The organism is Streptomyces olivochromogenes (assembly GCF_021538895.1).
GTDB lineage: Bacteria > Actinomycetota > Actinomycetes > Streptomycetales > Streptomycetaceae > Streptomyces > Streptomyces olivochromogenes_A.
In genome coordinates this window covers 1-57,671 of the sequence record NZ_JADDRL010000054.1, presented here as the reverse complement: position 1 = coordinate 57,671, position 57,671 = coordinate 1, and the positions used below count along the sequence as shown (strand labels likewise).

Annotated in this window: 48 protein-coding genes and 4 pseudogenes (1 of these 52 running past the window's edge); 26 read left to right on the top strand and 26 right to left on the bottom strand. The window is 68.9% G+C overall.

Features of this window, described 5'->3' with window-relative positions:
* Positions 1-55 carry the final stretch of a DUF6480 family protein gene (locus IPZ69_RS25935; RefSeq protein ID WP_235456875.1) on the top strand. 173 nt of this gene lie to the left of the window's left edge, so the window shows 55 of its 228 coding nt (coding positions 174-228); the start codon falls outside the window, past its left edge; it ends in the stop codon at positions 53-55.
* 78 nt (positions 56-133) lie between these two features.
* On the opposite strand, the gene IPZ69_RS25930 is transcribed toward IPZ69_RS25935, so the two are convergent.
* Positions 134-604 (bottom strand): DoxX family protein, encoded by a 471-nt coding sequence (locus tag IPZ69_RS25930; RefSeq protein WP_235456874.1) that lies wholly within the window; start codon positions 602-604, stop codon positions 134-136.
* Positions 601-1,407: a VOC family protein gene (locus IPZ69_RS25925; protein ID WP_235456873.1), complete on the bottom strand. Its 807-nt coding sequence runs from the start codon at positions 1,405-1,407 to the stop codon at positions 601-603. Before IPZ69_RS25925 ends, IPZ69_RS25930 begins: the two co-directional genes overlap by 4 nt.
* 85 nt (positions 1,408-1,492) lie before the next feature.
* Between IPZ69_RS25925 and IPZ69_RS25920 the strand changes: the two genes are divergently transcribed.
* On the top strand, positions 1,493-2,431 hold the full coding sequence (locus tag IPZ69_RS25920) for an Lrp/AsnC family transcriptional regulator (protein ID WP_235456872.1): 939 nt from the start codon (positions 1,493-1,495) through the stop codon (positions 2,429-2,431).
* A 57-nt stretch (positions 2,432-2,488) separates the two neighbouring features.
* Here IPZ69_RS25920 and IPZ69_RS25915 read toward each other — a convergent pair whose 3' ends face one another.
* Together IPZ69_RS25915 and IPZ69_RS25910 are read right to left on the bottom strand one after the other, a co-directional pair.
* Complete coding sequence (locus IPZ69_RS25915) at positions 2,489-2,659, bottom strand: hypothetical protein (protein WP_235456871.1); 171 nt, start codon at positions 2,657-2,659, stop codon at positions 2,489-2,491.
* Between the two features lie 31 nt (positions 2,660-2,690).
* Positions 2,691-3,047, bottom strand: a complete 357-nt coding sequence (locus tag IPZ69_RS25910; protein WP_235456870.1) for a PRC-barrel domain-containing protein — start codon at positions 3,045-3,047, stop codon at positions 2,691-2,693.
* A gap of 397 nt (positions 3,048-3,444) precedes the next feature.
* Here IPZ69_RS25910 and IPZ69_RS25905 point away from each other — a divergent pair, with 397 nt between their 5' ends.
* Both IPZ69_RS25905 and IPZ69_RS25900 read left to right on the top strand, forming a co-directional pair.
* Positions 3,445-4,050: a DUF4328 domain-containing protein gene (locus IPZ69_RS25905; protein ID WP_235456869.1), complete on the top strand. Its 606-nt coding sequence runs from the start codon at positions 3,445-3,447 to the stop codon at positions 4,048-4,050.
* 87 nt (positions 4,051-4,137) lie between these two features.
* Entirely contained in the window at positions 4,138-4,482 is a 345-nt protein-coding gene (locus IPZ69_RS25900) for a DUF2750 domain-containing protein (protein WP_235456868.1), read from the top strand.
* Here the strand turns inward: IPZ69_RS25900 and IPZ69_RS25895 are convergent.
* Positions 4,479-5,093 (bottom strand): annotated as a pseudogene (locus IPZ69_RS25895) (transposase). The gene IPZ69_RS25900 and the pseudogene IPZ69_RS25895 sit on opposite strands and share 4 nt — an antisense overlap.
* Before the next feature lie 350 nt (positions 5,094-5,443).
* Here IPZ69_RS25895 and IPZ69_RS25890 point away from each other — a divergent pair.
* Positions 5,444-6,010, top strand: coding sequence for a dihydrofolate reductase family protein (locus IPZ69_RS25890; RefSeq protein WP_235456866.1), 567 nt, complete (start codon positions 5,444-5,446; stop codon positions 6,008-6,010).
* Positions 6,011-6,067: 57 nt separating this feature from the next.
* On the opposite strand, the pseudogene IPZ69_RS25885 reads toward IPZ69_RS25890, so the two are convergent.
* Both IPZ69_RS25885 and IPZ69_RS25880 read right to left on the bottom strand, forming a co-directional pair.
* A pseudogene (locus tag IPZ69_RS25885) lies at positions 6,068-6,672 on the bottom strand (transposase).
* A gap of 333 nt (positions 6,673-7,005) precedes the next feature.
* On the bottom strand, positions 7,006-7,227 hold the full coding sequence (locus IPZ69_RS25880) for a CarD family transcriptional regulator (RefSeq protein ID WP_235456865.1): 222 nt from the start codon (positions 7,225-7,227) through the stop codon (positions 7,006-7,008).
* Positions 7,228-7,438: 211 nt separating this feature from the next.
* Between IPZ69_RS25880 and IPZ69_RS25875 the strand changes: the two genes are divergently transcribed.
* Positions 7,439-8,455 (top strand): DNA-directed RNA polymerase subunit alpha, encoded by a 1,017-nt coding sequence (locus IPZ69_RS25875; RefSeq protein WP_235456864.1) that lies wholly within the window; start codon positions 7,439-7,441, stop codon positions 8,453-8,455.
* Positions 8,456-8,794: 339 nt separating this feature from the next.
* Here the strand turns inward: IPZ69_RS25875 and IPZ69_RS25870 are convergent, their stop codons facing one another.
* Positions 8,795-9,961 (bottom strand): epoxide hydrolase family protein, encoded by a 1,167-nt coding sequence (locus IPZ69_RS25870; protein WP_235456863.1) that lies wholly within the window; start codon positions 9,959-9,961, stop codon positions 8,795-8,797.
* 179 nt (positions 9,962-10,140) lie between these two features.
* Here IPZ69_RS25870 and IPZ69_RS25865 point away from each other — a divergent pair, with 179 nt between their 5' ends.
* The gene (locus tag IPZ69_RS25865; protein ID WP_235456862.1) at positions 10,141-11,217 is read left to right on the top strand and encodes a fatty acid desaturase family protein; all 1,077 of its coding nucleotides are present in this window, start codon (positions 10,141-10,143) and stop codon (positions 11,215-11,217) included.
* A gap of 197 nt (positions 11,218-11,414) precedes the next feature.
* Positions 11,415-12,701, top strand: a complete 1,287-nt coding sequence (locus tag IPZ69_RS25860) for an ATP-binding protein (RefSeq protein WP_235456861.1) — start codon at positions 11,415-11,417, stop codon at positions 12,699-12,701.
* A 79-nt stretch (positions 12,702-12,780) separates the two neighbouring features.
* Here IPZ69_RS25860 and IPZ69_RS25855 read toward each other — a convergent pair whose 3' ends face one another.
* A complete protein-coding gene (locus tag IPZ69_RS25855) occupies positions 12,781-13,533 on the bottom strand; it encodes a DUF6585 family protein (RefSeq protein ID WP_235456860.1) in 753 nt (250 codons plus the stop codon).
* Between the two features lie 206 nt (positions 13,534-13,739).
* A complete protein-coding gene (locus tag IPZ69_RS25850) occupies positions 13,740-14,744 on the bottom strand; it encodes an ArsR/SmtB family transcription factor (protein WP_235456859.1) in 1,005 nt (334 codons plus the stop codon).
* A 126-nt stretch (positions 14,745-14,870) separates the two neighbouring features.
* Between IPZ69_RS25850 and IPZ69_RS25845 the strand changes: the two genes are divergently transcribed.
* The 3 genes from IPZ69_RS25845 to IPZ69_RS25835 are packed head-to-tail and all read left to right on the top strand — an operon-like array spanning position 14,871 to position 16,767.
* The gene (locus IPZ69_RS25845; protein ID WP_235456858.1) at positions 14,871-15,347 is read left to right on the top strand and encodes a hypothetical protein; all 477 of its coding nucleotides are present in this window, start codon (positions 14,871-14,873) and stop codon (positions 15,345-15,347) included.
* A 20-nt stretch (positions 15,348-15,367) separates the two neighbouring features.
* On the top strand, positions 15,368-15,817 hold the full coding sequence (locus IPZ69_RS25840; RefSeq protein ID WP_235456857.1) for a hypothetical protein: 450 nt from the start codon (positions 15,368-15,370) through the stop codon (positions 15,815-15,817).
* Between the two features lie 38 nt (positions 15,818-15,855).
* Positions 15,856-16,767, top strand: coding sequence for a hypothetical protein (locus IPZ69_RS25835; RefSeq protein WP_235456855.1), 912 nt, complete (start codon positions 15,856-15,858; stop codon positions 16,765-16,767).
* Positions 16,768-17,504: 737 nt separating this feature from the next.
* Here IPZ69_RS25835 and IPZ69_RS25830 read toward each other — a convergent pair.
* From IPZ69_RS25830 to IPZ69_RS25815, 4 genes are all read right to left on the bottom strand, one after another.
* Positions 17,505-18,509: a tetratricopeptide repeat protein gene (locus IPZ69_RS25830; RefSeq protein WP_235456853.1), complete on the bottom strand. Its 1,005-nt coding sequence runs from the start codon at positions 18,507-18,509 to the stop codon at positions 17,505-17,507.
* 213 nt (positions 18,510-18,722) lie between these two features.
* Entirely contained in the window at positions 18,723-19,304 is a 582-nt protein-coding gene (locus tag IPZ69_RS25825) for a hypothetical protein (protein ID WP_235456851.1), read from the bottom strand.
* 447 nt (positions 19,305-19,751) lie between these two features.
* Complete coding sequence (locus tag IPZ69_RS25820; RefSeq protein WP_235456850.1) at positions 19,752-20,573, bottom strand: SCO6745 family protein; 822 nt, start codon at positions 20,571-20,573, stop codon at positions 19,752-19,754.
* 4 nt (positions 20,574-20,577) lie between these two features.
* A complete protein-coding gene (locus IPZ69_RS25815) occupies positions 20,578-21,456 on the bottom strand; it encodes an alpha/beta fold hydrolase (protein ID WP_235456848.1) in 879 nt (292 codons plus the stop codon).
* A 173-nt stretch (positions 21,457-21,629) separates the two neighbouring features.
* On the opposite strand from IPZ69_RS25815, the gene IPZ69_RS25810 reads away from it, so the two are divergent.
* A complete protein-coding gene (locus tag IPZ69_RS25810) occupies positions 21,630-22,526 on the top strand; it encodes an alpha/beta fold hydrolase (RefSeq protein WP_235456847.1) in 897 nt (298 codons plus the stop codon).
* 48 nt (positions 22,527-22,574) lie between these two features.
* Here the strand turns inward: IPZ69_RS25810 and IPZ69_RS25805 are convergent, their stop codons facing one another.
* Entirely contained in the window at positions 22,575-23,552 is a 978-nt protein-coding gene (locus tag IPZ69_RS25805; protein WP_235456845.1) for an asparaginase, read from the bottom strand.
* Positions 23,553-23,841: 289 nt separating this feature from the next.
* On the opposite strand from IPZ69_RS25805, the gene IPZ69_RS25800 reads away from it, so the two are divergent.
* Both IPZ69_RS25800 and IPZ69_RS25790 read left to right on the top strand, forming a co-directional pair.
* Positions 23,842-24,177 carry a hypothetical protein gene (locus IPZ69_RS25800; protein WP_235456887.1) on the top strand — a complete coding sequence of 112 codons (336 nt, stop codon included), beginning with the start codon at positions 23,842-23,844 and terminating at the stop codon, positions 24,175-24,177.
* Positions 24,178-24,410: 233 nt separating this feature from the next.
* A pseudogene (locus IPZ69_RS25790) lies at positions 24,411-24,587 on the top strand (zinc-binding dehydrogenase); the annotation flags it as partial.
* 238 nt (positions 24,588-24,825) lie between these two features.
* On the opposite strand, the gene IPZ69_RS25785 reads toward IPZ69_RS25790, so the two are convergent.
* The 5 genes from IPZ69_RS25785 to IPZ69_RS25765 all read right to left on the bottom strand — a co-directional run bounded on the left by IPZ69_RS25785 (position 24,826) and on the right by IPZ69_RS25765 (position 29,460).
* Positions 24,826-25,107 (bottom strand): hypothetical protein, encoded by a 282-nt coding sequence (locus tag IPZ69_RS25785; protein ID WP_235456844.1) that lies wholly within the window; start codon positions 25,105-25,107, stop codon positions 24,826-24,828.
* Positions 25,108-25,236: 129 nt separating this feature from the next.
* A complete protein-coding gene (locus tag IPZ69_RS25780; protein WP_235456843.1) occupies positions 25,237-26,808 on the bottom strand; it encodes a PP2C family protein-serine/threonine phosphatase in 1,572 nt (523 codons plus the stop codon).
* A 140-nt stretch (positions 26,809-26,948) separates the two neighbouring features.
* A complete protein-coding gene (locus IPZ69_RS25775; RefSeq protein WP_235456842.1) occupies positions 26,949-27,293 on the bottom strand; it encodes a hypothetical protein in 345 nt (114 codons plus the stop codon).
* A 252-nt stretch (positions 27,294-27,545) separates the two neighbouring features.
* A complete protein-coding gene (locus IPZ69_RS25770; RefSeq protein WP_235456841.1) occupies positions 27,546-28,091 on the bottom strand; it encodes a DUF4142 domain-containing protein in 546 nt (181 codons plus the stop codon).
* A 568-nt stretch (positions 28,092-28,659) separates the two neighbouring features.
* The gene (locus IPZ69_RS25765) at positions 28,660-29,460 is read right to left on the bottom strand and encodes a crotonase/enoyl-CoA hydratase family protein (RefSeq protein ID WP_235456840.1); all 801 of its coding nucleotides are present in this window, start codon (positions 29,458-29,460) and stop codon (positions 28,660-28,662) included.
* 54 nt (positions 29,461-29,514) lie between these two features.
* Here IPZ69_RS25765 and IPZ69_RS25760 point away from each other — a divergent pair.
* Positions 29,515-29,690, top strand: a pseudogene (locus IPZ69_RS25760) (MFS transporter); the annotation flags it as partial.
* Positions 29,691-29,807: 117 nt separating this feature from the next.
* Here the strand turns inward: IPZ69_RS25760 and IPZ69_RS25755 are convergent.
* A complete protein-coding gene (locus IPZ69_RS25755) occupies positions 29,808-31,016 on the bottom strand; it encodes a PP2C family protein-serine/threonine phosphatase (protein WP_235456839.1) in 1,209 nt (402 codons plus the stop codon).
* A gap of 501 nt (positions 31,017-31,517) precedes the next feature.
* Here IPZ69_RS25755 and tkt point away from each other — a divergent pair.
* The 5 genes from tkt to IPZ69_RS25730 all read left to right on the top strand — a co-directional run bounded on the left by tkt (position 31,518) and on the right by IPZ69_RS25730 (position 39,438).
* A complete protein-coding gene (tkt, locus tag IPZ69_RS25750; protein ID WP_235456838.1) occupies positions 31,518-33,587 on the top strand; it encodes a transketolase in 2,070 nt (689 codons plus the stop codon).
* A gap of 56 nt (positions 33,588-33,643) precedes the next feature.
* Positions 33,644-34,675 (top strand): phosphogluconate dehydrogenase (NAD(+)-dependent, decarboxylating), encoded by a 1,032-nt coding sequence (gnd, locus tag IPZ69_RS25745; RefSeq protein ID WP_374293892.1) that lies wholly within the window; start codon positions 33,644-33,646, stop codon positions 34,673-34,675.
* 87 nt (positions 34,676-34,762) lie between these two features.
* The gene (zwf, locus tag IPZ69_RS25740; protein WP_235456883.1) at positions 34,763-36,166 is read left to right on the top strand and encodes a glucose-6-phosphate dehydrogenase; all 1,404 of its coding nucleotides are present in this window, start codon (positions 34,763-34,765) and stop codon (positions 36,164-36,166) included.
* Between the two features lie 135 nt (positions 36,167-36,301).
* Positions 36,302-37,045 (top strand): HAD family hydrolase, encoded by a 744-nt coding sequence (locus IPZ69_RS25735; protein WP_235456837.1) that lies wholly within the window; start codon positions 36,302-36,304, stop codon positions 37,043-37,045.
* Positions 37,042-39,438 carry a glycoside hydrolase family 65 protein gene (locus tag IPZ69_RS25730; RefSeq protein WP_235456836.1) on the top strand — a complete coding sequence of 799 codons (2,397 nt, stop codon included), beginning with the start codon at positions 37,042-37,044 and terminating at the stop codon, positions 39,436-39,438. The genes IPZ69_RS25735 and IPZ69_RS25730 overlap by 4 nt, the downstream gene beginning before the upstream one ends.
* A gap of 652 nt (positions 39,439-40,090) precedes the next feature.
* Here the strand turns inward: IPZ69_RS25730 and IPZ69_RS25725 are convergent.
* The gene (locus tag IPZ69_RS25725; protein WP_235456835.1) at positions 40,091-41,335 is read right to left on the bottom strand and encodes an ROK family transcriptional regulator; all 1,245 of its coding nucleotides are present in this window, start codon (positions 41,333-41,335) and stop codon (positions 40,091-40,093) included.
* Positions 41,336-41,559: 224 nt separating this feature from the next.
* On the opposite strand from IPZ69_RS25725, the gene mmsA reads away from it, so the two are divergent.
* From mmsA to IPZ69_RS25705, 4 genes are all read left to right on the top strand, one after another.
* Positions 41,560-43,107: a multiple monosaccharide ABC transporter ATP-binding protein gene (gene mmsA / locus IPZ69_RS25720; protein WP_235456834.1), complete on the top strand. Its 1,548-nt coding sequence runs from the start codon at positions 41,560-41,562 to the stop codon at positions 43,105-43,107.
* A complete protein-coding gene (gene mmsB / locus IPZ69_RS25715; RefSeq protein WP_235456833.1) occupies positions 43,104-44,402 on the top strand; it encodes a multiple monosaccharide ABC transporter permease in 1,299 nt (432 codons plus the stop codon). The genes mmsA and mmsB overlap by 4 nt, the downstream gene beginning before the upstream one ends.
* A gap of 103 nt (positions 44,403-44,505) precedes the next feature.
* Positions 44,506-45,612 (top strand): substrate-binding domain-containing protein, encoded by a 1,107-nt coding sequence (locus IPZ69_RS25710; protein WP_235456832.1) that lies wholly within the window; start codon positions 44,506-44,508, stop codon positions 45,610-45,612.
* A gap of 603 nt (positions 45,613-46,215) precedes the next feature.
* Positions 46,216-49,005 carry a GH92 family glycosyl hydrolase gene (locus IPZ69_RS25705; protein WP_308407544.1) on the top strand — a complete coding sequence of 930 codons (2,790 nt, stop codon included), beginning with the start codon at positions 46,216-46,218 and terminating at the stop codon, positions 49,003-49,005.
* Between the two features lie 204 nt (positions 49,006-49,209).
* Here IPZ69_RS25705 and IPZ69_RS25700 read toward each other — a convergent pair whose 3' ends face one another.
* Positions 49,210-52,890: a S8 family serine peptidase gene (locus IPZ69_RS25700; protein ID WP_235456830.1), complete on the bottom strand. Its 3,681-nt coding sequence runs from the start codon at positions 52,888-52,890 to the stop codon at positions 49,210-49,212.
* Positions 52,891-53,137: 247 nt separating this feature from the next.
* On the opposite strand from IPZ69_RS25700, the gene IPZ69_RS25695 reads away from it, so the two are divergent.
* Positions 53,138-53,317, top strand: coding sequence for a hypothetical protein (locus IPZ69_RS25695; RefSeq protein ID WP_235456886.1), 180 nt, complete (start codon positions 53,138-53,140; stop codon positions 53,315-53,317).
* A 10-nt stretch (positions 53,318-53,327) separates the two neighbouring features.
* Here the strand turns inward: IPZ69_RS25695 and IPZ69_RS25690 are convergent, their stop codons facing one another.
* Together IPZ69_RS25690 and IPZ69_RS25685 are read right to left on the bottom strand one after the other, a co-directional pair.
* Complete coding sequence (locus tag IPZ69_RS25690; protein WP_235456829.1) at positions 53,328-53,762, bottom strand: hypothetical protein; 435 nt, start codon at positions 53,760-53,762, stop codon at positions 53,328-53,330.
* 64 nt (positions 53,763-53,826) lie between these two features.
* Positions 53,827-54,831, bottom strand: coding sequence for a helix-turn-helix domain-containing protein (locus IPZ69_RS25685; RefSeq protein WP_235456882.1), 1,005 nt, complete (start codon positions 54,829-54,831; stop codon positions 53,827-53,829).
* A 1,052-nt stretch (positions 54,832-55,883) separates the two neighbouring features.
* Here IPZ69_RS25685 and IPZ69_RS25675 point away from each other — a divergent pair.
* On the top strand, positions 55,884-57,125 hold the full coding sequence (locus IPZ69_RS25675) for a ThuA domain-containing protein (protein ID WP_235456828.1): 1,242 nt from the start codon (positions 55,884-55,886) through the stop codon (positions 57,123-57,125).
* Between the two features lie 89 nt (positions 57,126-57,214).
* On the opposite strand, the gene IPZ69_RS25670 is transcribed toward IPZ69_RS25675, so the two are convergent.
* Positions 57,215-57,671: peptidoglycan-binding domain-containing protein (locus IPZ69_RS25670; protein ID WP_235456827.1), on the bottom strand; the 457-nt coding region annotated here is incomplete at its 5' end.

The following is a 57,671-nucleotide window of genomic DNA, read 5'->3' as shown; positions in this document are numbered from 1 at the left end:
CGTTGTCGTGTTGATCGCCATTGGGTTGATCGGCATGGTCGTGGCCCTGGCGTAGCCCGAACCGGCCGTGCCCGGCACCCCGACCGTCCCGTCCGTCCCTGCCCCGTCTGGATCAGGCGCAGAGGCCACCACGTCACCGCAGGGGTGAACGGGCGTGCGAGCGGGAGGCCGCCACCGCGACAGCCATGTAGGTGAGCTGCTCCGGGATCCGGAACCACAACGGGTCGGCGACGAGCGGGACGTCGGCCCGCGCCGCGTGGACGTTGGCCGGGAGCAGGCACACGAACAACACCGCCAGGCACCACCCGGCCGCGGGCCGAGAACGGGCGAGGACCAGCCCGAGCGCGCCCAGCAGTTCCAGCACGCCCGTGCCGTGCACGACCGCCGACGGGAACGGCACGACGGGCGGGACCATGGCCACGAGGTCCGCGTGCCCGGGCATGAACCCCAGCCCGGCCGGGGCGAAGTGCGCCGACGCCGTTGCCACGAGCATGACCGCAAGCCCGTGGGCCGCGCTCACCCGCCATGTGGCGAACCGCCGGACGCCGAGCGAGCCCAAGAGCCGGAACAGGAGGCTCGCCCCGGCGAGCAACGCGAGTGTCACGACCGCTCCGTGAAGAACAGACCGTCCGCGGCGAAGCCCGCTTCGGTGGTCTCGGTCGCGATGCCGCCGTCTTCGACGGTCCGGCGGGCGTGTGCGAGGTCGGCCACCGCGACCGTCATCGCTTCGAACCGCGAAACCGCGGCGCCGCCCGCGATCTCCAGCCGGGCACCACCGACCGGCAGCACGGCGAGCGTTCCGTGCCGCTCCGGCGCCGCCTCGAGCAGTTGGGCATAGCGCTGCACGATCGCGTCGAAGTCGGCCTCTGCCGCTGCTATGCGCACCGTCGCGAGGGCGTGCGCGCCGTTCGGGTGGTCCTGCCAGCGTGGCTGGTGGATCAGGTTCCGCGTCAGGTGCTGGGCGATGCCGACGAATCCCTCCACCGTCGAGCGCGGGTCGAGGTGGACGGCGCGGGCCTTGACCGTGCGCGGCCCGTCTTCGGTCTCCACGTCCCGCGCGAGGTCGAGGACGCCGTGGGCGGGGACACCGGCCGCGGACAGCGCCGTCGCGGTGGCCTCAGCGTCGTCGGTGGCGAAGTTGACCAGCCGGAACCCGATCCCCAGTTCCTTGGCGCGCCAGGGATCCGGTGCCGTTCCGTCGACGATGCCGAGCAACTCGATGTAGGAGTCGGCGAAGACGACACACTGGTTCGCCGTGCAGCCGGGCACGGGCGCTTCGCCGGGCGCGGCGCTGAGCAGGTGGCGCGAGCGCGGGCTCACGGTGAACCCGAGCGCTGTGTACCGGCGTGCCAGTTCGTCGAGGTCGTGGGTGACGACGCCGGTGTGGTGGAAGCTGTGAACCGTCATGGCCCGAGCTTGGCCCGGCGGGCCAGGGCAAAGCCCGTGCCCGTGGACCGTACGCCGGAATCCGGCACGCCCCTATCCTTGCCCGGTGGAATCCGTCACCCTCGACGAGCTGGACCGGCTGCTGTTGCACGCTCTCCAGCTGGACGCGCGGGTGCCGTTCAGCCGGATCGCGGCGGTACTCGGCGTCTCGGACCGCACGGTCGCCCGCCGCTTCGGTCGGCTGCGCGAAGCCGGGGCCGTACGGGTCAGCGGCGTGTCCCGCAGCCGTGCGGAGTGGTTCGTCCGGTTGCGCGTGCGGCCGCACGGCGCCGCCGCACTCTCACGGGCCTTGGCCGAGCGCCTCGACACCGCGTGGGTGACGCGCTTGTCCGGGGACACCGAGCTCGCGTGCCTGATGCGCACGTCCGGGGCGCTGCCGCTGACCGAGCTGAGCCGACACCCGCACGTGACCGACATCGGCGCGCAACGGCTGCTGCGGTCCTTGATGGACGGCTGGTGGCCGGGCCGCACGTCGGCGCTGACGGCTCAGCAGATCGCCGCACTGCGGGAGCCCGCGCCCCAGCGCACCGCGGTCGAGTTGACCGACCTCGACCGGCGCCTGCTGCCGGCCCTGGCCACCGACGGGCGTGCCGCATACGCGGACCTCGCCGTGCGTATCGGCTGGTCCGAATCCGCCGTGCGCCGACGCCTCGACGAACTGCGCCGCGCGGGACACGTACGCTTCCACGTCGAGGTCGACCCGGCGCTGTACGGGTACACGGCCCAGTGCCTGCTCTGGCTCTCGGTGGCCCCGTCGCAGGTCGCGGCGGTGGCGGCGCAGCTGGCCGCGGACGCCGAGACCGCGCACGTCGCCGCGATCACCGGTCGCCACAACCTCCTCGCGGTCCTCGTCTGCCGCGACACCAACGACCTGTACGCGTACGTCACCGACCGTCTCGGCGCGCTCCAGGGAGTCGATCAGATCGAGACGGCGCCTGTGGATTCCTACACCAAACGGTTCGCACCCGCTCAGGACGACAGGTAGACCGCACCGCGGCGCCGCTGTTCGGCGAACGCGACGAGGAATGGGCGCTCGGCGGCATCACCGGACGAGGTGTCGATGGGAGCGCCGGGACCAGTGCCTACCGAACAGGACCAGGTCCGCCACGAAGAGCACGATGCCGATGATCAGGAGGTAGGTCAGCCCGTGCACCACCGCGCCGATGAGTCCCAGGACGATGGCCACGAGGATCAGGAACAGGAAAAGGGCCATGATGAGCACATCCTCCGGCCTGCGCTGCTGGTCAGCGGCGTGCGAGGCGACGCCCGTGTCCAGCGCCAGGTTCGTAGGGCCTGTCGTAGTGTTTGAAGACCTCTTCTTCCCGCTCGACCGGCAGCACGTCGTCCACGCCCATGGACGGCGCCTTCCGCACCAGCCCTCGTGAGTGCGCGACCTTCACGTACCCGGGGCCGAGGGTTGCCTCGTCGAGCGGCACGAAGACGAGTCGGTGCCGGGTCGGAAGTCCGGTGCGGACGGTGACCATGGCCGGCACGTCGGTAGTGGTGTCCACGTAGACCGCTTCCAGGGCTCCGATCTTGCGTCCCCTGGGATCGAGCACGTCCCGGTTGCGCCACTCGCGAATATCGGCTGAATGGATCATGCCTCGCTCCTCTCGGCTCGGGGCGGCCGGGGCCGGGTGGCCTTGAGAGCGCCGGGCTGGCAGGGCACACCGTGATGTCGTGGGTGCGGAGGCGGAGCGGCAGTTTGAGTGACTGCTGATCCGCCGTGAGGGGCTCCGGTGGCCGCCGTCGTCCGAAGAAGCGGTGCCGGAGTGGTGGAGACGTGGTCCGGGTTTCCGATTCCTCGGCAGGGAAACGGGGTCATACCTGCATGAGTGGTGAGTCGACGCCCACCACGGCCGGCCGTGACTTTCGTATCCCTGCGAGGTTAAGATCCCCCGCCGACCTGCGGGAACTTCCAAACAGGCGGCTTCCAGGAGGTGTGGGGTGGGCAGGGCTGCAGGGGTGCCGGGCGGGCTGACGCGATGGACGTGCGGTGTGCTCGCCGCGTACGCGATGCTGACTGTGGCGACTGGGGTGGCGGCCTGGCACAAGTACCAAGTTTTGCAGGCGCCGCCCCTGCCGGCTCAACCGGACGGCAGCGAGGTGCTGCCGCTGCTCAACGCCGACATATGGTTCGGGAATCTGAGGGGCTGGTGGAGCGGTGCCACCCTCGTGTCCGTGCTGGTCTTCAGCGTCTGGATGTCCCGCATGCGCGACCTCGCGGAGCTGGTCTGGCCCGAGGGGCAGCGTCGCAGCCGTGGCTGGTTGTTCTTCGGCTGGGTGGTCCCCATTGCCGACCTGTTCGTGCTGAAGATGTTCGTCAACGACCTGTGGGCCGCCTCCCGGCCTGCGTTGCGGCGTAAGCGCGGCCATCCCCTGCTCACCTTCTGGTGGCTCTCCGTCCTCGCCGCGGGCGTCACGGGCGCCGACGCCCTGTCCGCCCTGAAGCACGCACACACTGCCGGCCAGACCAGCCAGGCCTTGCAGCAGGTCATGGAAAGCAATCTTCTGTACGTCTGCGCTGCCGCCCTGTCCGCCGCCGTCGTCTGGCAACTCAGCGGCATGCTGAAGCAAGCCGTGCGGGTGGCCCCGGCGTCGTAGGCACCTGGGGTTCGTGAACTCATCGATCAGGAGCGGGATTTAGAACCGCCAACGAAATGAGTGACGGGGAACGCTAGGTCACGTGGCATGAGTCAGAGTGGTTCGCAAGCGGCAGCATTCTTCCGAGACGCCCGCCAGAGCGGAGTGGTCTGGCTCGTCCGGGATGACGAGGGTAGCCCGGCTCCCCTCTCCGAGGACGGCACGCGAAGTCTTCCCTACTGGTCGACCTCCGCCCGCGCCCAGAGGGCGGCGAAGATCTGGGGGCAGGGGCTACGTGTTGAGTCCATGTCCCTGGATGCCTGGCGCGATCGCGATCTGCCTGATGCCGCCCGAGAGGGCTACATGATCGGCATCAACTGGAGCGGACCGCGCCTCGTCGGCTGGAGCTTCACCCCGATGGAAGTTCTCAACCGATTGGCGGCGGGTGACTAGGCCTGTCCGGTGTTGTGATCAGTGGTTGGGTTGGAGGCTGCGGATCCAGAGGAGTGCGCGGCACGGAGTTCGAGTCCGGCCTGGTGGTTGGCGGGGTCTTTGTCGCAGGGTGGCGAGGCCCCGCCATGCTTTGATCTTGTTGATGCCGCGTTCGGCGATGTTCCGCTCGCGGTAGAGGTCGGGATCGCGGGTGACCGGTCGGCCGCCTGCCCGGCCCTTGTTCTTCCGTGACAGGAACGAATTGAGGGCTGTCGCCGGCCTGCCCGGCCGTGATCAGGATGGCCAGTGGGCGGCAGGCGGCATCGACGACGAGGTGGATCTTCGTGCTGACCAGCGACAAGTCCGTCTTGCCCTGCCTCGCGGCCTCGGCGATCACACCCTCGTCGAGGGTCGTGAACACGTGCCTTCCGCCAGTACCGGAGCCGGTCGTACACCGTCTGCCACGGCCCGAACCGGCCCGGCATCTCCCGCCACTGGGCACCCGACCGGAACTTCCACACCACACCCTCGAACTGGGCCCGAAGATTCTCCGGATACGGACCGAACTCCCCGATCGGCAGGAACGGAGCATTGAACTCCCAATCAGCATCAGTCAGTTGCGCACGCGTCACACCCACAGTTCTACCGGCCCCCAACCCGCACGGGTCCGCAACCCGACAGGTGCGGGGTCTCGCCGCTCGTGACATGTCGATCTTCCGTGACCTGGGCGTTCTTGGCTGTCTCACAGCCCTTGTCACCCATGATCAGTCTCAAATCCGTGGTATTTCTTCGCGAGGGCGAGGGCGAGGGCGAGGGCGAGGGCGAGGGCGAGGGCGAGATCAGGCGGCTTGCCCATGTCGGCCGAGTACACCACGTTGAGCCCCGAGCACGAGGACTACCGGCGAGCCCAGATCGCGCACCGATGAGTTTCCCGCACCGCGCCGGTCTATACGCCGGACACTCACGGACGGAAGGCTGGGCCATGCGGAAACTGATCTACGGCATGAACCTGACCCTGGACGGCTACATCGCCGCGGCCGGCGACGACATCGGCTGGAGCGGACCGCCGAGCGACGAGCTGTTCCAGTGGTGGCTCGACCACGAGCAGGCGAGTGGCCTGACGCTGTACGGGCGCAAGCTATGGGAGACGATGAGCTCCTACTGGCCGACCGGCGACCAGCAGCCGGGCGCCACCCCGGCGCAGATCGAGTTCGCGCGGAACTGGCGGGACACGCCGAAGGTGGTGTTCTCCTCGACGATCGACAAGGTCGACTGGAACAGCCGTCTGGTCACCGGCGACGCGATCGCCGAGATCACCCGGCTCAAGGCCGAGGACGGCGGCCCAATGAACATCGGCGGCGCAACGCTCGCCGGCGCGGCCATGCGCGCCGGGCTGATCGACGAGTACGTGATCGTCGCCCATCCGGTCCTGGTGGGCGGCGGCACGCCGTTCTTCACCGCGCTGGACAGCTGGGTGAACCTGAACCTGGTGGAGGCGCGGACGTTGCCCGGCGGCGTGGTCCTGACCAGGTACGAGACGAGGCGCTGAGCAGCAGCACCCAACACCCTTTGGTCTCACGGTGATGTCGTATACGACATCGGCACGTCACGACACGGAGCGTGGTCGCCGCCAACAGATGAGTGCGCATCCGAGAGTGAGGAACGCTTCGTGGATGTCGGCGCGTATCTCCCAGCGGATCCGCAGGCGGCAGAACCATTGCAGGTGAGCGAATGCGCGCTCCACGACCCAGCGTTGCTTTCTCAGGCCGGAGCCACGCTCGATTCCGCGGCGGGCGATCATCGGCTGCACGCCGAGGCCCCGGACAAGCCGGCGGTACTCGTCGTGGTCGTAGCCGCGGTCGCCGCGTACCACGTTCGGGTGGCGCCGGGGCCGGCCCCGCTTACCCCGCACTGGCGGCACGGCCTGGAGGAGTGGGATGAGCTGGGGGTGACGTCGTTGCGGTTGCAGCCGGTCAGGGTGGCGGCGAGCGGGATGCCCGTGGCACCGGTAGGAGCACCTCGCGCAACCGGGGCCTGCAACCAGTGCCACACGCCGGCCTCGGTCCACTCCGCCAGGCGTCGCCAGTACGTCATGCCGGAACCGAAGCCGGGCTCCAGCGGCAGGTTGGATGGCCAGCCTTTGGGTCTGGGTCGTGCACCCGGCCCGAGAAGCGGCCGCAGTCCGGACACGCCGCACCGGCCGCCGAGCAGGCCGGAGGTATCCCCGGACGTAACCCTCCCGCGGTACCGGCGACGGCCCGCGGTCAGCTGTCGAAAGCGCCGCACTCGCGGGAGCTAGGCCGCCTTGGGCCGCGCGGCACGCTTGCCCGGAGCGGGCACCTGTACGTCCTCGGGCAGGAAGGTGTCGTCTTCCCCGAAGTCCGGGGCCTGGAAGGGGTTTGTTGCCGGATGCGGTGATGCCGCAGTGGCGCGGTGGGGTTGCCCTTCCAGGGCGGAGAACAGCGGCGTCGGATCGATGGGAGGTCTCCCTTTCGTTGCAGGCCCCAGGAGGGGCCTGGCGTGCCGTGATCGGGCACAGCGGTCCTACAGCTTGGTCATCTTGGCGTATGGGCTCAAGATCCGCATTTGTGCCGAGCCGAAATCCACGAGTGCCGCGATTCCATCCTCGATGCCGATCACCCGGCCGAGTCCGTACATGTCGTGCGTAACCTGGTCACCCACGGCGAAATGCTTGGGAGCCGGGGCGACCGGGGCCCTGAAGGGGCTGGTGGGCAAATGACGCTTCGGTGCAGCGGGCTTTGTCATCGCCCCCAGTATGCGCCACGAGCCGTGCTGGTGGTCCCGGGGGCGGGAATGGTTGACCGTTGGACTTCATTTGGCACGTTCTGAGCCTGCCGATCGCTCGGCAAACGGGCGGGGTCGGGCGGTTCGGCTTCATAGAAGGTCGAACCGCCCGTACGCTTCGTGTTGTCTACGGCGTCACATAGCGGGCGCCAAACACTGGAGGCAATACCTCGTGCTGATCGCTCAGCGTCCTTCGTTGACCGAAGAGGTCGTCGATGAGTTCCGCTCCCGGTTCGTGATCGAGCCGCTGGAGCCGGGCTTCGGCTATACCCTCGGCAACTCTCTCCGTCGTACTCTCCTGTCGTCGATCCCGGGTTCCGCTGTCACCAGCATCCGCATCGACGGTGTCCTGCACGAGTTCACCACCGTGCCGGGCGTCAAGGAGGACGTCACCGACCTGATCCTCAACATCAAGCAGCTGGTCGTCTCCTCGGAGCACGACGAGCCGGTCGTGATGTATCTGCGCAAGCAGGGCCCGGGTCTGGTCACCGCCGCCGACATCGCGCCCCCGGCCGGTGTCGAGGTGCACAACCCCGATCTGGTCCTCGCCACGCTGAACGGCAAGGGCAAGCTGGAGATGGAGCTGACCGTCGAGCGCGGTCGCGGCTACGTCTCCGCCGTGCAGAACAAGCAGCTGGGCCAGGAGATCGGCCGTGTCCCGGTCGACTCGATCTACAGCCCGGTGCTCAAGGTCACGTACAAGGTCGAGGCGACCCGTGTCGAGCAGCGCACCGACTTCGACAAGCTGATCGTCGACGTCGAGACGAAGCAGGCCATGCGTCCGCGCGACGCCATGGCGTCGGCCGGCAAGACCCTGGTCGAGCTGTTCGGTCTCGCCCGCGAGCTGAACATCGACGCCGAGGGCATCGACATGGGTCCGTCCCCGACGGACGCCGCCCTGGCCGCCGACATGGCCCTGCCGATCGAGGAGCTGGAGCTCACGGTTCGGTCGTACAACTGCCTCAAGCGTGAGGGCGTCCACTCGGTGGGCGAGCTTCTGGCGCGCTCCGAGGCCGACCTCCTCGACATTCGTAACTTCGGTGCGAAGTCGATCGACGAGGTCAAGGCGAAGCTGGCCGGCATGGGCCTGGCCCTGAAGGACAGCCCGCCCGGATTCGACCCGACCGCTGCCGCCTTCGATGCGGACGACAACGGGGGCACGGGTTTCATGGAGACCGAGCAGTACTGAACACCGCACCGGGTCGCGGGGGAGCCAGGACGGCAGAGGAGTCGGCGATGAGCGCCCACTGACCGTGCATCCCGGGACACGAAACAGCCTCCTCGAAGTTCACTCCGAGGAGGCTGTTCGATGCGTGATTCCTGGCCGCACGCAGTGCCTCCGGCAGGATTCGAACCTGCGACAACCGCTTGGGAGTTCGGTCCGAGCGCGACCCGGCGGCGTCAGCGGGAGGGTTGAATCCCCTCGTGCGTGGCGGTGAAGGAGTACGGGGCGGCCGAGCGGAGCTGGAGTTGGGCCGCTTGACCGCCCCGTCGGCCTGGCGCCTCTGCAGGCGTCCGGCGTGGTCGACTACCGCAGGGTGCGGAAGCCCGTACGGATCTCGTTCACGAAGAGCTCCGGCTGCTCCCAGGCGGCGAAGTGGCCGCCCTTGGGCAGCCTGTTGTAGTGGACGAGGTTCGGGTAGGCCTGCTCGGCCCAGCTCTTCGGCGCCTGGTACAGCTCGTCGGGGAAGACGCTGACGGCGACCGGGAGCTTGACGCCCCGCACGCCGAAGAACGGCTTCGTGTTCTCCCCGTAGAGGCGGGCCGCGGAGACCGCCGTGTTGGTCAGCCAGAACAGCGTGATGTTGTCCAGGACGTCGTCCCGCGTCAGGCCCTCCTCCGCCCCGGCGAAGGCCCGGGAGATCAGTTCCAGACTGGCCTTGTCGTGGTCGAGCATGAAGGCGGCCAGACCGACCGGGGAGTCCGCGAAGGCGGTCAGCGACTGCGGACGCGAGCCCATCATGTAGGCGTAGTAGACGTGCCGGTAGACGAAGTCCAGCTGCTCGACAGCCGCCTTCTCCTCGTCGTTGGCGAGCACGACGTCGGACGGCAGCGGGTTGCCGGCGACGACGGCCTCCTCGACGGCGGGCGGAATCACCTTGGGCATGTTGGTGTGGATGCCGACCAGACCCTCGGGCTCCTGCACACCCATGACGTCGGTGACGACCGCGCCCCAGTCGCCACCCTGGGCGACGTACTTCGTGTAGCCGAGGCGCTTCATCAGCTCGCCCCAGGCGCGGGCGATCCGCTCGGGGCCCCAGCCCTTCGCGGTCGGCTTGCCGGAGAAGCCGTAGCCCGGCATCGACGGAATCACCACGTGGAAGGCGTCCGCGGCGTCGCCACCGTGGGCCGTCGGGTCCGTGAGCGGCTCGATGATCTTCAGCTGCTCGATGACGGAACCCGGCCAGCCGTGCGTGACGATCACCGGCAGGGCGTTCTCGTGCTTCGAGCGGACGTGGATGAAGTGGATGTCCAGCCCGTCGATCTCCGTGATGAACTGCGGATACGACTTGAGCTTCACCTCGACCTTGCGCCAGTCGTACTCCGACGCCCAGTACCGCGCGAGTTCCTTGATCGTCTCCAGCTGCGTGCCCTGCGACTGGTCCGCGACGGTCTCCTTCTCGGGCCACCGCGCCGCCTCGATGCGCGCCCGCCCGTGACCAACACATCGACCGTCGCTGAGCAAGGCGCCCATCCCACAAGTGCTGCGCAGCTTCAATGCGTCGAGGGCCGGGGGCGGGAGCCGCGCGCAGGAGGCCTGGGCTGCTGCCGTACCCGGGGGATAACCCCCGGTGGCCCTGGGGGAATGCCTCGCACGCAGAGGGTGGCTGGCAGGATTCTCCAGGTCACGGGGCCGACAGGAGACTTTGGGGCATGACGACCTCCCCCGATGTTTCCGTGCCGCACCAGTCTGCTCCTGCTGTCGCAAGAGGGTCCGGCGGCGACGGCGGCAGCGACTTCGCACGGCTCTCCCAACGGATAACCGCGGCCGGCCTGATGGCTCGGCGCCCCGGCTACTACGCAGCACGCATCGGCCTGGTGGTCGCACTGTACGCGGCAGGGTGGGGAGCCTTCTTCGTTCTGGGTGACACTTGGGGACAGCTGGCCGTGGCGGCCTTCTTGTCCTTCGTGTTCGGGCACATCGCCCTGCTCGCGCACGACCTGGCCCACCGGCAGGTGTTCCGGCGGCGCCGGCCCAGCGAAGTCATGGGCAGGCTGTTCGGGAATCTGGGTGTGGGCATGAGTTATGGCTGGTGGATGAACAAGCACACGCGCCACCACGCCAACCCCAATCACGAGGACCTGGATCCCGATGTCGCCCCGGACATCCTGGTGTGGTCGACCGATCAGGCGCGTGCCAGCCGAGGTGTGGCGCGTCTGATCGGTGGCCACCAGGCCCTGCTGTTCTTCCCATTGCTGACCCTCGAAGGCTTCAACCTGCACGTTTCGAGCCTGCGGGCGCTGCGTTCGCCGTACATGAAGAAGCGAACGCTGGAGGGTGCCCTGCTCCTGCTGCACATCGCGGGTCTGCTGACCGCCCTGCTCCTGGTCCTCTCGCCGGGCAAGGCGGTGGCGTTTCTGGCGCTGAACCAGAGCCTGTTCGGTGTGTATCTCGGCTGCACCTTCGCCCCGAACCACAAAGGAATGCCCACCTTCACCGGTGACGAGCGGCCCGACTTCCTACGGCGCCAGGTCCTCACCTCCCGCAACGTGCGGGGCGGCTTGCTCACCGACGTGATGCTCGGCGGCCTCAACTACCAGATCGAGCACCACCTGTTCCCGAGCATGCCCACGCCCCATCTGCGCCGCGCCCAGGTCATCGTGCGGCAGTACTGCGCCGAAATCGGGGTGCCCTACCACGAGACCGGACTGATCCGCTCCTACCGCGAGGCCCTGACCCACCTGCACCGAGTGGGAGAGCCGATCAGGCGACAGAGAAGGGCACGCTGACACGGCCGGCCGAGGGGCCAGGAACTTTACGGCCCGCGCCGCGCACCTCGGTAACTGAACGACAGGACCTGATCACCATCCGCGAGCACATGGCACCGTGCTGTGGATCGCTTGCCCCGCACCGGACCGTCACCGGTCTGCTCGGTTCGTCGCGAGCCGCTGACACCGGAGACAATGGGGGTCCCGGCGCGGGTGAGGTGGTGGCGATGCCCGTATGGCATCTGCGCGACTATCGTGATGACGATCTTGATCAGGCCATCCAGATCTGGGACCAGAGCCGAATGGACGACGAAGACCGCGTTTTCCCGGTCTCCGAGGTGATGGCGGCGGCGAAGGCAGGTCAGACAGCGGTGGTCGCCTTGGTCGGCGACGAACTGGTGGGCATGGCCGTGGCTCAGGCATGTGGCAAGCGAGGGTGGATCCTCCTCGTGGCGCTCGCGTCCCGCTGGCGGCGACAAGGAATCGGCAGCGCCCTCCTCGCCGAGGTGGAACGGCGCCTGCGTGCGCTGGGCATACGCCACATCAGTGCACTGCTTCCCGCCCACGCCGCAGGCACGAGGGCTCTGGAGAACTCCGCCTACCGGTTCCGCGACGACCTCATCTACTACGAGAAGCTGGAGCCGCCCGAGACCGCCCACGCCGGCGTCCTTGAGGCGTTGGGCGGCCGCATGCTGCCCCAGGGACTCTGGGACACCATGGCCGGCATGGAGCGTGAGAAGCAGGTGGTCGAACGGCGGGTGGTGCTACCGCTGACCGAACCGGAACTGGCAGACCACTACGGTGTCGTCCCGCCCAAGGCGATCATCCTGTTCGGACCTCCCGGCACAGGGAAGACCAGCTTCGCCAAGGCGGTGGCCTCACGGCTCGGCTGGCCGTTCGTGGAACTCTTCCCCTCCCGGCTTGCGGCCGACACCACCGAGGGACTGGCCGCGGCGCTGCGTGAGGCTTTCGCGGATCTGGCGGAGCTGGACTCGGTGGTGCTCTTCATCGACGAGGTCGAGGAGATCGCCGGCGTCAGATCGGGCAAGGCAGTTGATCCAGGGCACGGGGTGACCAACGAACTGCTCAAACTCATCCCCGTTTTCCGCGAGCAGGACGCGCGGCTGCTGGCCTGTGCCACCAACTCGGTACGCTCCCTGGACGCGGCCTTCCTACGGCCGGGCCGGTTCGACTATGTCATCCCCATCGGCCCGCCGGACCCAACCGCCCGCGCAGCGATCTGGGGCCGCTACCTCAGGGCCGCTTCCCATACGGTCGACGTCACCCAACTGGTCAAGGCCAGCGAGTTGTTCACACCGGCCGACATCGAGTTCGCCGCCCGCAAGGGAGCGCAGCAGGCGTTCGAGCATGAGGTCGCACATCGCCAGGGCCGACCGGCGACCACCGAGGACTACATGAAGGCCATTGCCGACACCCGGCCGACGCTCACCGCACGGGCGATCGAGGAGTTCACCGAGGACATCGAGAAGTACAGCCGCCTCTGAGACGTGGGGCCGGGTCGGTGTTCGGGGAACTCGCAGCCCATCGCGCCGGCCGTGGACCCGCACCTGGCTGCGTGGGCATCTATTCCACGGCGGATTGCTCGCGCAGGCTGTGGGCGACCGCCAGGAACAGGTACAGGTTCGTGATGTCCTTGGTCAGATGGTGGGACCAGCGGACGGGGTCGCCCGAGGATCCGGTGGTCATGATGCGGACCAGGCCGCCCGAGGAACGGACCTCCCAAACCTTGGGCCATGGCAGGCTGCCTTTCCCCGGGGCGGATACGGCCGTGCGGGAGAGCGAGAGATCCCCGAACGCGACCGTGCCGCCCTCGCGGAGCGTCTCCAGCACGGACGCTCCCTGCGCGCGCACCACCGCGTCCTGCATCCGGGGACCCCAGGCGTCGGGATCCTCATAGAACTCCGTGATCCGCACCGAGCCCTGGCCGGGGGCGCTCGCCGTGTAGACGTACTTGGTCGGCGCGGGGCGGCCGTTGATGATCAGCTGGGTGATCTCCTGCTGGAGGCGCAGGGAATCCCAGCGCAGAGCGACCGGCGCGCCGCCGGACGGCGGATGCACGACCAGCCCCTCCTCGAACAGGTGCAGCCGCTGGGCGGCCCGCTTCCGGCTGAAGTCGGGGAAACGGCGCATCCAGAACCAGTAGTACAGCAGCCCGGGGACCAGGAAGAACGGCAAGAGCATGAGGCAGTTGAAGACATGGGCGGCGAACACCGCCCGGCGGAGGCGCTTCGGCGCGTACACGCCTTGGAGCGCCCCCAGCCGATTCCGTGCGGCCAGGTCGGCGACCTCGGGCGACGCGGGGGTGAGTGGAGTCATGAGGACGAGCCTCCGAGCCGCGTCCACGCGTGACAACCGTGGTTCCACGTAGATCGGTCACGTATCGGTCCGCGCGCCGACTGTCGGCGCGGCGCGGCGCGGCGCCGGCCCGTCGTACGTCCTGTCGGGAACGGTCATGCGCGCACGCGTTCCAGGCGGGTGCGTTCGGACGAGGTCCCGCAGCCGGGTGCGGGGTGGCGCGCTCGCTAGCCGGGCCGGACCGGGAGGAGCGGATCGGCGCCGCTCAGCAGGGCGAGACCCAGGTCCGTGACGGTGTGCAGCATCGTGTTGCGGTGCCGGTGACTGGAGACCAGGGACACCTCCCGCAGGGCGGCGATGTGACGGCTGGCGTTGGGCGCGGTGGTACTGGCCCGGCGGGCGAGCTCGCCGGTCGACGCGGTGCCGTCGGCGACGGCGTGCAGCAGGACGGCCCGCGTCGGCCCGACCAGCGTGGCGAGCGCCCGGCCGTCGGCCGAACCGGTCCGTGGAGCCGCCCAGTCGACCTGGTGCTCGATCGGGTAGACCAGGACCGGTGACAGGGTCGGGTCCGCGAACGTCGTCGGCGCGTGGCGGCAGAAGAAGGAGGGCTGCAGGAGCAGGCCGCGTCCTCGCAGATGCAGCTCCTGGTCGACCGGGTAATCGAGGTGCAGGACCGGATAGTCCCAGCGGGCGGAGGGATGCAGTGTGCTGAGGACCGCGTCCCAGCCGCCGTTCAGGAGCGTGGTGGAGCGGCGCGACCGGTCCCGGTTCACCTGGACCCTGATGCGGTCCCAGTACGGCGTGAGGACCGCGGCGAAGTAGGCGTCGGCGGCATCGGCCATCCTGCCCAGACCGGTGGCCTCTCCGGTGACGAGTTCGCGGCTCCACAGGGGTAGCCTGCGGGTCGGGTTGCGTCTGGTGAACTCCCGTAGATCCGTGTGCACTTGCGGCAGCGGGGTGGCGCGCAACGCCTCGATCCGGTGGTCGAGGCCGGCCCCGGCGGCCGCGGTGAGGAAGTCCACCGAGTAGCCGACCGGGGGCGCCAGTGCCGTCAACGCCCGGGTCGATGCGGGTACCTGAGGGAGCGTCTCCTTGAGCCAGGAGCCGTAGATCACACCGGCGTCCCGCCTGCGCAGCCGGTTCATGCTGATGAGCAGTTCCCAGAGGGGGTCGGGCTCGGCGGCGATCCGGATGCGTGCCAGATCCTCGCCCGTGAAGTGAATCCGCAACACCTCAGGCCGCCCCACCTGGGTAATTGCGTTCCAGCGCACACGATTTCACAGTAACCCCCCAAGATCCGCACACTCGTGCCGTCGTGCCTTGGTCGGCACACGTCAACGATGCAAAGGGATCATAAAATGCGAAAGATCACGACGTCGACTCGCCGTCTCGGGCGCGTGGCCTCCCTGGCGAGCGCGACTGCTCTGCTGCTGGGCGCGGCCGTGGCGACCGCCGCCCCCGCCTCCGCGGGCGAGGACTGCGCGACCGGCTACCACTGCGTGTTCATGGGGGCTCTCGGCTCCGAGAAGCACTCGTACTACAACAGTGACCGCGACTTCACGAATGACCGCTTCGACGAGATCTGCTCGGCCTGCCACAGCCAGATCGTGAACGACAACGTGTGGTCGGCGAGCAACTCCAGCACCGGCGGCTACGAGAGCCACTACTACTACGACATCGACTTCGGCGGTGGTCTGGTCTTCTGCGTCAACCCCGGCAGCCAGGTGAACTCGGGTCAGCTGTCGACCGACGGTGTCGCCGGCAACCACGTCGGCCAGCGGGACGAGGCCAGCTCCCTCCAGCTGCGGGGCACCACCAGCATCCACTGCTTCTGACTCGCGAGGGAACTGTCTCCATGTCATTCGTCAAGCGCATCGCCACGGCCGCCGGCGTCACCGCCCTGCTCCTCGGTGGTGCCCTGGCCACCGCAGGGCCGGCCGCCGCCGGACCCAACTGCGCGTCGGGGTACCACTGCGTCTTCCTGGGCGCCATCCAGGACAACACCAAGCACTCGTACTTCAACAGCGACACAGACTTCACCAACGACACGTTCGTCGGAGCCCCGAGCGACGTGAAGGTGAACGACTACGTCTCTTCCGCGAGCAACTCCAGCAACAGCGGCTACGAGAGCCACTACTACTACGACATCAACTACGGTGGCGGTCTGGTCTTCTGCGTCAACCCCGGCAGCTCCGTCGACCTCTGGTCCCTGACCGACGACGGCACCCCGGGCAACGGCAAGGGCCAGCGCGACGAGGCCAGTTCGCTGCGCGTCCGCTCCACGACCTCCATCCCGTGTTTCTGAACCACCACGGCCGTGCCCGGCCTGGCCACCACAAGGGTGTGCCAGGCCCCCGCCGCGCCGTGCTCGCACCGGCCTTGGTGCTGGCCGCCGTTGGCGCGGCCGTCAGCGGATGTGCGGGAACCGCCGCCCCCGAACCGGCACGGCCGCAGAAGGCCCTCACCCAGGCGCGGCTGACCGACCTGCATCAAAAGCCGCCCGTCACCAGGCTCTTGTTCACTCCTGACACCGAAGGCGCCGAGGCCCAGCGGAAGTCCGCCATCACCTGCATGGCGAAGCATGGCTATCGCTACGCGCCCGTGGCCGTGCAGAAGTCGGACGACGCCGATCAACTCCCGCAGCCGTTCGGCCTGGAAGCCCCCGTGTCCCGTCGCGCCGGAGCGGCCGCGAGCCCGCCGGTCACCGAGAAGCCGCCGGCGAAGGGCAGTCCGGAGAGTACGGCCGCGTACGCGAAGGCCCTCTTCGGGGACGAGTCCAAGCGGGTCACCGCCAAGGGCGTGCGGATGACGGTGTCGCGTCCGGGCAACGGCTGCCTGGCGGAGGCCGAGACACGCCTGCTCGGCAACGGGCGCATGCGGTGGCTCCAGCTGCGGATCCTGCTGTTCGAGGCCCAGGAGCAGGCACGCAAGGACGTCGAGAAGGACGCCGCGTTCCAGACCGTGACCGGGCGCTGGCGGCAGTGCATGAAGCAGGCGGGGTTCAAGGCGAAGGACCCCGTGGGACTGCTCGGATCGCTGAACACGGACGAGGCGCGGCACTCCAGTCCCGCCCTCCCGGCGGATCTGCGCTGCAAGACCGAGACCGGGTATCTGACCACGGCGTACACCCGGCTCGCCGCCGTGCAGCAGCGGTGGCTCGACAGGCACCCGGACGTCCAGAGCGACTGGACCTCGCTGTCCGCCCGCCAGAAGAAGGCCGCCGGCGAGGTGCTCGGGACGGGGAAGCGGGACTGAGCCGGACAGTGAGAAGGCCTGGCGGTCACCCATCCTCGATGACATCGCACAACCTTCTCTGAGAGAGGTCAGCATGATCGCGCGCAGCTGGGCTGCTTTGGTTGTGAGGTAGCGCTACTCGGAGGTGTTGGTGGTGAGAGCCCCTGCCAGGAGGAAATCAGTCACCGTCGGCTCTGGCTCTCCCGCCATTTCCAGCAGGTGCGCTCGTACCGCGTGCACCCGGTAGTGGTCGGCGAGTGGCCCGGGGTCGTCGATGTTGAGTGGTCGAGCAGTGCCAGGGCGGAGCTCGGGCCGTCGACCGGCGCCCTGCAACCAGTACTCGCCGGGCCGACCCTGTCGGTGAACGTGCCGATGAGCAGTGCGGCCCCTTCCTGGATCACGCGGCGATCCCAGCGAGGGCAGTCCTGCTCGGCCAAGGAGATCAGTTCGCCGTGCGGGCCGGTGCTCGTCCGGTGAGGCCATCCGGCCGGCACGTGAGAGGCGTAGCGAGGCTGTCATCGGTTGCCGGAGCCTCGGCCGCGGTCGGCTCCCTTGCCATCAGGTCCTCGTGCCGTCGCCGTGCTGCCTGGCTGCGCATCCGGTCGGTGTACCGGCGCGTGGAGATCTGCACCAGCCGGCCGCGCGGATTCTCCGGCATTGGCCCGTGCACGGGCCAATGCCGGGCGGCGGGGGTCAGGGCTTCCACAACGCCAGTAGGACTTCGGGTCGCGCTACTGGGCGCTCATCAGCTCGAACTGTTACCCGTCGAGGGCTGAGCCTGAACTGTCCTGGATGCGTCGGGCCTCCGCTACGAGTTCGGCAGGCAGGGCAGGACCATTACATGCGTGATCAATCAGCAAGTCCCGGTACGAGTCGTTCGGCAGATTCGGCGCCAGTTCGATGAGTTCTCTCAGTTCGGCAGGCGAGCCGGTGAGCCGGGCACGGTAGGCAGCCCCGGCCGCGCGAAGTGTGAGTTCAGTCGGCTCGTACTTCAGCCCCTGATCGATCAGCCGGACCGCAGAGGTGAAGTCGCCCTGCTCGGCACGCACATCAGCCAAGTCGAGATAGAGCGACCAGTTGGCCGGGTCCAGGGCAAGAGCGCGCTCGAACGCCGCCGCGGCCTGTTCCGGATCGCCCAGCTTGCGCCACGTGCCCGCTCGTACGACTTCCGTCAGCATGGCCCGCTCAACGGAGTCCGCCTGGTCGCAGAGGTCGAACGACCCTTCGGTGAGACCGCATGCCCGCAGCAAGATCGCCATTTTGGCCAACGCATCCGGCAACGGCTGGCGGGCAGAGACGGTGTCGATGGCTGCGAACCAGGGCTGGAACCGTTCCCGCATGCTGTCGGTGTCCAGATCATGGCAACGGTCAATCGTCCGCATTGCGGCCTCGGCCAGCGCGTCGGCACTCACCCCACCGAGAAATCGTCCATCGCTGAACCAGGGGGCCTTGGCCCATGCGATGTCGGGTCGCACACCCGTGACCGATCCGATCGCGAGCGCCGCGCCGTCCATGTCGTCCTGAAGGAAGCAGATGTACGACTGCGTCAGTACCGTCCTCAAGGAGTCGGTACCCTGAACGACCTCGGCCAGTTCGGACGGCTTGTCCCTCCACAACTCGGCGAGAACCGAGTAGGGCTCGGGGTTCTCCGGCGAGGAGGCAATGGCTCCCGCCAAGTAGTGCACGGCCGCGGCCGGGCTGCCCCCGCAGTGCGCCATCACCCGCGCGAGACCTACTCCAGCTGCTGCCGCCCGATTCGACATCGTCCGAGGATATCCCTGATCCGGCCGACTCTCGGCCCGCGCATCAGGGCAGCGCTGGACGTGATGCCATGATCTTGTCGTGGCTGACAGGCCGAGTGGGAAGCAGCGGGGCTGTGCGCTTCCAGAGGTCATCAGGAACGAGGTCAGCGGACACGGTCGCGGATTCTGCCGCGCCAAGACCGGAACGTCAGGCGAGCCGGAAGTCCGTCCAACTCAGCGCCAGCCACCGTGGCGGGGTTCCGAGTACTCGCCGAACAGCGGATCGTAGGCCTCCCCATCCTCGGTGGTCACCACGTAGTCGGGCTGGGTCCTCGAAGCCGCCGCCTGCAAGCGGATGACGAGGTCGGCGACAGGCAGGATGCGCAGCGACAGTGCCGCAGCCAGGCGGGCACGTTCCTCGGCGATCTCCGGATTGTCTCTGGCCAGATGCCCTTCGAGATGCTGGGCAGAGGCCTGCATGACCTCCACATCGCCGCCGCCGGAGAAGCGAAGACAGTCCTGCCATCCCAGCCCGATGATGATCTCCAGCGCGTCGGCCAGGTCGTCGGCGATCAGGCCGCCCTCGCCTTCGGAGTTCGCGAAGACCACTGGCCGGCGGCCTCCTGTCTCGCTGCACAGGAAGTACGCCCCACCCGCGAAGTCCCCTGCAATCACCTCCAGTGGCGCACCTGAGGCAAGCCTCAAACCCTCACCGCACTGCTTCCGTTCGAGGTCGAACTCGAAAGACGCCCGCAGTAGGTCGTAGACGTCCGGCGTGTTCTGGATCAGATCGAGCAAATGATCGCTTGAGGCCAAGACACAGACGATAGCCACGGCCACCGACACGCAAGGCTCAGGCCCGACCCATTGGTTCACCTCCGTGCCGATGCCCAGTCGGCATCCGCTGCCGCAACAGGTCATTCTGAAACGGCCCTGCCGCCACTCTGTTCATCCACCCGGCGGCAAGCCCGCTTCGTTGTCGCTCATCGCGGCGTAGACGGTAAGGGCGGATGCGACGACATCGACGTGCGAAGGCCCTACGATCCGGAGCCGAACCAACTCGGGGAGTTCGGGGAAGCGTTCGACGAGACCGTTGGCATCGGCAGGCCCACACAGTCACCGTCGTCCACTGCTCCGAACGAAAGCAAGCGTGCGGTCGGCCCTCAGGCAGCGGTGCATCACTCACGGTGTGAGGCTATGGCTTGCTGTTGGCCGTGTCGACGCCGCGGATCAGGCGGGAAGTGGCCCGGGTGAAAGACCTGTTCAGCCGACCTTGAGGAGGCCGGCTTCGACAACGGCGCGGCCGAAGGGGCTTGCGAGTTCGGCGAGACGTTCGCAGCCGCTGTCACCCAGGACGGCGTAGGCGGGGAGGGCCAGGCGGTCGGTGCGGTCCTCGATGTGCTGACGCAGGCGTACGCCCTCCGGGCTGAGGGAATCGCCGTCGAGGAGACCCCGCGTGCGCAGTCGCTCCTTGGTGTCGGCCCACTCGTCCTCGGGCCATGCGCGGCTCGCCTTGAGGAAGTCGATGGGAACGTCACCGGTGGCAGCGTGCAGAATCAAGGCCTCCAGGCCTCCGACACCCTCGGTGAGCAAGCACGCGACATGGCCGTCTCCCCGGAACTCCCGGAGCAGCGTCTGGGCGTGCCAGAGTTGCAGTACGGGTTCATCCGGCCAAGGCAGGGCGGCATGTGCCGCGAACAGCGGGCGGCCTTGAGCGTGCTCGCCTGCGGAGTGGGCGGCCCTGCGAGTCAGTGCCAAGACCTCGTCGAGAGCGGGGAGTTCGTGGATCCCGGCTCGCCGCAGGGCCTCACTCGCGGCGGCGTTCCGCGCGTCCAGCACCTGCTGCGGTGTCGTCGCGTCCCAGACCCCGTGGACCGCCTTCCGTACCAAATCGGGGTTGAAGTTGTAGAAGGTCGCGATGACGAGCTGAGCGGATGCTCGGCCGAAGGCGGCGCTGCGGGAAGCGAAGTACCCGGCCCGTCCGCTCAGTCCGAGGTCCGCGTACCGCCGCCTTGCCTCGGGGGCGAAGTAGATCATGCCGTGTACGGGTTCGAGTCGGCGCCAGGCTGCTCGCGCGGTCTTCATCGCGTCACCTTCCGGGATTCGGCAGACGGGTGTTCGCTGTGGTTCCGTACTGGCCGTGCCCGCACAGATGTTCGAGCAGCAGTCGGCTCAGTGTCTCCGGCGCCTCTTCCGGGACCCAGTGGCTGACGCCTTGGAGGGTCTCGAACCGGTACGGCCCTTTGATCCACTGCCCGGTCTCCTGCGCCGCCGCCGGGCCGAACGCGCTGTCCTCCGTGCTCCAGACGTACAGAGTGGGCACGTCGACCGCGCCGATCGCGCCGTCGGGGCGGCCGGCCCGGTACCAGTTCAGTGCCGCGGTGAGTGCGCCCGGCTGGGAAAGGTGCCGCACGTAGGCCTCGACACTGTCCTGCGGGATCTTCCCGGCGTACATCCCGCGAAGTACCTCGGCGTTGTTGGCGAGCATGAGCTCTTCAGTCGCGGGCGTTTCGCGCCAGTCGGTCATGTAGCGCGATCGTTCGCGCTGATCGGGGTCCGTGCGCAGAGTGGTGGCCAGGGCGCCGGGATGCGGGGTCGAGACAACCGTCAGGGTACGTATGCGGCCGGGGTGGGCATGGGCGGTCCACCACGCGACTGCGCCTCCCCAGTCATGACCGACCAGGTCGAACGATGCCCAGCCCAGTTCTTCCGTGATCGCGACCACGTCGTCGACCAGGACGCTGATGCGGTAGTCCTCGGGCTGTTCGGGGCGAGCCCCGGGGGAGTACCCACGCTGGTCGGGTGCCACGACCCGGTAACCGTGCGCGGCCAGCGTCATGATCTGCTGTTGCCATGCCCGGCCCGTCTGCGGGAAGCCGTGCAGCAACAACACCGGGCGGCCCTCGCGCGGGCCCGCCGCGACCGCGTCAAATAGGCCCACCGCAGTGGAGATGCTCAACTCGGTCACACGCTCCGCCCCTTCATACCGACTGGTCGGTCAGCCTTCAGCTGTGCGAGGGGTTTGTCAAGGGCGAGGGGCGCGCACCGGCCGACACCGGCGCCCGGTGTGCCCGCCGCCCGACGGGCTCTGATATTGAGTGTCGGTCGTAGTTGCCTGCCTCGAAGCGTGGAGGAGCTGTCATGGCGGGGGTTTTGCCCGACATCGGTGAGTGGGTCGCAGGTGGCGGCCGGATGCGTGTGACGACGCGTTCGCGCGGCTTCGAGCTGTTCGTGCGTCAGGACGGTCCGGCCGACGGACTGCCGGTCACCCTGATCCACGGGTTTCCCACGTCCTCGCACGACTGGTCCGTGGTCGTGCCGCACCTTGCCGCGCACGGCTGCCGTGTGCTCACGCTCGACCTCCTCGGTTTCGGGGCGAGCGACAAGCCGCGCGACCACGTCTACTCCGTCGTGGAACAGGCCGAACTCGTCGAAGGCGTCTGGCAGGCCCTGGGCATCGGTGACACGGCGCTGGTGGCCCACGACTACGGAGTCAGCGTCGGCCAGGAACTGCTGGCGCGCGACCCGGGCCGGGTCCGTCGTATGGCGTGGCTGAACGGCGGCCTGTATCCGGACCTGCACCGGCCCATCGCCCCGCAGCGCCTGCTGCACAGCCGCGCCGGAGCGGTGCTCGTACACGCCATGACGGAACGCCGCTTCACCTCGTCCATGCGTCAGGTCCTCGCCCGGCCCGTGGCGGAGGAAGACCTGCACGCCATGTGGGAGAGCGTCTCGCACGAGAACGGCCATCTGCTCGCCCACCGGCTGCTGCGCTACATCGACGAGCGCAAGCAGCACGCCGCCCGCTGGGTGGGCGCGTTGGAGGAGTACCCGGGACCGACGCTGTTCGTCTGGGGCCCGGCCGATCCCATCAGCGGCGCGCACGTCCTGGAACGGATCCGGGCCCGCCTCACGGCCGCGCACATCGTCGAACTCGCCGTGCCTGCCCCTGTCGGGCACTACCCGCAGGTCGAGGCACCCGACGCCGTGGCGGAGGCCCTCACGGCCTTTCTGACCGAGGGCGCGGACCGGGCGTGACGCGAGCCGCTGCCTGTCCGGACTGCCGTCCGGGCCGGAAGCCGGACCTTAGCCGTGTTCGGCGAACGCCGACGCCACCTTGTCGCGATCCGCACCCGCGGTGAGCAGCAGCCGGAGCAGCACTCTGGCCTTGTACGGATCGAGCAGCCCGCCGTTGACCAGTCCGCGCTCTTGCAGGTCCGTCTCCGAGCCGGGCTGGTGGTAGGTGTGCCGCAGCACCGCGCCACCGCCCGTGCGGGAGGTCAGCACGACGGGAATGCGCTCGGCCAGCGCGCCCAGCACGGGTACGAGCGACGCCGGAACGTGCCCTACCCCGAAGCCGGCGACCACCAGGCCCTGGTGCGTCCCGTCCAGCCCGACGAGTTGGGCGCCGTCGTCGTCGAGCGTGACCGTGTGCAGGGCGACGCGTACGGCGTCGAGCCGCTCGGCGTCGAAGGCGTCCGGCAGGATGCCTCGACGCGGCGGCGGGGCAAGGACCCGCACCCGGCCCTCCACGACGTGCCCCACGGGACCGGCGTTCGGTGACACGAAGGTCGCCGTGCTCGTGCTGTGCGACTTGCGTACCCAACGCGCCGCGTGCACCTCGTCGTTGAAGGCCACCAGTGCACCGAGCCCGCGCGCCTCGCGCGACACGGCGACGCGTACCGCCGCGAGCACGTTGGCCGGTCCGTCGGCGCCGGCCATGCTCGGCTGCCGCATCGCCCCGGTCAGTACGAACGGTGCGTCATGCGCCCACACCAGGTCGGCGATGAACGCGGTCTCCTCCAGCGTGTCCGTCCCCTGCGTGACGACCACACCGTCCGCCCCCTCCGCCACGGCCCGCGCGGCGTCCCGGACGACGTCGAGGACATGGGCGAACGTCAGGCTCCCGCTCGGCACGGCATGGACATCGCGTACGTCCAGCGTCACCCCGAGCGTGTCCAGCCCCGGCACCGCTGAGGTGATCTCCGCGCCCGTCAGCCGTTCCCCCCTGGCACGCCCTGACACCGAAATCGTGCCCCCGAGCGCGAACACCGCCACACGCATGCTTGGCCTCCCTCGTCCGCAACAGCAGCCGTCAGGTTACGCCGCTCGTCCCGTCCGACCCCGGTGCGCGAGATGCTGCGCGACAACCCGGACGATACGATGGAGGACGTCTCGAACCCCACGAAGTGCCACGGAACAGCCGGGCACGCGTCGACCATGTGGGGTGACATCTGCACGGCGTGACGGAGCGAGGATTTCCGCCCTCGGGGTTCTGTGCGACCGCCGCCGCGGGTGACGGAGCCGTCACGTCCCACGGGCCGCATTCGTAGCGTCCAAGGCAGGTTGAATGATGAACCGGACTCGTCGTCTCGCAGCAGTTGCGTTCCTGGTCACCCCGGCGCTGGCCGTGGGCCCCGCGGTTGCCGCACACGCCGCTGCCCCGGTCGCGGCCAAGGCGCCGTCGGCCGCGGTGTGCCACGTCGAAACGGAGTCGAACGGCAAGTACCACCTCTGGGGTGTGGGATTTCCCAGCGGGACGAAGGTGACCTACAGGGGCTCCAGCTCGGGCACCGTGTCCACGGACAAGTCGGGAAAGTTCGACCTCGGCGGGCTGAGCGGCAGCAAGTGGGTCGTGCGGACGAGCAACGGGAACACCACGGTCACGTGCACCAAGGTCATGCACTGAAGGCGTGGAGCCGGCCCTGACCGGGCCGGCCATGATGCCCTCGACGCGGAAGGGCGCCGAGGGCATCGCCTCACTTCGGTACACAGAGGCGAGACCGTCGTTGCCGGGCAGGCCGCGGGGCCCGGTTCCGTAGACGGTGTTGAGAATCTGACGCATCGTCTCTTGGGTCCTCCTGGGTCCTCCTCGGCCTTCCAGGGACTGCCCAGGGCGTTGTAGAGCCACGGGGCTTGGATGCCGGGCTCCTCGTCGACGCCGATCACTACGGAATGCGGGCCGTCGCGGACCTGGCCGCGGCGGGCGCACTGCGCGCCGAGATCGCCGGGACCTTTCCGCTGGCGGAGGCCGCCAAGGCGCACGCGCTCGGCGAGATGGGCCGTACATCGGGCAAGCTGGTCCTCGTGGTCGACTGACGGCGCCCGGCGCACGAGGGGCTCGGCTCCGCCAGGTCCTGACCATGACCAGGGCGCGATCGGCTCGTCCGACCGGCACCCGGACCTGCACAAGCTCGGAGTCTTCCTGCCGCTGGCGTGGGCACCGCGGCCATGCTGCACGCCCTGGACGGCATGTTTCGCCGGGGGTGGCCGGACACTACGATGTGATGTTGATGCCCGTGGGCGGTGATGACGTCAAGGAGCCGCGCGGGCGACGTCACTCGGCTGCGGCGGCCGGTTCCTCGGAGCCGTCGAAGCCGCGGGGCACATGCCCGACGTGCAGGAACTGGTCCACCACCACAAGAGCGGCGTCGCCCGGCAGCTCACCGGCATCTCCGCGCGCGCAGGCGCCGCAGACCCGGAACAGTTGGGCCGTCAGCTGGCCGTCCTCCTTGAGGGCGCCACCGCCCTGTCGACCTCCCTCGACAGTCCCTGCCCCCGCCATGACGCCCTTGAGGCCGCCCGCGTACTGATAGAGCACGCCCTTCCCGAAACGCAACTCGCCAACTGACCTTCCGTTCCGCCTTGTTCAGCGTCCAACACGATTCACGGCGATGCCCCGCACGCCCCGGACAGCGGTCAACTCGTCGTCCGAACACGGGAACAGGGCTCGGTCCACCTCATTGTGTCAGCCGTTGTCATAGTGAAGGTTCTGGAGCGGGGGCATCGCTGGCGCGGGAGCGGCTGCGAGGAGGCTGACGTCGTCTCTTGCCCAGTTCATGGCGAACTGTTCGGCGGCTGTGTAGAGGGCGCTGATGGCGGCTGATGGGGTGGGGTCGTTCAGTCCGGCCAGGATGCGAGCGACTCGATGGTCGCCGAACTCCTCGCCATTGTTGCCGCGGCCTTCGATGAGGCCGTCGGTGGACAGCACCAGCAGATCGCCGGGTCCGAGGCGGGTGGTGCGCGTCTGCCAGGTGCCGGGTGGGGCGCCCAGAAGCGGGTGGACGATGGGGCCGGTCGCCTCCAGGCGCTCGACCGTGCCGTCGCTCCGCCGCAGGAATGGCTCCTCGTGGCCGGCGTTCACCCAGGTGAGGGTGGAGCGTTGTGGGTCCAGGACGGCGATGGCCAGCGTGGTGAAGCGCTCTTCCTCGTCCGCCAAGGCGTGGCTCACCGCCCGCACCGACGTGTCCAGATCGACACCCAGTCGCAGGCCCACCATCACGACGCTTTTCAGGCGCACGGCCAGCAGTCCGGCGGCGACACCGTGCCCGCAGACGTCGCCGAGGAAGACGGCGGTGGTCCCGTCGGGCAGCGGTACGGTGCCGAGGTAGTCCCCGGCGATCAGGCCCTCGGCCGCGCGCACGTCGCCGGCAGCCACGATTCCGGGGCCCGGGTCCTCGCAGGTGGCCAGGATCTTGTGCAGGCCTTTGACCGCAGGCCCCACCTGGACGAGGGCTTCCTGGTCACGGCGGGCCTGGCGCTGGGACAGGGCCAGGCGCTCGCGTACCCCTTCGGCCTCCCGGGTCAGCCGGCCGATCCACCCCCGGTCGCCTTTGGACGGCGTCCTGGCGGATGTGTCGCCGCTGGCCGCGCGCCGAAGGTTCTTGGCGAGCGCGCCCGCAGGGGCGAGATAGCGACGTTGAAGCACCACTGCCGACACCACCGCCGTGACCAGCAACGCACCCGACAGGCCCAGGATGTAGAGCATCACCCCGGTCATGTGCCATGACGTGGCTTGCACGTCCTTGCCTCTGCGCTGCTCCAGTAGTGCCGCGAGTGTCCGTGCCCGGGCGTCGACCGCCGCGTAGGTGCCCTCAGCGGGATCCGCGCCGGCCGCGGATGCAGGCAGCGCGTAGACCCGTACGCCGTCCGCCACCGCGTTGGGGCGGGCCTGTTCCAGCCATCGGGTGGCACTGCGTTCGAGGTCCGTGGCTTTCGCGAATACCTCAGTGTCCGCACTGGCGGCCAGCTGCCGCAGCACCTTCAGGTGCTCTCCCAATGCCACCTGGGCGTCCTTGCGCAGTTCCTGGCTCGCCGCTGCGGCCAGTGCCGCGGCCCGCAGGTCACCCGCTGCCGCGTGGATGGCACCGAGTTCTGCGATGGCCGGGCGCCAGCGCGTCTCGATCCGGCGTGCGGCCCGTTCATGGTGTGCGTTCAATACCAGCCCCACCACGGCGACGCCGACCGCCAACAACGCTGCCATGCCAACCACGGCAACCAGCAGCAACCTCGACCCGGTCAGACCACGCAACGACAGCACACGACCGACGCTACCGACGATCGAATCCGGTACCTGCGGCACCACGCCGGGCCGAGCAGTCGCGGCAGCGCGAGGCCACTGCTGCCAACCAGAAGATTCGCGAACAGCAATAGCGCGTGCGAGCCGCGAAGCCGATGGCCTCAGAGAAGTCGGCGTCCCAGCTTCGCCGACTGCCGATTGTGGCCCTTGGTGTCCCACCACTCCTCCAGCAGGGCGTGGACTAGGTGCACGAGCTGCCGCAGTCGGTCGGGATCGGGTGCGGAGGCGGCCAATACGTCGGCGAAGGACCGGTCGTCCATGGGCAGATCGACCGCCCAACGTTCGTCCGGCCAGCCCTTGCGTTCTACGGTGAGCTGGTATGCCAGCACCGCGTGACCATTCGGCCGGTGGTCCACCGACAGACCGGCGATGCTGAACCTGACGCTGCTCTCACCGGAGGTGTACGAGCGAGCCAAGGCCTGCTCGGCCGGCGTCTGGGTCGTCATGTGCGCTTCCATCCTTTCCCTGGGCACGACTGCAGTTCTGAAGTCCGGCGCCTGCGATCTGAGGCTCCCTCATCGGTCATGGGGCCCGGATCGCCAAGCGCTGAGCAAGCGCAGACATGTACGTGGCCGACAGCGCCGAGTACAAGGCCGTCGACAAGGCTCGGGCGGTCGTCAATGTCACCCAGGTCAACACCCTCAAGCCCAGACCGATTCCCACTCGGCCGCCCCGCAACATTGGTTGATCACGCCACTTTAGGGGGCCTGGTCGTAGTCGACCCGGCCGGTTTTCTCCAGCGTGGTCATGTGGTCCAGGACGCTGGTGTCGGCTTGGTCGGCGAGCTGGCGTATCAGTGTGTTCCTGGTAGTGGTTCGGATGTCCGCGATCCTCGGTAGGAGCCGGCTGTTGGCGGTCCACAATATGTTGGCGAAGTCCGAGTCGAACTTCCTGCCGCGGTCGTCGGTCATGGCCGTCAGCAAAGCCTGCTGTTGCAGGGAGAGTTTGTCGGGCAGGGTGACGTCGAGGCGGGTAGCAACCTTGCGGCAGGTGGCGTCGAGGCTGACGTCCGCGTTGACCAGGCGTTGCCCGGCGGCGCGAACGTCCCCGGTGGTGCCCTTCTTCAACGCCAGCCGTCCGGCGGGGAGTTCCAACAGCCCCGCCGCGTGTACCTCGGCCACGAAGTCACGGTCGTTCTTCGTCAACGGACCGAAGTCCGTGTCGGCCACCACGCTCGATGATGCCGTGCCCGTCTTCTGTATCCCCAGCACCACGGGGTAGCCGATCGCCCCGACAGTCACCATGAGAGCGGCCCCTACGAAGATGGCTCCCACTGCGTTCCGCGACATACCCATGGAAACTCCCGTCGAGGGATGGCTCCGTCAACTAGAGCGTCTCTTTCAAGTCCGGGTCAGCCGAGCCCGGTACGCGCACGCGTTTTCGCGGCGGCCCTCACGATAGGCTCCTCAGTTGTGCTCGGGCAGGGGAGGCAACCCGGACATGCAAAGGCTTCGGTACGGCATCTCGGCCTGTTCGAGGACAGGCCCCGGAATGGCCCCGCAGAGGACCTTGAGCGTCTCTTTCCGCAGGTGAGAAAGAAGACTTCCGGAGCTGAGATTCCGAAAATGAGTGGCATGATCGGATTCGTTCGGACCGGAGTAGGGTGCTCGGGTGGAACGGTTCGGTTGCCTCGCCGTTCACCGCGCCGCTGAGGGTGAAGCGATTCCACACAAGAGCTCCGCTGCCTGCCCGGTGGGGAGTGCCGGACTGTCCACGGCCACGGTCAGCACGGGCCGCGCGACCTGGCGGGGGTGAGCCCGACCTACCCTGCCTGCCCCCAGGGGTGATCCCCGGGTAGCGCACCCCGCCTGGTCAGCGGCCGGTGAAAGCGGCGTCGCGGCGCTCGATGAAGGACTGGATGCCTTCGGCGCCGTCGGCGGTGGCGATGAGCCGGGCGATGTCGGGGCGCAGCCGCTCGATCGCGGCCCTCTCACCCTGTTCCTGTGCCAGGTGGGCGGAGTTGAGGATGGTCCTCACTCCCAGCGGGGCCGCCTTCTCGGCGATGATGCGGGCGATCAGCGTGGCGCGCTCGATCGCCGCTGGCCCGTCGGCGGCGATTTCTTGCACCAGGCCGATACGGTGCGCCTCGGCGGCGTCGAACTCCTGCCCGGTGAGGATCCAGCGCATGGCGTTGCCCCAGCCGGCCTGCTGGGGGAAACGGAAGGTGGCGCCACCGAAGGGGTAGATGCCGCGGCGGGTTTCGAGCTGGGCAAAGCGCGCGTCCTGGGCCGCCACGCGGATGTCGGCCGCGAGCAGCAGTTCGATCCCCAGTGTCATCACCCAGCCCTGCGCCGCCGCGACGACCGGCTTGGTCCAGGGCCCGTCCAGCCGCCACGGGTCACGGCCGCCCTTGAGGGAGTCGAACTTCCCCGAGGCCAGCTCCGCGCCGACATCGACCATGTCCAGGCCCCCCGTGAAATGGTCGCCGTGGGCGAAAAGGACCCCGCACCAGAGGTCGTCGTCGGACTCCAACAGGCCGTAAGCGGCAGACAGTTCGGTGAGCATCCGCCGGGTGAACGCGTTGCGCTTGGCCGGGCGGTTCAGGCCCATCAGCAGGACGTGCCCGTCACGTTCGACGGTGACATCGGCGGCGTCCGCGGGAGTGGAACTCATGAGCCCTCCTCGTCAGTTGCGTGATGGGACTCACTGGACGCTAGCGGTCCGAGGCGAGCGACACCCGCCCGACGCGCCCAGGCCGTTTCCACCGGTCTGGTCGCGACCACCCTGGGCGGCGTGGCCGGTCCCCATCTCGCTGCCCCGACCGGGAGCCTCGCCTCCTTCGGCAGCCCAGCCTCACCGGGCCCTCCCCCTTGTCCGGCACCGCCTACGCGCTCGCCGCTCTCGGGTATCACGGTCGCCTCGGCCGGCTACCCCGCCCGCGCGCTGACCGGGGGCCTGGTATCCCTCGCTCCGCTGCTCCACCGGCGCCTGAGCACAGCGAGGCTCGGCTCCATACCCTGTCACCGGTGCTGCGGGCGCCATTCGAAGAGCAGGATGGTCACGTCGTCCCGCAGTTGGTCGCGCTGGTAATCGAGGATGGCGTGGATGAGCAGCCGCAGCACCTCGGCGGGGCGCTGGTCGGCGGCGTTGGAGCGGATGATGAAGTCGGTGAACCGGTCGAGGCCGAACTCCGCACCGTCCGCGTCGCGTGCCTCCACGACACCGTCGGTGTAGAGCAGGACGCAGTCGCCCGGTTCGAGTGTCGTCTCGTAAATTTGACGGGCTGCCGGGGCGAGCGGGCCGACCAGGCCGATCGGCGGCTGTGGGGGGCTGTCCAGCGCCCCGGCGAGCACCCGGTCGGCGCGGATCAGCAGTGGTGGGGGGTGACCGCAATTGACCCAGCGCAGCACCCCGGTCTCGGCGTCGAGCCGACACACGACGCCGGTGCAGAACTGGTCGGGCAACCACCGGGCGAGGGCCTGGTCGACGGAGCAGACGACGTCGGCCGGGTCGCCACCGGCGCGGCGGGCGTTGCGCGCCGCCGCCATGGCGACCGACGTGGTCAGACCGGCGGTCAGATCGTGCCCCATGGCGTCGAGGATCATGGTGTGCAGGATGTTCTTGACCACCGAGTGGTCGAAGGCGTCGCCGGCGATGTCGTACGCCGGTTCCATCACCGCTGTCGAGACGCACCTGGTGCTGCCGATGGTGCGAGGCGGCAGGAAGGCCCGCAGCATCTCGGCGGGCAACTGCATGGTCGCGGTGCGGGTACGGGCGGCGAGCCAGTCGCTGTAGGCGCGCTTGGAGGTGATCAGCATGGCGAGGAGATGGGCCAGCATCCGAATGCGGCGCATCAGTATCCCGTCGAGCGAGGCGGTCCGCACCGCCAGTACCCCCAGCCGCTCCGCACCGTCGACCAGAGGCATCCAGACGATCAAGCCGTCGTCGGCCTCGGCCACCCGCGGGGAGACCGTGCGGTACGCCCAGCCGGCCGGCGAGCGGTCCACCGGCAGCGGCTTCAAGGCCTCTTCGAGGGGAATGAGTAGCCGTTGTTGCAGGTCGACGAGGTAGATCAGCGCGGTCTGCAGTCCGAGGGCACAAGCGCACCGGTTCGCCAAGGCGGGCAGTTCGACCGGCAGGGCCGTCTGCGCCTCGATGATCAACTCTTCCAGCCGATGCTCGTTTACGGCGGTGTCGGGACCGGCGGACGCGTGCGGTGGGTCCGACACAGGGATCACCCCTTTCGTATCAGTCTCACACCGAACGCCAGGCGCCGAAGCTCCTCGTCCCACCGCCGGGCACGCGCGGCGTCGTCGGGCCCGGCGCGCACCGCCCTGCGAAGGGCCCGGCCGATGACACCCGTCCGGCCTCTCGGCGCCCGCACGGGTGATACTCCCTCACTCTGCTCGCGGGGGAGCACCGTCGCTCGTTGGGCCCGTGCCGGCTTTCGGCTCCGGCCCCTCGTAGCCGTACGCCGGGCTCGTGAGGCTCCCGTTCCCGGGGCGTACGGGTGCTGCGCCGACGTGCGGCAACCGCGGACTGACCCGTGTCCCGCAATGATCGTGCGGCGCGGCGTTACGGGCGGCCGCCGACCGGTCTCCGTTCGCCACCGTCGCGGACGGCTGACCCACCGGGCCCGGTGGCAGGGGCGATCGCCACGGGCATGCGCGGAGCGGCGATTCGGCGTGTACTGGGAGGGCTGGTGACTCGAAGAGATCGGACCGCCGCCCATGACCGACCAGGACATGCTGTCGGTGAACACCATCCGTGGCCTGTGCATGGACGCCGTCCAGCAGGCGGAGTCCGGACACCCCGGCACTCCCATGGGGATCGCCCCCGTCGCGTACACGCTGTGGCAGAAGTTCCTGCGCTTCGACCCGGAGAACCCCATCTGGCCCAACCGGGACCGCTTCGTCCTCTCCGAGGGACACGCCTCCGTCCTGTTGTGGTCGCTGCTGCACCTGGTGGGCGTACGTGCGGTGGACCCGGACTACGAGGTGCTGGGACGCCCCGCCGTCACGCTCGACGACCTCAAGAACTTCCGGCAGCTCGACTCCCGCTGCCCAGGTCACCCGGAGTACCGGTGGACCAGCGGTGTGGAGACGACGACGGGTCCACTCGGACAGGGAGTCGCCACCTCTGTGGGCATGGCACTGGCCGGCCGCTGGCTGGCCGCCCGGTACAACCAGGACGACTTCCCGCTGTTCGATTTTGACGTCTACGCGCTGGCGGGGGACGGCTGCATGATGGAGGGCATCTCCTCCGAGGCGGCCTCCTTCGCTGGGCACCAGGGCCTGTCGAACCTGTGCTGGATCTATGACTCCAACCGGATCACCATCGAGGGCCATACCGACATCACCTTCACCGAGGACGTGGCGGCCCGGTTCCTCGCCTACGGCTGGAACGTCACCACCGTCGCCGACGCCAACGACCTGGACGCCGTTGCCCGCGCCTTCCACACCTTCCGCGCCGAAAAGGAGCGGCCCACCCTGGTGTTGGTGCACAGCCACATCGGATACGGCTCGCCCGTGGAGGACTCGCCCCAGGCCCATGGCGCACCCCTCGGTGAGGAAGGGGTCCGGAGCGCCAAGCGGTTCCTGGGCCTGCCGCCCGACGAACGCTTCCTGATCCCCGACACTGTCCACAAGGACTTCGCCGAGGGCATCGGCGCCCGCGGCGCGCGGCTGCGCACGGCGTGGGACGAGACCTTCGAGGCGTACCGGACGGCCTGGCCGCGGCTCGCCGACGAAGTGATGCGCATGCAGCGCCGGGAACTGCCCGAGGACTGGGAGTCGGCCCTCCCCGAGTTCGCCCCCGACGCCAAGGGACTGGCGAGCCGGGACTCCTCGGGCCGTGTCCTCAACGCCCTGGCCCAGAGCGTGCCCTGGCTGCTGGGCGGTTCCGCCGACCTGGCACCGTCCACCAAGACACGACTGACCTTCGACGGGGCCGGGGACTGCCAACCGAACGAGCCGGGCGGACGCAACCTCCACCTGGGAGTGCGCGAACACGCCTCCGCGGCCATCGCCAACGGCATGGCACTGACCAAGCTACGGCCGTACTGGTCGGGCTTCCTGATCTTCTCCGACTACGCCAAGGCGGCCATCCGGCTGTCCGCCCTGATGGAGATCCCGGTGGTGCACATCTTCACGCACGACTCCATCGGCGTCGGCGAGGACGGCCCCACCCACCAGCCGGTGGAACAGCTCGCCGGTCTCCGGGCCATGCCCGGCCTGCTGGTGTTCCGTCCGGCCGACGCGGCGGAGGTCGTGGAGACATGGCGCGTGGTGGCCGCCCTGCGCCACGAACCGGCCGCACTGGTGCTCTCCCGCCAGGCCCTGCCCACCCTCGACCGCTCCGTCTTCGCACCGGCCTCCGGTGTGGCCCACGGCGCCTACGTCCTGGCCGACGCCCCCGACGGCGCACCGCAGGTCCTGCTGCTGGCCACCGGGTCGGAGGTCTCCCTCGCCCTGTCGGCACGGGAGGAACTGGCCGCCGAGGGCATCACGGCCCGCGTGGTCAGCATGCCCTGCTGGGAACTGTTCGACCGGCAGCCGCGCGAGTACCGCGACGCGGTGCTGCCACCCGATGTCACCGCGCGTGTGGGAGTGGAGCAGGCGTCGACCTTCGGCTGGGACCGCTACGTGGGCGACCGGGGAACGGTCGTCGGCATGCACACCTACGGAGCGTCGGCCCCGCTGAAGAACCTGCTCACGAAGTTCGGATTCACCCCCCAGAGGGTCGCTCAGACCGCGCGTGAGGTGCTGGCGGCCCAGCAGGAGCCGGGACCCCTCACCTGATCGCACCCACCCGGGGTGCGGTGCAGAGCGTACGGAGCGCAACGGGAAGGCAGACCATGACCACCAACACCCCCATGCAACTCGGCATGGTCGGACTCGGACGCATGGGCGCCAACCTGGTGCGCCGGCTCATGCGCGACGGACACACCTGCGTGGTGTACGACCTCGACGCCGCCGCCGTGAAAGAGCTGGAGCAGGAGGGCGCCACCGCGGCATCCTCCCTTCAGGACCTCGTCGGCAAGCTCAGCCGGCCGCGGAACATCTGGCTGATGCTGCCCGCGGGCGTGGTGCAGCGCACGGTCGACGAACTGGCCGACCTACTCGTCCCCGACGACATCGTGATCGACGGCGGCAACTCCTACTACCGGGACGACATCACCCGCTCCCGGCAACTCGCGCCGCTCGGTGTGTACTACGTGGACTGCGGCACCTCCGGGGGCATCTGGGGCCTGGAGCGCGGATACTGCCTGATGGTCGGCGGAGAGAGGGACGCCGTCCAGCGCCTCGACCCCCTGCTGCGCACGATCGCCCCGGGCGCCGGCAGTGCCGAGCCCACCCCCGGCCGGACCGCCACGACCGGCACCGCCCCCGACGGCTATCTGCACTGCGGGCCCAGTGGCGCCGGCCACTTCGTGAAGATGGTCCACAACGGCGTGGAGTACGGGATGATGGCCGCCATCGCCGAAGGCCTGAGCATCATCAAGCACGCCGACGCGGGACTACACAACCGCGCGGTCGACGCCGAGACCGCCCCGCTGCGCGACCCCGAGGCCTACTCCTACGAGATCGACGCCGCAGAGGTCGCCGAGGTGTGGCGGCGCGGCTCGGTGGTCGGCTCCTGGCTGGTCGACCTGGTCGCCGACGCGCTGGCCCGGTCGCCGGAGCTCGACGGATTCGCCGGCCGGGTCTCCGATTCCGGGGAGGGCCGCTGGACGGTGCTGGCGGCGGTCGACGAGAGCGTGCCCGCACCGGTGATCACCACCGCCCTCTACCAGCGCTATGCCTCGCGAGGACTTGGCGAGTTCACCGACAAACTGCTCTCGGCCATGCGCGGCGAGTTCGGCGGGCACGCCGAGAAGGCGGGCTGAATCGTGGCGCAGCAGACTCCGACCTCGACCTCGACCTCGGCCTCGACGCCGTCCGCGTCTTCGGCCCCACGCCCGGACGACCATGTGATCGTGCTCTTCGGCGCGACCGGTGACCTGGTCCGCCGCAAACTGCTGCCAGGACTGTTCCACCTGGCCAACGCCGGTCTGATGCCGGAGAACTACCGTGTGGTGGGATCGTCACCCGCCGCCGGCGCCCTCAGCGACGAGGAGTTCCGTACTCACGCTCGCGAGGCGGTCACCGAGTTCGGCCGGTCGAAACCGGAGGGCAAGGCGTGGCAGGCGTTCGAAGAATCACTCAGTTTCGGCGCCGCGGACCCGGAGGATCCGCAGCCGCTGCTGGCCGCCGTACGGGAGGCGCAGCGGGGGCTCGGAGGCCGGGCGCGCCTGCTCGCCCACCTGGCGGTGCCCCCGGTCGCCTTCCCCTCCGTCGTCCAACTGCTCGGCGACACGGGGCTCGCGGAGGACGCCCGGGTCATCGTGGAGAAGCCGTTCGGCACCGACCTGCCGTCGGCCCAGGCCCTGAACGCCACGATCCACTCCGTGTTCGACGAGTCCCGGATCTTCCGCATCGACCATTTCCTGGGCAAGGAGTCTGTGGACAACATCCTGGCCCTGAGGTTCGGCAATGGTCTTTTCGAGCCCATCTGGAACCGGGACCACATCACCCATGTGCAGATCGACGTACCGGAGGAGATCAGTATCGAGGGCCGGGCCCGCTTCTTCGAAGGGACCGGCACCTTCCGGGACATGATCGTCACTCATCTCTTCCAGCTGATGGGGTTCGTGGCGATGGAACCCCCGACCTCGCTGGAGGCCCACGCGCTGCGGGCCGAGAAGGAGAAGGTCTTCCAGTCCCTGCGGCCGGTGGACCCGGCCCACGTCGTGCGCGGCCAGTACACGGGCTACCGCGAGGAGCCGGGAGTGGATCCGCAGTCGGACACCGAGACCTTCGTGGCCCTGCGCGTGGAGCTGGACAACTGGCGATGGGCCGGCGTGCCCTTCTTCCTGCGGTCCGGCAAGTCCCTCGGCCAGGGCCGGCATGTGGTCACCCTGGGCTTCCGTGAGCCGGCGCTTCGGATGTTCCCCATGGACGTCAGCCACGGATCCTGCCTGCGCAGCAACGAAATGGTGATCGACTTCGACGATCCGGGAAGCATCACGGCCCGGTTCCTCACCAAGGAACCCGGACCCGCGATGCGGCTGGAGAACGCCGAGATGGTCTTCCAGTACGCCGGCTCCTACAACGAGGTGCACGCTCTGGAGGGCTACGAACGGCTGATCCTGGACGCCATGCTGGGGGACCAGTCCCTGTTCACGCGCTCGGACGGCATCGAACGGCTGTGGGAGGCGGCCACCCCCTTGCTGGAGAAGCCGCCGCCCGTCGAGCCGTACGCGCCCGGCTCCTGGGGGCCAGACCGGATCCACCAGCTCATCGAGCCGTACCGGTGGAGCCTGCCGGCCGACCAGTGAGCACAGGGGCCCGGATCCACTCACGCGGCCGCGTTGGTCCGGTCGCCGTCTGTGCGTCCACCGAGCGGGTTCCTTCCGGCGCGGCGGACGGTGTCTGCGTACCGCGGCCCGGAAGACACTCCTAGCCTCGACGGCATGCTCGGGCTTCCTGATCACGTACGTGCCTGCCTGTTCGACCTCGACGGGGTACTCACCCAGACCGCCAAGGTGCACGCGGCGGCCTGGAAGGAGATGTTCGACGGCTATCTCCGCGAGCGCGCGGCACGCGAGGGAACTCCGTTCGTTCCCTTCGACGCTGTCGTCGACTACGACGAATACGTGGACGGGCGGCCCCGCGAGGACGGGGTCCGCACCTTTCTCGCCGCACGCGGGGTGCGTCTGCCCGAGGGATCGCCGGACGACCCGCCGCAGGCGGAGACCGTGAACGGGCTGGGCACACGCAAGAACGACCTGGTGCTGCGCCGGATCCGTGAGGAGGGGGTGGAGCCGTACGAGGGCTCGGTCAGGTTCGTCACCGCGGCGCGGGAAGCCGGTCTGCGGCGCGCGGTGGTGTCGTCCAGCGCGAACTGCCGGGACGTACTCGTGGCAGCCGGCATCGAGGACATGTTCGAGGAACGGATCGACGGAGTGGTCGCGCACGAACGCGACCTGCGCGGGAAACCCGCCCCGGACACCTACCTGGAAGCGGCCCGGGTCCTGGGCGTGGAGCCGGGCGCGGCCGCCGTGTTCGAGGACGCCCTGGCCGGTGTGGAGGCGGGGCGGGCCGGAGCCTTCGGTGTGGTGGTGGGGGTGGACCGGGTGGGCCAGGCGGAGCAGCTGAGGGCGCACGGGGCGGACGTGGTCGTGCGGGACCTGGCCGAACTTCTGGAGTCGTCGTGATCACCCATCCCAGTTTCACGGTCGAGCCGTGGTGCCTGCGAGAGACCGAGCTGAACCTGGAGGTGCTCGCGCAGAGCGAGTCGGTGTTCGCCCTGTCCAACGGGCACATCGGGTGGCGCGGGAACCTCGACGAGGGCGAGCCCCACGGACTGCCCGGCGCCTACCTCAACGGCGTCTACGAGCGGAACCCACTGCCGTACGCGGAAGCGGGCTACGGCTATCCCGAGACCGGCGAGACGATGATCAACGTCACCGACGGCAAGATCATCCGGCTGCAGGTGGACGATCACCCGTGCGATCTGCGCTACGGCCGACTGCTGGAGCACGGGCGGGTCCTGGACTTCCGCTCCGGTGTGCTCAGCCGAACCGCGCGGTGGACCACGCCCGGTGGCCGCACGGTCCGCATCACCTCGCAGCGTCTGGTGTCCTTCACCCAACGGGCGGTGGCCGCGGTCATGTACGAGGTCGAGCCGACCGACGGCCCGGTGACCGTGGCCGTGCAGTCCGAACTCGTCGCCAACGAACAACTGCCGCACACCGAGGGAGACCCGCGGGTCGCCGCGGTGACCCGGTCACCGCTGACGGCTGAGGAACACTTCGCCCAGGACACCCGGCTGCGGCTCGTGCATTGCACCGAGCGCAGCGTACTGCGGGTGGGAGCGGCGGCCGACCATCTCATCGAAGGGCCCAAGGGCACACGGTGGACGGCGCAGAGCGAGCCGGACGTCAGCCGCCTGACGGTGACCGCGGATCTGGCCCCCGGACAGCGGCTGCGGCTGGTCAAGTTCGTCGCTTACGGGTGGTCCGGGCAGCGCTCGCTGCCTGCGGTGCACGACCAGGTCGACGGGGCGGTGGCGGCCGCCGTCAGCGCCGGCTGGGACGGACTGGTCGCCCAACAGCGGTCCTACCTGGACGAGTTCTGGGCCGGCGCGGACGTCGAGGTGGAGGGGGACGCGCAGATCCAGCAGGCGGTGCGGTTCGCCCTGTTCCACGTGCTCCAGGCGGCCGCCCGCGGGGAGGAGCGGGCGATCCCGGCGAAGGGACTGACCGGAACCGGGTACGACGGGCATTCCTTCTGGGACACCGAGTCCTACGTGCTGCCGGTGCTCACGTACACCGCCCCTCAGACCGTCGCCCCGGCACTGAGGTGGCGGCACCGGACTTTGCCGGCGGCTCGGGACCGGGCGCGTCAGCTGGGGCTTGCGGGCGCGACCTTTCCTTGGCGGACCATCAACGGAGCCGAATGTTCGGCCTACTGGCCGGCCGGAACGGCGGCCTTCCACGTGAACGCCGACATCGCCATCGCCGCGGACCGGTACGTCACGGCGACCGGCGACGAGGAATTCGAGCGCGCCGAGGGGCTGGAGCTCCTGGTGGAGACCGCCCGCCTGTGGCGCTCCCTCGGTCACCACGACGCGGAAGGCGTCTTCCACATCGATGGGGTCACCGGACCGGACGAGTACAGCGCCATCGCCCGGGACAACCTCTACACCAACCTGATGGCCCGGCAGAACCTGCTGGCCGCGGCGGACGCGGCCACGCGCCACCCCGACCGGGCCGAGGAACTCGGCGTCGACGACGAGGAGACGGCTGCCTGGCGGGACGCCGCGAGCCGTATGGCGATGCCGTACGACGAAGCCCTGGGCGTCCACGAACAGTCGGCCGGATTCACCCGCTTCCAGCACTGGGACTTCGACGCGACCCCGCCCGAGAACTACCCGCTGCTCCTGCACTATCCCTACTTCGACCTGTACCGCAAACAGGTGGTGAAGCAGGCCGACGTGGTGCTCGCGATGATGGTGTGCCCGAACGAGTTCACCGACCAGCAGAAGGCACGCAACTTCGCCTACTACGAGGCGTTCACCGTCCGCGACTCCTCCCTGTCGGCGTGCTGCCAGGCGGCCCTGGCCGCCGAGACCGGGCATCTGCGGCTGGCCTACGCGTACCTCGGCGAGGCTGCGCTGATGGACCTGGAGGACCTGGAGCACAACACCCGCGACGGACTGCACATCGCTTCGCTCGCCGGCACTTGGATCGCGCTGGTCGGCGGCTTCGGCGGCATGCGCCGGCACGTCGGGGAGAACGGGGAACTGGACCGCTTGGGCTTCGCGCCACGCCTGCCCGAAGCGCTGTCCCGGGTGGCGTTCACGGTGACGGTGCGCGGACGCCGCCTGAGAGTGGACATCGGCCCGTCCCACGCGCGCTATGTCCTGGTGGAAGGCGAGCCGTTGGAACTGGTGCACCACGGTGAGCCCCTGACTGTATCCACCGACGCCCCGGTGGACCGCCCGGTCCCACCCGTACCCGCCCGTCCCGAGCCGCAACAGCCCCGGGGGCGGCGTCCGGTGGGGCTGCCCGGCGGGGAGGAATCTGGGGGAGAGGCGCAGGGGTGACTTTGGAGCGTGCCCATCTGGCGCCACAGAGCGGCCTGCGCCCCGGATCCTGTCCCGCCTTTCCTCGGACATGACTCCCGGTCTCTGACTGGCGTCCACCTCGGCGTTGTCGCTCAGGCAGCGGGCCGTCGTGATGACGGGTGAATTGGTCGGTGGGGTCGCGGAGGAGCATGCGTGAAACGGGCGGTCGGAGCCGTCCGTGGCAGTGCGGTGGCCATCCCGCGTCCGCTGACGGCCAGTCAAAATCGGTCGTGCACGCGACGCAAACACAAGATCAAGTAGAGGTCCAGGGCGTTGCAGGCTATGTCCTTGCGGGAGTCGCAGTTCAGGTCGAGGTGAACATCCGACCGGACGCAGCGGCTCATGGGAGGTCACCGTCGATGACAGCGTCGAGGAGGCCTCCGGTCTCGCGGTAGCGCTCCGGGCGCGCTACGCGGCTGGATCGAGTGGGGTCGCGTAGTCGCTGCGACAAATGTGGAGTCCCGCCAGGTGCGCCCTGGCGGGCTTCGGCGTGGTGTGACGCCAGTAGCCGACAGTCGGTGGCGGGCCCCGTGTGGGTTCGTCGCCGCTGCCGTCTGCGGGGCAAGGGCGGCGCTGAGGAGCAGTTCGGCAACCTGGTGAGGTTGGTGCGCGAGTCGGCCCCGTACTCGGCTCAGTGTGCGAGAAGTGCCGACAGCTGCGGTGAGTACGCGGCGTGCAGGACGAGTGCGGCGCTGCCGACGACGGCGCCGTCGGTTCCGAGTGGGGACGCCTCGACCTGGACGACCCGGATGCTCCGGGCCAGCGGTCGGGTGGCCAGTGCGGCGGCGACGATGTCGACGTACCGGGATTCCACGTGCTGTATGCCGTGGCCGCCGAGCACGATCAGGTCGACGTCGATGAAGTTGGCGATGCTGACCGCGACCGAGGCGACGTGTTCCGCGGCTTCGTCGATGACCGCGGTTGCCACGGGATCTCCGGCCGCCGCGGCCAGCCGGATCGCGGCGTGGTCGACCGAGGCGGGATCCTTGGCGAAGGATTGCGACAGCACACTGCTGTCGCCCGAGTCGGCGGCGAGCCGACGGTGTACTTCGGCGACGATCGCCGAGGGGTTGACGAGCCGTTCCAAGCAGCCCCTGTTGCCGCAGTAGCACTCCGGTCCGTCGGGCAGCACGCTGGAGTGGCCGAACTCTCCGGCATTGAGCGAACCTCCCCTGTAGACCTGGTGGTTGAGGATGAGGCCGCCGCCGATGCCGGTACCGAAGAAGAAGTAGGCGAAGTTCGCCACGCCTTTGCCCGCACCGGACCAGCGCTCGCCGATCGCGGCCGCGGTGGCGTCGTTGTCGAGTGTGACCGGCAGACCGGTGGCTTCACTGAGCATGCTTTGCAGAGGCACACGAGTCCAGTGTGCGAGCTGGGGCGGAGTGACGATCATGCCCAGCTCCTGGTCGATCGGCCCTGGGGCGGCCAGTCCCAGTCCGAGGATCCTGCTGTGCGGCACATCCGCTTCGGCCAGCACGTCGGCGACGAGCTCGGCCATGGCCGTCACGACGTGGGAGGGGTCGGTGGCGGCAGGTGTGGGGCGCTTCTTGACGACCAGGGGCCGTCCCGTGAGGTCGACGACGGCGCAGGTGAGTTCGACAGGGTCGAAGTGGAGTCCGACGGCGCTGCCCGCGTCGGCGTTGAGCCGCAGTGTGGTGCGGGGCTTCCCGCCACTGGCGACCCGGCTGGCGCCGTCCTCCCGCACGATGCCCTCGTCGAGCAGGCGCCGCACGATGCCCGAAACCGTCTGCGGGGTGAGGCCGGTCAGCTGGGCGATCTCGATCCTGCTGATGCCGTCGGCGAGCTGGATCTGGTCCAGGACGACCGCCCGGTTGTAGCGCCCGACCTTGGGGAGGTTGGTTCCTGCCTGCCGCACCTGCGGTCCTCTCTGTCGCTACGGATAACCATATCGTCACGAGCCATTGACCTAGTAAAACAAATGGATTTAATGTCCGGGCACGCAGACGTAACAGGACGGACATGGAGGCACTGCGCTGCGTGCAGTGCCATCGGAGGCAGGCTGATGTCCACGAAATGCCACATCCCCGAGGCCTCGGGGCCCGGCCGTCGCGACGGTCTCAGCAGTACGGAGACCCGCTCATGACGCAGGCCCCGACCCTGCTGGAGATGCGGTCGATCACGAAGACCTTTCCCGGGGTCAAGGCGCTCGCCGACGTCAACCTGGTCGTGCGGGAGGGCGAGATCCACGCGATCTGCGGGGAGAACGGCGCCGGCAAGTCCACCTTGATGAAGGTGCTCAGCGGTGTGCACCCGCACGGGAGTTACGCGGGTGACATCCTCTACCGGGGCGACGAGGTCCGGTTCCAGGACATCCGGGCCAGTGAGCAGGCCGGGATCGTCATCATCCATCAGGAACTGGCCCTGGTGCCGGGCATGTCGATCACCGAGAACATCTTCCTCGGGAACGAGCCGCGCAGGCGGGGCGCGATCGACTGGAAGGCCGCCCAGCTGCGGGCACTGGAACTGCTGGAGCAGGTCGGGCTCCGGGAGGACCCCGACACCCTGATCAAGGACATCGGCGTCGGCAAGCAGCAGCTCGTGGAGATCGCCAAGGCGTTCTCCAAGGACGTGAAGCTGCTCATCCTCGACGAGCCGACCGCGGCTCTGAACGAGGACGACTCCCGCCACCTGCTCGATCTGTTGCGCGGCTTCCGGGAGCGCGGCATCACCTCGATCATCATCTCGCACAAGCTGAACGAGATCGAAGCGGTCGCCGACACCATCACGATCCTGCGCGACGGACGCACCATCGAGAGCCTCGACGTCAAGGCCGACGGCGTCAACGAGGACCGAATCGTGCGCGGCATGGTCGGCCGTGAGCTCAGCAGCCGGTTCCCCGACCACACGCCCGACATCGGCGAGGTCTTCTTCGAGGTCCACGACTGGACGGTGCGCCACCCGAACTCCGACGAGCGGCTGGTGTGCAAAGGCTCGTCCTTCAACGTGCGGCGCGGCGAGATCGTCGGGTTCGCCGGACTCATGGGCGCGGGTCGCACGGAACTGGCGATGAGCCTGTTCGGGCGCTCCTACGGCACCTACCTCTCCGGACGGGTCTACAAGGACGGCGAGGAGATCCAGCTGAAGTCGGTGTCGGCCGCCATCCGGCACGGCCTCGCCTACGTCAGTGAGGACCGCAAGTCGATCGGGCTGAACCTGCTGGACGACATCAAGACCTCGATGGTCGCCGCGAAACTGCCGAAGATCGCCAAGCGCGGGGTCATCGATCCGGTGAGCGAGCACCGCATCGCCGAGGAGTACCGCGACAGCCTCAGGATCAAGACCCCCAGCGTCGACGAGGGCGTCGTGAAGCTCTCCGGCGGCAACCAGCAGAAGGTCGTTCTGGCGAAGTGGATGTTCACCGACCCGGACCTGCTGATCCTGGACGAGCCGACCCGCGGCATCGACGTGGGCGCCAAGTACGAGATCTACGGGATCATCCAGCGGCTCGTCGGCCAGGGGAAGGGCGTCATCGTCATCTCCTCGGAGCTGCCGGAGCTCATCGGCCTGTGCGACCGCATCTACACGGTGTTCGAGGGCACCATCACCGGCGAGGTCGCCCGGCGCGACGCCGACCCGGAACTCCTCATGAAGCAGATGACCGCTACGAAGAAGAGCCCGACCTCATGAGCCGAATAAAAGACCTGCAGAAGAACCTCTTCGGGGGCACGACCTCCAACGCCCGCCAGTTCGGCATGATCTTCACCCTGGTGGCGATCGTCCTGCTGTTCCAGATCTGGACCGGAGGCCTGACGCTGACCTCCGGCAACCTCATCGCGGTCGTCAGTCAGTACTCCTACATCCTGATCCTGGCCGTCGGCATGCTGATGGTGATCGTCGCCGGACACATCGACCTCTCGGTCGGCTCCGTCGCGGCGTTCACCGGCATCGTGGTGGCCAAGGCGATGCAGGAACACTCACTCCCATGGCCGGTGGGCATCCTGCTGGGCCTGGTCGTCGGCGCGGCGATCGGCGCCTGGCAGGGATTCTGGGTCGCCTACGTGGGGGTCCCGGCGTTCATCGTGACCCTGGCCGGCATGATGCTGTTCCGCGGCGGCAACCAGTACATCGGCAACGCCGACACCGTGCCGGTCCCCGCGGGCTTCCGCAAGATCGGTGCCGGCTTCCTGCCCGAGGTGGGACCCGACACCGGATACAACAACCTGACCCTGCTGCTCGGCCTGGCGGCCTGCGCCGGCATGGTGTGGCGCGAGTGGAAGGCGCGGCAGACCCGGCGCGAGATGAACGCCGACGTCGCCCCCGTGTGGATCACTGTGCTCCGACTGGCCGTGATGCTGGGCGTCATCGTCTTCGCGACGCTGCGCTTCGCCGGCGGCCGCATCGGCACCAGCCTGCCGATCTCGGGCATCATCCTGATCGTCCTGGTGCTCGCGTACTCGTACTACACCCGCAACACCATCGGCGGCCGGCACATCTACGCCGTCGGCGGCAACGCCCGCGCGGCCGAGCTGTCGGGCGTGAAGCTGAAGCGGGTCAACTTCATGGTCATGATGAACATGTCGGTCCTGGCCGCACTGGCCGGCATGATCTTCGTCGCGCGCTCCGCGGCTTCCGGACCGCAGGACGGTCTGAGCTGGGAACTCGACGCCATCGCAGCTGTCTTCATCGGCGGCGCGGCGGTCTCCGGCGGCCTCGGCACCATCAGCGGCTCGATCGTCGGCGGCCTCGTCATGGCCCTGCTCAACAACGGTCTGCAGCTCGAAGGCGTCGGCTCCGACATGGTTCAGATCATCAAGGGCCTGGTCCTCCTCCTCGCCGTCGCGTTCGACGTCTACAGCAAGCGGCAGGGTCGCTTCTCGATCATCGGAACGCTGATGCGTCCCTTCCGGCAGGAACAGTCGGCCAACGCGGCCGACCAACCGGCTCCCGCCTCCGACCCCGACAAGGCCCCGGTCGCCGGCTGACCGAAAACTCCCCTCGCGGGACGGCCGTCAACTCATCACCCACAGCACCGCACTCCACGGCGCTCGACACTCCAGCACCACGGCAAGAAAGGCCCATCTCACCATGCGCAGAATCATCACCAGAGGCATCGCCGCAGTCGGCGCCGTCGCACTGCTCGCCCTGGGCACCGCATGCTCCAACGACCGCGAGGGGTCGACCAGCAGCGGCGGCGACGCCAAGGGCTTCGACAAGGACGCCCTCATCGGTGTCGCGCTGCCGGCGAAGACCTCGGAGAACTGGGTGCTCGCCGGAGACCTGTTCACCAACGGCCTCAAGCAGGCGGGCTTCAAGGCCGACGTTCAGTACGCGGGCGCCTCGACCGCCGTCGCCGACCAGCAGGCCCAGATCTCCTCCATGGTCACCAAGGGCGCGAAGGTCATCGTCATCGGCGCGACCGACGCCTCGCAGCTCTCCACCCAGGTGGCCCAGGCCAGGCAGGCCGGCGCGACCGTCATCGCGTACGACCGGCTCATCACCAACACGCCCGACGTCGACTACTACGTCGCGTTCGACAACTTCAAGGTCGGCCAGTTGCAGGGACAGGCCCTCCTGGACGGCATGAAGGCGAAGAAGCCGAAGGGTCCTTGGACGGTCGAGCTGTTCTCCGGCTCGCCGGACGACAACAACTCCAAGGTCTTCTTCGACGGCGCGATGAGCGTGCTCAAGCCCTTGATCGACAAGGGTGACATCGTTGTCGGATCGGGCCAGAAGGACATCAAGCAGACCGCGATCCAGGGCTGGAAGGCCGAGAACGCGCAGCAGCGCATGGACTCGCTGCTGACCTCGACCTACCACGGCGCCAAGAAGCTCGACGGCGTCCTGTCGCCGAACGACACCCTCGCCCGCGCGATCATCACGTCGGTGAAGGGTGCCGGCAAGCCCGTCCCGGTCGTCACCGGCCAGGACTCCGAGGTCGAGTCGGTCAAGTCGATCATGGCCGGTGAGCAGTACTCGACCATCAACAAGGACACCCGCAAGCTCGTCGCCGAGACCGTGAACATGGTCAAGTCTCTGCAGAAGGGCGCCAAGCCGCAGATCAACGACACCAAGTCGTACAACAACGGCACCAAGGTCGTCCCCGCCTACCTCCTCCCGCCGGTCATCGTGACCAAGCAGAACGCGGCGGAGGCCTACGCGAGCGACCCCAAGCTGTCCGCCCTCACCAAGTAACACCGGCTGCCTCTGCGCGCCCCTATCGGTTGCGTGGATGCCGTGTGTCCGCTTCTGGCGCACCCGCTTCACGTCGTAACAGCAGGTGTGCCAGGAGCCGTGAGCCGACAGGTGGCCCTCCGTCGGCCCGGACCGCGCCCCGGAACCTGACGCCGGGGAGCGCCCGGGCCGGATGGCCGCTCCATGCCTGAGGGACCGGCCTACGGCCGCCTGTCCTCCCCGAGAAGCCATGGCGCTTCTCGGGGAGTCCCCTTTTGGGCCGCGGGGAACGAGCCCACAGCCGACCGGCAAGCGGCACGGGCGGCGGGGCGGCCTCGCGGCCGTCGCTCGTGCCGACGATCGGTCTGGGTGAGTCGGAGTCCCGGCTGCACCCATCTTCTTTGCGGCACAGCCTGACGGAAGCACGGTCACTCGCGAGCTTGCCCCAACAAGCAGACCGGCCTTGCCAGTTCTGGCGGAGTAGCTCACCCGCATGAAGAATTTCGCTGCGCCGACCCCTTCACCAAACGTTCACGCGCACGGAATAATGACGCCCGTTCCAGGGAGTGACAACGTTGTCAGGGCTTGTCGCACTCCACCCCCTTCTTCTCCCTACGCGGAGGCATGATGCGTACCCGAGTTGGCCTCGCCTCGTCGAGACGAGCAGCCCCTGCCTGGCATGAAACGCGGCCCTGGCGGGCGCCGTTGTGGTGGGCAGCCCTGATTCTCCTCGTGCTGCTCGCATCGTTCATTCCCCCAATCGGTGGGCCGGGCCCGGCGGTTGCGGAGCCTCAGAGCGTCTCGACGAGTGCGTCCAACGTGGACAAGGTCGACCCGTTCATCGGGACGACGGGCGACAGTGACACCGAGTACGGGGGCATGATTCCCAGCACGGCGCCCCCTTTCGCGATGACGCGATGGTCGCCCATGACCCGCGAGAACTACGTCAGCGGATTGCCCTATCGCCTCAACGACCCGAAGATCACCGGCTTCATCGGTACGCACCAGCCCGCGATCTGGATGGGGGACTCCGGGTACACGGTCGGCATGCCGGGCGTCGGTGCCGTCAAGACGGCTGCGGCCGACCGCGGCCTGCCCTACAGCCACAGCGATGAGACGGCCTCGCCCGAGAAGTACACCGTGAACATGCACCCGGCGCCCGGCCAGACGTTGCGCGCCGAGCTCACCGCGACCTCCCGGGTCGGCTTCCTGCGGCTGACCTACCCCCGTGGTGCGGCGACCAACTTCGTGATGCAGGCGATCCGTTCCGGAACCACTGGAAAGGTGCATGTGAACCCCGCCAGGCGGGAGATCACCGGCTACAACCCGGACCGTCAGGACAACAAGCTCGGCCCGTTCAAGGCGCCAGGTTTCAAGGGTTACTTCGTGGCGCGCTTCGACACCGCCTTCGCCGACTACGGCACGGCGACCGGCGCGACGCAGTACGAAGGCGACGCCGACCGCACTGACCAGAACGTCTCGGGGTATGTACGGTTCCCCGCCGGCACCGTGACCGTCCACGTGCGGATCGCCACCTCGTTCATCTCGGTCGAGCAGGCGCGGGCCAACCTCGACCAGGAGATCCCCAACCGCCAGAGCTTCGGAGCGACGGTCGCCAAGACCAGGGCGGCGTGGGCCGAGAAGCTCGACCGGGTAGGCATCAACGGCGGCACGCACGACCAGCTCGCGACGTTCTACACCGGCATGTACCACGCACTGCAGTACCCGTCGGAGATGTCCGAGCACGGTCGCTACTACAGCGCCTACGACGACAAGGTCCACAAGGGAGTGAGCTACACCGGGTATTCGCTGTGGGACACGTTCCGGGCGCAGAACGCGTTCCTCACCATGTTCGCGCCCGAGCGCGTCAACGACCTGGTCACCTCGATGCTGCAGGACTACAAACAGGGCGGCTGGCTCCCGCTGTGGAAGAACATCACCGAGACCAACATCATGGAGGGCACGAGCGCCGACTCGGTGATCGCGGAGGACATCGTCAAGGGATTCCACGGCTTCGACCGCGACCTCGCCTACCAGGCGGTCCGCAAGGACGCGATGACGCCGCCGGACGACGACACCACACTCTGGTACGGAGACCGTCAGGAGGGCACTCCCGTCGAGGCCAGGGCCGGCCTGACCTGGTACAAGAAGAACGGCTGGGTCGCGGCCGACCGCACGGCGGAAGCGGGCACCCGGACCCTGGACTTCGCCTACGAGGACTACGCCGTCGCGCAGGTCGCCAAGGCGGTGGGCAAGACCGCCGACGCCGAGTACTTCCTGAAGCGCAGCAAGAACTACAAGAATCTGTACAACACCGCGACCGGCCTCATGCAGGCGCGCAAGCTCGACGGGTCCTGGGCCGACGGTGCCTGGACCGAGGGCGATGAGTGGGTGTACACCAACGACGTCCTCCATGATGTGCCCGGCCTGATGGCACTCAAGGGAGGCAAGGCCGAGTTCGCCTCCTGGCTCGACCGCTACTTCGCCGGCGGCCACAACAACCACACCAACGAGCCCAGCCACCACATCCCGTACCTGTACGACTACGCGGGCCGGCCCTGGCGTACCCAGGAGCTGGTGCGGCAGATCGCCAACTCGAACTACCGGAACGCGCCTGACGGTCTGTCCGGCAACGAGGACTGCGGCCAGATGTCGGCCTGGTACCTGTTCTCCGCGATGGGCTTCTACCCGGTCAACCCGGCCTCCGGCCAGTACGCGGTGGGCAGCCCCTTCTTCGACAAGGTCACGCTGAATCTCCCCGGCGCACACCGCCCGCTGGTCATCACGTCTCCCCACGCGGCATCCCGCCCCTACGTGCAGGCGCTGAAGCTGAACGGCAAGAGCATCGCCAAGCCGTTCCTGAGCCACAAGGCCCTGATGGGCGGCGGACGGCTCGACTTCACCATGAACGAGGCGCCGCAGGCCTGGGGGGCTTCGACGCCGCCGCCGGCCCCGGACCTCGCCCACTTCAAGCCGGTCAAGATGATCAACGGAACGCCCGCACGTGAGTGGGGCAAGCCCTCGGAGAACGCCGTCGACGGCAGCCTCTCGTCGATGGCGCAGTCGACCACCGGCGCGCCGTGGAGCCTCCAGGTCGACCTGGGCCGCGTCACCACTGTCGGACGGACGACCGTCACCCCGGACTGGGAGAACTACCCGGTCAGCTACGACATCAAGACCTCGAAGGACGGCACCAACTGGACCACCGTCGCCCGTGAATCGGACTCCGGCGGCACGACCGGCTGCGCCGATCACGGCGTGACGCGCTGCGGGCAGCCGCATACCTACACGGTCGAACCCACACAAGCCCGTTACGTGCAACTCGCCGTCAGCAAATGGGTGTCCGCCAAGACGGGCCGGCCGGCGCCCGATTACGGCTGGGCTCTCGGCGAGTTCGAGGTCTACGCCAAGTGACAACCGACGCACACAGGCCCATTCCGTGGCGCGAGGAGCAGGTCCTGTTCTGACCGCGGACGGCCCGGACGACGACCTCACGTCGAGCGAGCGTCGCGTCCGGGCCGCGCGGGCCGGTGCCCGGCAGCCATGAAGGTGGCGGGCACGGTGGCCGGGCGGGGCCGTCGACTGAGCCCCGCCCGGTTGATCATCCCTTCGTTGATGTCACCGCAGTCCGAAGGCCCGGGTGATCGTCTGGGAGACGGTGTTCCCGGCGTCGTCCCGGGCGGTGGCCCGGAGGGTGGCGAAGTCCGCCGATTCCGGTGCGTTCAGGGCGGTCCGCCATCCGTCACCGGTGCGGGTCAGGTCGCTCGTGTGCCAGGTGTTGCCGTCGTCGTAGGAGACCTCCAGGGACGGTGTCCCGATGGCGGCGGTCGTGCCGGGCAGGTGCGAGGCCGTCACCGTCAGCTCGGCACGCCGATCGGCTCGGCCAGCCGTGTCGGTGTCCACACCGTAGTCGAGCTGGATCAGGGGAAGGGACTCGACCGACTCGGTCCCGGTGGCCGCCGAGGTGAAGTTCCACTCGGTCAGGGTGTGCGTCGAGTAGGGGTTGGCCCAGGTTCCCCGGTCGTTGTCGACCGTCAGCCGGTAGGGCAGCCGTCCCGGGGCGAGTGCGGGGACCTGCAGCCACTCGGCGTTGCCCCAGTCGAGCTGCTGGTCGCCCTGGTAGAGCGCCATCCAGTCCTTGACGTCGAAGTTGGCGTTGGCTTCGCCCACGTGTCCTGCCCCGGAGTCGCCCCAGCCGGGGGCTGTGATGTACATGGTGTCGAGGTAGCGCACCGGCTGGTAGCCCATGGGGCCCATCCGGGGTCGTTGGATCGGTCCGAACCAGCTGGCCTTGCCGGTCTTGCGCGCCGGGTAGTGGAGGGCGTCGATGGAGTGCTGTCCGGTCTCGCCCTGGATGAAGGCGTCGTCCAGCCAGGCGGCGCCGGAGGTGACCCAGTCGGTCCGCTCGCCCTGGGCGGGAGCGGTGACCTGGTTGCCGACGGCCCAGCCCCGCCAGACGTCGGCGCGGAACTCCAACGCCTTGCCCGGTCGGTAGTTGCGGAACGAGACGTCCACCTTGCCGAGTTCCTTGTGCTCCTCCCGCCAGGTCGGGTCCGCCGGGACCGCGCCGGACCAGTGGTGCACCACGTCGTAGAGGTAGTCGGTGGTGGGGTGCGAGGTGACGTTCAGCCTGACGGATCCGTGCCGGAGCGCGCCGATGAGGTCGGCGCCCTGGTCGGCATTGAGGGTCGCCACGGTCAGCGGGGCCGGGCTCTGGGGACTCCAGGGAGTCTCGTCCCAGGGCTGCAGCCGGCCGGTGCCGGTGTTGACGACCAGGAGCAGCCGGGCGCCCGAGGCCGCGGCGGCCTCCGCCTGTGCCTTGATACCGGCCGTCCTGCTGCCCTCGACGACCACGGCCTTGCCGCGCACGTCCTGGCCGGCGAGCTCCTGTGCGGTGCCGTCGCCGGCGTAGACCGCGGTGAGCGTCCGGGTGCCGGCCGGCAGCGGCTTGGCCGCGCGCTTGACCAGCGGGTCGGCGTAACTCTTCGACGCCGTGTCCACGGTCAGCGCCGGCTGTTCGAGGCGGAGGCGGGCACCGAACTCGAACTCGCCGGCGGTGACCTTCTCGCCGGTCGGCAGCGCCCAGATGCTGTCGTAGGAATCGTTGGGCAGCATGGAGGTCTCGACCAGGCTGTCGGTGAACGACCGGTGCACGTCCAGGCGCGGTGCGACCGCGGTGGTCTGCTTCGGTACGTGTGCCAGGATCTGCCGGGTCTTGCGGCCGTCCAGGGTGACGGTGCGGTCCTGGTCCAACTGCACGTCGTTGAAGGCGAGCAGGGCCATGCCGCGTGAGTGCGGCCCGTTGGCCCCCTCCACGTCGGAGATGAGCCATCCGCTGTAGTCGCCTACCGGCAGCCGCGTCGTGCCGGTGCCGGACTCGTCGAGGTCCATGACCGTGAAGAGGTGCTCGGCGGTGAGGACGACCCTGCCGGACAGCGGCCGGCCGGACCGGTTCTTCGCGACGACGGTCAGGTTCTGCCGCTGCCCCTCCCTCGCGCCGCCGATCAGGGTCCGGGCTCGCACCTTTCCGTCGCTGTCCGTGCCGGTGACCATGGCGCTGACCGGCTGATCGGCCGGCAGAAGGTCCAGGTGCGCGGTCAGGTCGAGCGAGGTGGTGCCGCGCGCGGGAACGGTGATCCGGTCGTCGGAGAGGGTGAACAGCCCCGCCGGTACGGTGCCGTCGACCGCCAGGCGGAGGCTGACCGGGTCGTCACCGACGTTGGTGTACGTCACCTTCTGGACGTCGGTCTCTCCCGCCTTCGGGGGCCAGGTGTGGAAGCCGGAGTAGGCGCTCGCGGTGGCGAAGACCGTGGCGTGCACCGCCGCTGACGCGTCCAGCCGGCCGGCGCCCGCCTGGTACGGCGTGTACGACGGGGTCGCCTTGACGCTGCTGACCAGTGCTTCCTTCAGCTGCGAGCCGGTCCAGTCGGGGTGCTCGCAGGCCAGCAGCGCGGCGGCGCCCGCGACGTGCGGCGTGGCCATCGATGTGCCGCTCATCGTCGTGTAGTAGCCGGCACCCCGTCTGTAGTGCGAGCGTGCCGCGACGATGTCGACGCCGGGTGCGGTGAGTTCGGGCTTCAGCCCGGAGTCGCCGTCACGCGGGCCCTGGCTGGAGAAGTCGGCCAGCTGGTCCTGGCCGTCGACGGCCCCGACGGTCAGCGCGGCGTCCGCGGCGCCCGGGCTGCTGATGGCGTGCCGGCCGCCGTTGCCCGCCGCGACGACGAACAGCGCACCGGTGTCGTGGCTGAGGCGGTCGACGGTCTGGCTCATGGGGTCGGTGGCGTCGCCGCCACCACCCAGGCTCATGCTGATGATCTTGGCGTGCTGGTCCCGGGCCGCCCACTCCATGCCCGCGATGATCCAGGACTCCTGGCCCCTGCCTTCGGAGTCCAGCACCTTGCCGACGGCCAGCTGGGCACCGGAGGCGACGCCTCGCTCCTTGCCGTCGGAGGCGCTGCCGGTCCCCGCGATGGTCGAGGCCACGTGGGTGCCGTGACCGTTGTAGTCGGCGACGTCCTCCTCGTAGGGGACGAAGCTGCTGCTGGTGTCGATCTGCCCGGCCAGGTCCGGGTGTTCGGCGTCCACGCCGGTGTCGAGTACCGCGACCTTGACGCCCTTGCCGGTGTTCCCCTCCGCCCAGACCTGCGGCGCGCCGATCTGGGCGGTCGAGTCGGCCAGATCGGCCTTCACCTTGGCATCGAGCCAGACCTTGGCGATACCGCCCGCGAATGCCGGCGTCGCGGCCGAGCGGGCTGTCGCGCCGGGGCCGCGGGTCAGCGCGGACCAGAACGCCGGGGCCTGCTTGCGGCTCTGCGTGAGAGCGGCACCCTGGATGCTGTCCAGGCGGCGGACGACGCTCGAACCTGCCACCTTCGGGCGGGTCCGGAACTTGGCGGCGGCGTCGGTGTAGTTCACGATGAGCGGCAGCCGTGAGGCATGAGCGTCGTCGTAGCCCCCGGCGATCAGCCCGGTGACGTTGAACAGCTGTTTGTCCAGCTTTCCGGCGCTGACATAGGGCAGGACGGCGTCCGGATACACGTACGTCGCACCGTCGATGACGGCGCGGTGAAAGCCTGAAGTCGCGCCGTTCGCGGCTTCGAAGGACCGGACCACGGTGCCGTCGGCGGTGGTACCCATCGTCACTTTGTCGCCGGTGATCAGCGTGACGGTGTGGAGGCCGCCACCGGGTGACAGGTGTGCGGTTCCGGCGGCCACGGACGTGACGGGGTCTGCGGGCGCGGCGGCTGTGGCCGATACGGTCCCGAGGCACAGGGCGGCGACCACGGTGGCGGCCGACAACCCTCGTCTGTAGGCGGGCTTTTTGGGCAAGGAGAGCCCCCAAAAGGATGGAAGAACGGGAGGTGGTTTGGATCATGGAGGCACCCTCCCTCTCCAGCAATGGGCTGTGGATGGCGCACCTGCGCCATGGCGCACCTGTGCCAGGAAGACACCGCGCTGCCGCCGACCGGGGGGCGCGGCAGGAATCCGGGTCAGCGGTGTGCCCGGCCAACGGAGCACTCACTTCACATGGGTAGGCGGCGCTTACTTGAAGCCGGAGAGCCGCGCGGCCGGCAAGGCGTACAGCAACGGTCACGTTCGCGAGTACCTGCGACGGCGGGGCATCCGCCATTCGATCCCGGAGAAGACCATCGCCACTCGCTACGACAAGCGCGGCTACGCTTTCCTCGGCATCGCCACCGCGGCCTCTGTCGCGATCTGGCTCTGAACGTGAAGCCCTACGCGACCCAGCAGTAAACGCCCTGGCCCTGGCGTCGGGCGCTGCCGACGAGAGCGGCCAGATCACTCAGGATCGCTTCGGCGATCTCCGTGTCGATGACCTCGCCGTCCTCCGCGCGCTGCGCCGCCCACGAGACAGCCGCATCCTTCAATTCGGACCGCTCGGCGTCGGCGAGTGCGGCAGACAGCCGAGGCGAGATCGCGAAGACGACGCACCCATCATCGTCCTGGCCGGCAACAAAACGAGGCTCGTCGGCTTCGAAGAGTTCCTCGAAGCTGCCGCCGGCAAGAAGGCACTCCCACTCGACCACAGCGTCTTCGGCATCGAAGTTGCCGAAGGAGAGCGACTCGAATACGCGTCGCGGGCCGGTCTGAAGAGCCAATGCTGCTGACGCGTCATCAGGAGCCACGAAGAACTCGACGATGATGCTCACCCAGGCATCATGCCTCACCGCCCCGACCGTGATCGGCCGGACAGGTCTTGGGCGGCGGATCGGCTCAGAGCCATCCGCGGCGTGCGGCCTGCCAGGCGAGTTGCATGCGGGTCGCCGCGCCGGCGTGCTCCATCATGCCCTGGATGCGGCGCTGGACGGTTCGCCGGCTCAGCTGCATCTGTGAGGCGATCGCCTTGTCGGCGACTCCGGCCACCAGCAGGGACAGCAGCTTGCGGTCGGTGGGGGAGAGCGCATCGGACGGCCCCGCTCCGTCCGTCCCCGAGATGGTGCCGGCGCCGTCCACGTCCAGGGGGACGGCGTCCTCCCAGTAGCACTCGAACAGGGCGATCAGGGCCGCGAGCAGATTGCTGTCCCTGACGAGTGCGGTGGTCGGCTCCTCCGGGCTGCCGTGCGGCCCACCGGCCACGAGGGGGAAGACGGCCACGGAACGGTCGGCGATCGCGAGGCGCAGCGGCAGGTGTGGCACGGCCCGGGCGACTTCCCCGGCGTGCACGCCCGCCACCACGTTGTCCACGGCGCCTTCGTCGTCGAAGAACGCCTTCTCGTACAGCACCCGATAGCGAACGCCTCGGGCCAGCGCCTGGAACTCCTCGGCGTTGCTGCCCGACGGCATGGCCACGTACTGGGCCTTGCAGAACCAGAGCATCTCGTCCTGCGCGTCGGCCTGGATCTGCCTCAGGTGCTGACGCAGGGCCTCCGCCCCGGTGATGACCTCAAGCAATTGGCCGGCGTCGTGCCTGCGCATCGTGTCCCGGTAGGACTCGATCAGACGGCCGGCCTCGAACCGGGCCAGCTCCAGCGCGTCGGCGCTCCGCTTGAGCCGGGGCAGCAGTGTCACGTCCGGGGGAGCGGCCCGGAACACCCGGGGTGTGCCGTCGGTGTGGCTTGCCAGGCCCTTGGAGGTCAGTGCGTCGAGAATCCGCGCGGCGTCCGCGCGGGGCAGGTCGGCACGCTGGGCCAGGTCCTCCGCGGTGGCCTGGCCGGACGTGACGAGCAGCCGGTAGACGGTCTCCTCCTCGTGCGAGACCCCGGCGACCTCCAGCACCACGGACGCCCTCCCCGGATCCTCGGCTTCGACGGTTGAATACCGTACTACATTAGAGGGGAGGAGCAAGGGGTGCACACGGCAGGCCGCGCCGCCCCCAGGCGGTTGCGCCCATCGCCGCGGGGCGTAGGCGCGCCGCACCGTCTGCGTGCCGTGTTCCCGGCGGCGTCGCGAGCCGTGACGCGCAGGGTAGCCGAGGCGTCGGCGGCTGGCTGCGACGGCCCGGCCATCCTGGCCTGGAAGCCGTTGCGGCCGCGGTCGGCCACCTCGGCTGTGCGCCAGGCGCTCGTCGTCGCAGGAGGCCTCGACACGTCGACCGGCACCTGGTAGTCCAGCTGGAGCAGCGACAACGGCGTGGCCGGGTCCGTCCGGGCCGACGCGAAGGGCCAGGTGGTGGCGGTGGCGACTTCCGCCGCCGTCGCCCTGCACGGCCCGCGACCAGTGTCCGGACTGCGAGTCCGTGAACTCGGGAATCCGTAGCCGCAGCACGTCGCCCACGCGCACCGTCGGGGCGGTGGGGCGGAACGGGTCGAGGGTGAGGGTGCCGGTGACCGGGCCCAGAGCCGTGGCACGCACGTCGATCCGGCCGCCGCCCTGTTCCGTGACGTGCTGGCCGGACACGGTGCGGGCCGTACTGATCGGTGCATCCTTCAGCTGCGTGCCGGTCCAGTCCGGGTGGCGCCGGGCCAGCAGGGCGGCGGCCGCGCCGGGGGCCGACGGTGCTCGGCCCCTGTTCCCCGCGGCCACGGCGAACAGGGTGCCGGTGCTCCGGCTGAGCCGACGATGGAGGCGACATGGGTGCCGTGCCCGGAGGCGTCCCCGGTTCCGGCAGTGCCGGAGAAGTCCTTGGCCTTGGCGATCCGCCCGGCCAGGTCGGACCACGGTCGCCGCACCGCCGGCCATCGCGTGACCGGCGTGGCGTACGTGGCGTCCTCGGGCATGCGAGGAACTTGGTTCAGACCAAGCGTCATTGTCATGAACACCGTCTAGACTCATGAATGCGGCGCACGCAAAGGCACGTCCTCCCCACGGTCGCGCACGAGGAAGGCCCTCGCATGGTCAGTTCCCGTACGGAAGTTTCCCGGCTCCGTTCGCTGCTGAGACTGCTCGCACTGTTCGCCGTGGTGCTCGGCGTCCAGGCAGGACCCGTACAAAGCGCCCACGCTGCAACCCCCTTCAAGGTGCTCGCGTTCTACAACGGCAACTTCGACGCAGCGCACATCAGCTTCGACCATGAGGCCAACACGTGGTTCCCCCAGGCCGGCGCCCAGAACGGGTTCACCTACACCTCGACCACGGACTGGAACCAGCTCACCCCCGCAAACCTGGCCAACTACCAGGTCGTGATGTTCCTCGACGACTACCCGCACACCCGCGCGCAGCAGTCCGCCTTCCAGACGTACGTGACGAACGGCGGTGGCTTCATCGGCTTCCACGTCTCGGCGTACAACGACGACACGAGCGACTGGCCCTGGTACCACAACACTTTCCTGGGCACTGGAACGTTCCGCAGCAACTCCTGGGGACCGACCGCGGAAACGCTGAAAATAGAAGACCCCGCCCATGCGGCGACCGCGGGCCTGCCGGCCACCATCACCTCATCCGTCAGTGAGTGGTACAGCTGGCAGAACGACCTGCGGCAGAACCCTGACATCGACATCCTGGCGTCGATGGCTCCGTCCACGTTCCCGATCGGCACCGACCCCAACCAGACGTGGTACAGCGGCTATTACCCCATCGTGTGGACCAACCACAGCTACAGGATGGTCTACAACAACTTCGGCCACAACGCGATGGACTACTCGACCAACACGACACTGTCGTCGACGTTCGCAAGCGCCCAGCAGAACCAACTCCTGATGCAGGAGATCAAGTGGGCAGCCAATCAGTCCGGCCCGGTCACCCCGCCCGACACCCCCACCGGCCCGATCCACGGATATGGCGGCAAGTGCGTGGACGTCGCCGGCGCCAACGCGGCCAACGGAACGGCGGTCCAACTCTACGACTGCAACGGCACCAACGCGCAGAGCTGGACGGTCGGCACCAGTACGCTCACCGCCCTCGGCAAGTGCATGGACGTGACCGGCGGCGGCACCGCCAACGGCACCAAGGTGCAGCTGTACGACTGCAACGGGACTGGCTCGCAGGTCTGGCGGCCGGGGGCGAACGGATCCCTGCTCAACCCGCAGTCGGGCAAGTGTCTTGACGCCACCGGGCCCAGTTCGGCCAACGGCACCCGGCTGCAAATCTGGTCGTGCACCGGAGCGGCCAACCAGAACTGGACCCTGCCTTCCTGATCGCCGGTACCAGAGCGGAGGCCCGCGCCGGCCATGAACGCGACGACCGGCAGGCGCGGGTGACTCGCGCGCTGCATGACTCTCGGGGACTACTTCGTGCGCAGCATGAGGGCGTAGCGGGTGTTGTCCCCGTAGACGCCGGTCTCGTCCCCGCGTACGCCGTACTGTTCCTGGAACCGGGCCACGGCCTGTCGGACCTGTGTGTCGAAGTGTCCGCTGATGGCACCGCCGTCGTAGATGTGCGGGATCTGGAGCAGGCGTACCTGCAACTCGTACACCCCATGGCCGCTGTCGCCCTGGCGCAGCAGCCCGGTGCCCGGGATCTCGGGGAGAGGGGTGTCGCCGGGAGTCGGCTGGTCCGGTTGCCCCAAGGACGCGGGCGGCATCGTCGGTGTGGGGTGCCCATTGCTGAGCAGCGATGAGGCGAGGAACAATCCGCTCACCGCGCCCAGTCCGAAGACTCCGGCGGCACGGGTGTGGCGCCGGTGGGTGAAACGCCGATGTTGTCGGATCCCTGTCTGCGCGGGCGCGGGCGCGGGCGCGGGC

What these genes read in the sequence shown, in the direction of transcription:
- IPZ69_RS25925 (WP_235456873.1), bottom strand. Translation starts at nt 1,407, where the DNA reads ATGACGGTTCACAGCTTCCACCACACCGGCGTCGTCACCCACGACCTC.
- IPZ69_RS25915 (WP_235456871.1), bottom strand. Translation starts at nt 2,659, where the DNA reads ATGGCCCTTTTCCTGTTCCTGATCCTCGTGGCCATCGTCCTGGGACTC.
- IPZ69_RS25910 (WP_235456870.1), bottom strand. Translation starts at nt 3,047, where the DNA reads ATGATCCATTCAGCCGATATTCGCGAGTGGCGCAACCGGGACGTGCTC.
- IPZ69_RS25900 (WP_235456868.1), top strand. Translation starts at nt 4,138, where the DNA reads ATGAGTCAGAGTGGTTCGCAAGCGGCAGCATTCTTCCGAGACGCCCGC.
- IPZ69_RS25890 (WP_235456866.1), top strand. Translation starts at nt 5,444, where the DNA reads ATGCGGAAACTGATCTACGGCATGAACCTGACCCTGGACGGCTACATC.
- IPZ69_RS25880 (WP_235456865.1), bottom strand. Translation starts at nt 7,227, where the DNA reads ATGACAAAGCCCGCTGCACCGAAGCGTCATTTGCCCACCAGCCCCTTC.
- IPZ69_RS25870 (WP_235456863.1), bottom strand. Translation starts at nt 9,961, where the DNA reads ATGGGCGCCTTGCTCAGCGACGGTCGATGTGTTGGTCACGGGCGGGCG.
- IPZ69_RS25865 (WP_235456862.1), top strand. Translation starts at nt 10,141, where the DNA reads ATGACGACCTCCCCCGATGTTTCCGTGCCGCACCAGTCTGCTCCTGCT.
- IPZ69_RS25855 (WP_235456860.1), bottom strand. Translation starts at nt 13,533, where the DNA reads ATGACTCCACTCACCCCCGCGTCGCCCGAGGTCGCCGACCTGGCCGCA.
- IPZ69_RS25845 (WP_235456858.1), top strand. Translation starts at nt 14,871, where the DNA reads ATGCGAAAGATCACGACGTCGACTCGCCGTCTCGGGCGCGTGGCCTCC.
- IPZ69_RS25840 (WP_235456857.1), top strand. Translation starts at nt 15,368, where the DNA reads ATGTCATTCGTCAAGCGCATCGCCACGGCCGCCGGCGTCACCGCCCTG.
- IPZ69_RS25830 (WP_235456853.1), bottom strand. Translation starts at nt 18,509, where the DNA reads ATGTCGAATCGGGCGGCAGCAGCTGGAGTAGGTCTCGCGCGGGTGATG.
- IPZ69_RS25820 (WP_235456850.1), bottom strand. Translation starts at nt 20,573, where the DNA reads ATGAAGACCGCGCGAGCAGCCTGGCGCCGACTCGAACCCGTACACGGC.
- IPZ69_RS25810 (WP_235456847.1), top strand. Translation starts at nt 21,630, where the DNA reads ATGGCGGGGGTTTTGCCCGACATCGGTGAGTGGGTCGCAGGTGGCGGC.
- IPZ69_RS25805 (WP_235456845.1), bottom strand. Translation starts at nt 23,552, where the DNA reads ATGCGTGTGGCGGTGTTCGCGCTCGGGGGCACGATTTCGGTGTCAGGG.
- IPZ69_RS25800 (WP_235456887.1), top strand. Translation starts at nt 23,842, where the DNA reads ATGAACCGGACTCGTCGTCTCGCAGCAGTTGCGTTCCTGGTCACCCCG.
- IPZ69_RS25775 (WP_235456842.1), bottom strand. Translation starts at nt 27,293, where the DNA reads ATGACGACCCAGACGCCGGCCGAGCAGGCCTTGGCTCGCTCGTACACC.
- IPZ69_RS25770 (WP_235456841.1), bottom strand. Translation starts at nt 28,091, where the DNA reads ATGGTGACTGTCGGGGCGATCGGCTACCCCGTGGTGCTGGGGATACAG.
- IPZ69_RS25765 (WP_235456840.1), bottom strand. Translation starts at nt 29,460, where the DNA reads ATGAGTTCCACTCCCGCGGACGCCGCCGATGTCACCGTCGAACGTGAC.
- tkt (WP_235456838.1), top strand. Translation starts at nt 31,518, where the DNA reads ATGACCGACCAGGACATGCTGTCGGTGAACACCATCCGTGGCCTGTGC.
- gnd (WP_374293892.1), top strand. Translation starts at nt 33,644, where the DNA reads ATGACCACCAACACCCCCATGCAACTCGGCATGGTCGGACTCGGACGC.
- IPZ69_RS25735 (WP_235456837.1), top strand. Translation starts at nt 36,302, where the DNA reads ATGCTCGGGCTTCCTGATCACGTACGTGCCTGCCTGTTCGACCTCGAC.
- mmsA (WP_235456834.1), top strand. Translation starts at nt 41,560, where the DNA reads ATGACGCAGGCCCCGACCCTGCTGGAGATGCGGTCGATCACGAAGACC.
- mmsB (WP_235456833.1), top strand. Translation starts at nt 43,104, where the DNA reads ATGAGCCGAATAAAAGACCTGCAGAAGAACCTCTTCGGGGGCACGACC.
- IPZ69_RS25710 (WP_235456832.1), top strand. Translation starts at nt 44,506, where the DNA reads ATGCGCAGAATCATCACCAGAGGCATCGCCGCAGTCGGCGCCGTCGCA.
- IPZ69_RS25705 (WP_308407544.1), top strand. Translation starts at nt 46,216, where the DNA reads ATGATGCGTACCCGAGTTGGCCTCGCCTCGTCGAGACGAGCAGCCCCT.
- IPZ69_RS25675 (WP_235456828.1), top strand. Translation starts at nt 55,884, where the DNA reads ATGGTCAGTTCCCGTACGGAAGTTTCCCGGCTCCGTTCGCTGCTGAGA.